The 57,529-nt window shown below is 72.6% G+C and carries 53 protein-coding genes and 1 pseudogene (2 of these 54 running past the window's edge); 39 read left to right on the plus strand and 15 right to left on the minus strand.

Features of this window, described 5'->3' with window-relative positions:
- The 4 genes from NYO98_RS01920 to NYO98_RS01935 all read left to right on the plus strand — a co-directional run.
- Positions 1-869: the 3' portion of an ABC transporter permease gene (locus NYO98_RS01920; RefSeq protein WP_268109836.1), read on the plus strand. Its footprint begins 10 nt before the window's first position; only the last 869 of its 879 coding nucleotides appear in the window; its start codon lies beyond the left edge, outside the window; it ends in the stop codon at positions 867-869.
- 16 nt (positions 870-885) lie between these two features.
- Positions 886-1,695, plus strand: a complete 810-nt coding sequence (locus NYO98_RS01925; RefSeq protein WP_268109837.1) for an ABC transporter permease — start codon at positions 886-888, stop codon at positions 1,693-1,695.
- Between the two features lie 29 nt (positions 1,696-1,724).
- Complete coding sequence (locus NYO98_RS01930) at positions 1,725-2,444, plus strand: hypothetical protein (RefSeq protein WP_268109838.1); 720 nt, start codon at positions 1,725-1,727, stop codon at positions 2,442-2,444.
- Positions 2,445-2,533: 89 nt separating this feature from the next.
- Entirely contained in the window at positions 2,534-3,055 is a 522-nt protein-coding gene (locus tag NYO98_RS01935) for a hypothetical protein (protein WP_268109839.1), read from the plus strand.
- Here the strand turns inward: NYO98_RS01935 and NYO98_RS01940 are convergent.
- The gene (locus NYO98_RS01940; protein WP_268110678.1) at positions 3,025-3,708 is read right to left on the minus strand and encodes a helix-turn-helix transcriptional regulator; all 684 of its coding nucleotides are present in this window, start codon (positions 3,706-3,708) and stop codon (positions 3,025-3,027) included. The two genes, NYO98_RS01935 and NYO98_RS01940, sit on opposite strands and share 31 nt — an antisense overlap.
- 72 nt (positions 3,709-3,780) lie before the next feature.
- On the opposite strand from NYO98_RS01940, the gene NYO98_RS01945 reads away from it, so the two are divergent.
- The 17 genes from NYO98_RS01945 to NYO98_RS02025 all read left to right on the plus strand — a co-directional run bounded on the left by NYO98_RS01945 (position 3,781) and on the right by NYO98_RS02025 (position 24,143).
- Positions 3,781-5,037, plus strand: coding sequence for an MFS transporter (locus tag NYO98_RS01945; protein WP_268109840.1), 1,257 nt, complete (start codon positions 3,781-3,783; stop codon positions 5,035-5,037).
- A 49-nt stretch (positions 5,038-5,086) separates the two neighbouring features.
- The gene (locus tag NYO98_RS01950; protein WP_268109841.1) at positions 5,087-8,788 is read left to right on the plus strand and encodes a nitrate reductase subunit alpha; all 3,702 of its coding nucleotides are present in this window, start codon (positions 5,087-5,089) and stop codon (positions 8,786-8,788) included.
- A gap of 1 nt (position 8,789) precedes the next feature.
- The gene (gene narH / locus NYO98_RS01955; RefSeq protein WP_268109842.1) at positions 8,790-10,445 is read left to right on the plus strand and encodes a nitrate reductase subunit beta; all 1,656 of its coding nucleotides are present in this window, start codon (positions 8,790-8,792) and stop codon (positions 10,443-10,445) included.
- Positions 10,442-11,146 carry a nitrate reductase molybdenum cofactor assembly chaperone gene (gene narJ / locus NYO98_RS01960; RefSeq protein WP_268109843.1) on the plus strand — a complete coding sequence of 235 codons (705 nt, stop codon included), beginning with the start codon at positions 10,442-10,444 and terminating at the stop codon, positions 11,144-11,146. Before narH ends, narJ begins: the two co-directional genes overlap by 4 nt.
- Positions 11,143-11,871: a respiratory nitrate reductase subunit gamma gene (narI, locus tag NYO98_RS01965; RefSeq protein ID WP_268109845.1), complete on the plus strand. Its 729-nt coding sequence runs from the start codon at positions 11,143-11,145 to the stop codon at positions 11,869-11,871. Before narJ ends, narI begins: the two co-directional genes overlap by 4 nt.
- Positions 11,872-11,913: 42 nt before the next feature.
- A complete protein-coding gene (locus NYO98_RS01970; RefSeq protein ID WP_268109846.1) occupies positions 11,914-12,246 on the plus strand; it encodes a cupin domain-containing protein in 333 nt (110 codons plus the stop codon).
- 16 nt (positions 12,247-12,262) lie between these two features.
- Positions 12,263-12,811, plus strand: a complete 549-nt coding sequence (locus NYO98_RS01975; RefSeq protein WP_268109847.1) for a nucleotidyltransferase family protein — start codon at positions 12,263-12,265, stop codon at positions 12,809-12,811.
- 61 nt (positions 12,812-12,872) lie between these two features.
- Positions 12,873-13,751: an AAA family ATPase gene (locus NYO98_RS01980; RefSeq protein WP_268109848.1), complete on the plus strand. Its 879-nt coding sequence runs from the start codon at positions 12,873-12,875 to the stop codon at positions 13,749-13,751.
- The gene (locus NYO98_RS01985) at positions 13,748-14,875 is read left to right on the plus strand and encodes a vWA domain-containing protein (protein WP_268109849.1); all 1,128 of its coding nucleotides are present in this window, start codon (positions 13,748-13,750) and stop codon (positions 14,873-14,875) included. Before NYO98_RS01980 ends, NYO98_RS01985 begins: the two co-directional genes overlap by 4 nt.
- Complete coding sequence (locus NYO98_RS01990; RefSeq protein ID WP_268109850.1) at positions 14,868-16,001, plus strand: XdhC family protein; 1,134 nt, start codon at positions 14,868-14,870, stop codon at positions 15,999-16,001. Before NYO98_RS01985 ends, NYO98_RS01990 begins: the two co-directional genes overlap by 8 nt.
- A 68-nt stretch (positions 16,002-16,069) precedes the next feature.
- Positions 16,070-16,984, plus strand: a complete 915-nt coding sequence (locus NYO98_RS01995) for an exonuclease/endonuclease/phosphatase family protein (protein WP_268109851.1) — start codon at positions 16,070-16,072, stop codon at positions 16,982-16,984.
- Between the two features lie 140 nt (positions 16,985-17,124).
- A complete protein-coding gene (locus NYO98_RS02000; RefSeq protein WP_268109852.1) occupies positions 17,125-18,342 on the plus strand; it encodes a sigma-54-dependent transcriptional regulator family protein in 1,218 nt (405 codons plus the stop codon).
- Positions 18,343-18,452: 110 nt separating this feature from the next.
- Positions 18,453-19,517 carry a ScyD/ScyE family protein gene (locus NYO98_RS02005; protein WP_268109853.1) on the plus strand — a complete coding sequence of 355 codons (1,065 nt, stop codon included), beginning with the start codon at positions 18,453-18,455 and terminating at the stop codon, positions 19,515-19,517.
- A 114-nt stretch (positions 19,518-19,631) separates the two neighbouring features.
- Positions 19,632-20,114, plus strand: coding sequence for a (2Fe-2S)-binding protein (locus tag NYO98_RS02010; RefSeq protein WP_268109854.1), 483 nt, complete (start codon positions 19,632-19,634; stop codon positions 20,112-20,114).
- A complete protein-coding gene (locus tag NYO98_RS02015) occupies positions 20,111-22,585 on the plus strand; it encodes a xanthine dehydrogenase family protein molybdopterin-binding subunit (protein WP_268109855.1) in 2,475 nt (824 codons plus the stop codon). Before NYO98_RS02010 ends, NYO98_RS02015 begins: the two co-directional genes overlap by 4 nt.
- Positions 22,582-23,427 (plus strand): FAD binding domain-containing protein, encoded by an 846-nt coding sequence (locus NYO98_RS02020; protein WP_268109856.1) that lies wholly within the window; start codon positions 22,582-22,584, stop codon positions 23,425-23,427. The genes NYO98_RS02015 and NYO98_RS02020 overlap by 4 nt, the downstream gene beginning before the upstream one ends.
- A 2-nt stretch (positions 23,428-23,429) precedes the next feature.
- Positions 23,430-24,143 carry an SRPBCC family protein gene (locus NYO98_RS02025; RefSeq protein ID WP_268109857.1) on the plus strand — a complete coding sequence of 238 codons (714 nt, stop codon included), beginning with the start codon at positions 23,430-23,432 and terminating at the stop codon, positions 24,141-24,143.
- Here NYO98_RS02025 and NYO98_RS02030 read toward each other — a convergent pair whose 3' ends face one another.
- Positions 24,144-24,797 (minus strand): alpha-ketoglutarate-dependent dioxygenase AlkB, encoded by a 654-nt coding sequence (locus NYO98_RS02030; protein ID WP_268109858.1) that lies wholly within the window; start codon positions 24,795-24,797, stop codon positions 24,144-24,146. It abuts the gene before it with no gap.
- Between the two features lie 78 nt (positions 24,798-24,875).
- Here NYO98_RS02030 and NYO98_RS02035 point away from each other — a divergent pair, with 78 nt between their 5' ends.
- The gene (locus NYO98_RS02035) at positions 24,876-25,598 is read left to right on the plus strand and encodes a GntR family transcriptional regulator (RefSeq protein ID WP_268109859.1); all 723 of its coding nucleotides are present in this window, start codon (positions 24,876-24,878) and stop codon (positions 25,596-25,598) included.
- Here NYO98_RS02035 and NYO98_RS02040 read toward each other — a convergent pair.
- Together NYO98_RS02040 and NYO98_RS02045 are read right to left on the minus strand one after the other, a co-directional pair.
- Positions 25,585-26,178: an HD domain-containing protein gene (locus tag NYO98_RS02040; protein ID WP_268109860.1), complete on the minus strand. Its 594-nt coding sequence runs from the start codon at positions 26,176-26,178 to the stop codon at positions 25,585-25,587. The two genes, NYO98_RS02035 and NYO98_RS02040, sit on opposite strands and share 14 nt — an antisense overlap.
- Positions 26,175-27,041: an oxygenase MpaB family protein gene (locus NYO98_RS02045; RefSeq protein ID WP_268109862.1), complete on the minus strand. Its 867-nt coding sequence runs from the start codon at positions 27,039-27,041 to the stop codon at positions 26,175-26,177. Before NYO98_RS02045 ends, NYO98_RS02040 begins: the two co-directional genes overlap by 4 nt.
- 80 nt (positions 27,042-27,121) lie before the next feature.
- Between NYO98_RS02045 and NYO98_RS02050 the strand changes: the two genes are divergently transcribed.
- Positions 27,122-27,262 (plus strand): hypothetical protein, encoded by a 141-nt coding sequence (locus NYO98_RS02050; RefSeq protein WP_326494410.1) that lies wholly within the window; start codon positions 27,122-27,124, stop codon positions 27,260-27,262.
- A 164-nt stretch (positions 27,263-27,426) separates the two neighbouring features.
- Here NYO98_RS02050 and NYO98_RS02055 read toward each other — a convergent pair whose 3' ends face one another.
- Genes NYO98_RS02055 through NYO98_RS02065 form a run of 3 tightly spaced genes read right to left on the minus strand, consistent with a single transcriptional unit; the run spans position 27,427 to position 31,954 of the window.
- A complete protein-coding gene (locus NYO98_RS02055; protein WP_268109863.1) occupies positions 27,427-29,073 on the minus strand; it encodes a DNA repair helicase XPB in 1,647 nt (548 codons plus the stop codon).
- 10 nt (positions 29,074-29,083) lie between these two features.
- Positions 29,084-29,650 carry a CGNR zinc finger domain-containing protein gene (locus NYO98_RS02060; RefSeq protein WP_268109864.1) on the minus strand — a complete coding sequence of 189 codons (567 nt, stop codon included), beginning with the start codon at positions 29,648-29,650 and terminating at the stop codon, positions 29,084-29,086.
- A 33-nt stretch (positions 29,651-29,683) separates the two neighbouring features.
- Positions 29,684-31,954 carry a helicase C-terminal domain-containing protein gene (locus tag NYO98_RS02065; RefSeq protein WP_268109865.1) on the minus strand — a complete coding sequence of 757 codons (2,271 nt, stop codon included), beginning with the start codon at positions 31,952-31,954 and terminating at the stop codon, positions 29,684-29,686.
- A 68-nt stretch (positions 31,955-32,022) separates the two neighbouring features.
- Here NYO98_RS02065 and NYO98_RS02070 point away from each other — a divergent pair, with 68 nt between their 5' ends.
- From NYO98_RS02070 to NYO98_RS02095, 6 genes are all read left to right on the plus strand, one after another.
- Complete coding sequence (locus tag NYO98_RS02070; protein ID WP_268109866.1) at positions 32,023-32,838, plus strand: PP2C family protein-serine/threonine phosphatase; 816 nt, start codon at positions 32,023-32,025, stop codon at positions 32,836-32,838.
- Positions 32,835-33,956 carry an FHA domain-containing protein gene (locus NYO98_RS02075; RefSeq protein ID WP_268109867.1) on the plus strand — a complete coding sequence of 374 codons (1,122 nt, stop codon included), beginning with the start codon at positions 32,835-32,837 and terminating at the stop codon, positions 33,954-33,956. Before NYO98_RS02070 ends, NYO98_RS02075 begins: the two co-directional genes overlap by 4 nt.
- A gap of 32 nt (positions 33,957-33,988) precedes the next feature.
- Positions 33,989-35,089: an RDD family protein gene (locus tag NYO98_RS02080; protein WP_268109868.1), complete on the plus strand. Its 1,101-nt coding sequence runs from the start codon at positions 33,989-33,991 to the stop codon at positions 35,087-35,089.
- A gap of 35 nt (positions 35,090-35,124) precedes the next feature.
- On the plus strand, positions 35,125-36,972 hold the full coding sequence (locus NYO98_RS02085; RefSeq protein WP_268109869.1) for a helix-turn-helix domain-containing protein: 1,848 nt from the start codon (positions 35,125-35,127) through the stop codon (positions 36,970-36,972).
- Positions 36,973-37,070: 98 nt separating this feature from the next.
- Positions 37,071-37,841: a 3-hydroxybutyrate dehydrogenase gene (locus NYO98_RS02090; protein WP_268109870.1), complete on the plus strand. Its 771-nt coding sequence runs from the start codon at positions 37,071-37,073 to the stop codon at positions 37,839-37,841.
- A 44-nt stretch (positions 37,842-37,885) separates the two neighbouring features.
- Complete coding sequence (locus tag NYO98_RS02095; RefSeq protein ID WP_268109871.1) at positions 37,886-39,256, plus strand: MFS transporter; 1,371 nt, start codon at positions 37,886-37,888, stop codon at positions 39,254-39,256.
- Positions 39,257-39,320: 64 nt separating this feature from the next.
- On the opposite strand, the gene NYO98_RS02100 is transcribed toward NYO98_RS02095, so the two are convergent.
- Entirely contained in the window at positions 39,321-41,432 is a 2,112-nt protein-coding gene (locus NYO98_RS02100) for a S8 family serine peptidase (protein ID WP_268109872.1), read from the minus strand.
- 211 nt (positions 41,433-41,643) lie between these two features.
- Here NYO98_RS02100 and NYO98_RS21855 point away from each other — a divergent pair, with 211 nt between their 5' ends.
- Positions 41,644-42,039: a cold-shock protein gene (locus NYO98_RS21855; protein ID WP_326494411.1), complete on the plus strand. Its 396-nt coding sequence runs from the start codon at positions 41,644-41,646 to the stop codon at positions 42,037-42,039.
- 17 nt (positions 42,040-42,056) lie between these two features.
- Here the strand turns inward: NYO98_RS21855 and NYO98_RS02110 are convergent, their stop codons facing one another.
- Complete coding sequence (locus NYO98_RS02110; protein WP_268109873.1) at positions 42,057-43,514, minus strand: MFS transporter; 1,458 nt, start codon at positions 43,512-43,514, stop codon at positions 42,057-42,059.
- Between the two features lie 111 nt (positions 43,515-43,625).
- On the opposite strand from NYO98_RS02110, the gene NYO98_RS02115 reads away from it, so the two are divergent.
- Positions 43,626-44,420, plus strand: coding sequence for a DUF3027 domain-containing protein (locus NYO98_RS02115; protein WP_326494412.1), 795 nt, complete (start codon positions 43,626-43,628; stop codon positions 44,418-44,420).
- 30 nt (positions 44,421-44,450) lie between these two features.
- Here the strand turns inward: NYO98_RS02115 and NYO98_RS02120 are convergent, their stop codons facing one another.
- Complete coding sequence (locus tag NYO98_RS02120; protein WP_268109874.1) at positions 44,451-45,047, minus strand: class I SAM-dependent methyltransferase; 597 nt, start codon at positions 45,045-45,047, stop codon at positions 44,451-44,453.
- Complete coding sequence (locus NYO98_RS02125) at positions 45,044-45,331, minus strand: DUF2530 domain-containing protein (protein WP_268109876.1); 288 nt, start codon at positions 45,329-45,331, stop codon at positions 45,044-45,046. The genes NYO98_RS02120 and NYO98_RS02125 overlap by 4 nt, the downstream gene beginning before the upstream one ends.
- Positions 45,332-45,400: 69 nt before the next feature.
- Between NYO98_RS02125 and NYO98_RS02130 the strand changes: the two genes are divergently transcribed.
- The 8 genes and pseudogenes from NYO98_RS02130 (at position 45,401) to NYO98_RS02165 (ending at position 54,482) form a co-directional block, all read left to right on the plus strand.
- Entirely contained in the window at positions 45,401-46,888 is a 1,488-nt protein-coding gene (locus NYO98_RS02130) for an NCS2 family permease (protein ID WP_268109877.1), read from the plus strand.
- A 110-nt stretch (positions 46,889-46,998) separates the two neighbouring features.
- Positions 46,999-47,442 (plus strand): MarR family winged helix-turn-helix transcriptional regulator, encoded by a 444-nt coding sequence (locus NYO98_RS02135; RefSeq protein ID WP_268109878.1) that lies wholly within the window; start codon positions 46,999-47,001, stop codon positions 47,440-47,442.
- 56 nt (positions 47,443-47,498) lie between these two features.
- Positions 47,499-48,755: pseudogene (locus tag NYO98_RS02140) on the plus strand (MFS transporter); the annotation flags it as partial.
- Between the two features lie 199 nt (positions 48,756-48,954).
- Complete coding sequence (rpsL, locus tag NYO98_RS02145) at positions 48,955-49,326, plus strand: 30S ribosomal protein S12 (RefSeq protein ID WP_056906817.1); 372 nt, start codon at positions 48,955-48,957, stop codon at positions 49,324-49,326.
- Positions 49,326-49,796, plus strand: a complete 471-nt coding sequence (rpsG, locus tag NYO98_RS02150; RefSeq protein ID WP_135838828.1) for a 30S ribosomal protein S7 — start codon at positions 49,326-49,328, stop codon at positions 49,794-49,796. The genes rpsL and rpsG overlap by 1 nt, the downstream gene beginning before the upstream one ends.
- Before the next feature lie 89 nt (positions 49,797-49,885).
- The gene (gene fusA, locus NYO98_RS02155; RefSeq protein ID WP_308213229.1) at positions 49,886-52,003 is read left to right on the plus strand and encodes an elongation factor G; all 2,118 of its coding nucleotides are present in this window, start codon (positions 49,886-49,888) and stop codon (positions 52,001-52,003) included.
- Positions 52,004-52,077: 74 nt separating this feature from the next.
- Positions 52,078-53,271 (plus strand): elongation factor Tu, encoded by a 1,194-nt coding sequence (gene tuf, locus NYO98_RS02160; RefSeq protein ID WP_268109880.1) that lies wholly within the window; start codon positions 52,078-52,080, stop codon positions 53,269-53,271.
- Positions 53,272-53,375: 104 nt separating this feature from the next.
- A complete protein-coding gene (locus NYO98_RS02165; RefSeq protein WP_268109881.1) occupies positions 53,376-54,482 on the plus strand; it encodes a mismatch-specific DNA-glycosylase in 1,107 nt (368 codons plus the stop codon).
- Here NYO98_RS02165 and NYO98_RS02170 read toward each other — a convergent pair.
- The 4 genes in view from NYO98_RS02170 to NYO98_RS02185 are tightly spaced (at most 9 nt apart) and all read right to left on the minus strand, a layout consistent with a single transcriptional unit that may run on beyond the window.
- Positions 54,443-54,886 (minus strand): VOC family protein, encoded by a 444-nt coding sequence (locus NYO98_RS02170; protein ID WP_268109882.1) that lies wholly within the window; start codon positions 54,884-54,886, stop codon positions 54,443-54,445. The genes NYO98_RS02165 and NYO98_RS02170 overlap by 40 nt on opposite strands.
- 9 nt (positions 54,887-54,895) lie before the next feature.
- Positions 54,896-55,369 carry a helix-turn-helix domain-containing protein gene (locus tag NYO98_RS02175; RefSeq protein WP_268109883.1) on the minus strand — a complete coding sequence of 158 codons (474 nt, stop codon included), beginning with the start codon at positions 55,367-55,369 and terminating at the stop codon, positions 54,896-54,898.
- Complete coding sequence (locus tag NYO98_RS02180) at positions 55,366-56,727, minus strand: transaminase (RefSeq protein WP_268109884.1); 1,362 nt, start codon at positions 56,725-56,727, stop codon at positions 55,366-55,368. Before NYO98_RS02180 ends, NYO98_RS02175 begins: the two co-directional genes overlap by 4 nt.
- A 7-nt stretch (positions 56,728-56,734) precedes the next feature.
- Positions 56,735-57,529: the 3' portion of an NAD-dependent succinate-semialdehyde dehydrogenase gene (locus NYO98_RS02185; RefSeq protein WP_268109885.1), read on the minus strand. Its footprint extends 666 nt past the window's final position; only the last 795 of its 1,461 coding nucleotides appear in the window; the start codon falls outside the window, past its right edge — the gene reads right to left on this strand; its stop codon occupies positions 56,735-56,737.

Consider the following 57,529-nt stretch of genomic DNA (forward strand, 5'->3'; position numbering starts at 1 on the left):
GGTCGTTCGCGGGCGGCGGTGCGGCACACCCTCGGTCGGGTGTGCTGCACCGCCGCCCTCGGCTGCGACTGGGGCTCCTTCTCGGCCCGCCGATGCTCTGGCTCGGCGTGCTCTACCTCGGCTCGCTGGCGGCGTTGTTCATCACGTCGCTGTGGACCGTCGACGCCTTCGGCGGGAACATCGAGCGGATCTGGAACCTCGACAACTACCGCGACCTGTTCACCATCGACGTCTACCGCACGATCACCGCCCGCACCATCCTGACCGCGGTGGCCGTGACCGTGATCGACGCCCTGCTGGCCTTCCCCATCGCGCTCTACATGGCCAAGGTCGCCTCACCCCGGCTCCAGCGTGCGCTCGTCATCGCCGTGCTGACCCCGCTGTGGGCGTCGTACCTCGTCAAGGCGTACGCCTGGCGTGGGATGTTCGCCAGCGGCGGGCCGCTCGACGACCTCGGGCTCTCGCCCGGGTACGGCCTGGTCGCCACGGTGGTGACGCTGTCCTACCTGTGGCTGCCCTACATGATCCTGCCGATGTACGCCGGTCTCGAGCGGCTGCCCGACTCGCTGCTCGAGGCCTCGGCGGACCTCGGCGCGACCACCCGCACCACCATGCGCCGCGTGGTGCTGCCGGTGCTCTTCCCCGCCGCGGTCGCCGGCTCGATCTTCACCTTCTCGCTGACCCTCGGCGACTACATCGCCGTCGAGATCGTCGGCGGGGCCAACCAGATGCTCGGCAACGTCGTGTACGACTCGTTCCTGACCGGCAACAACCTGCCGTTCGCGGCCGCCGTCGCGACCATCCCGGTCGTGGTGATGCTGGCCTACCTGGGAGCGGTACGCCGGACCGGGGCGCTGGACTCGCTGTGAGCGCGCGGGGTGGACGATGAGCTTCTCGCGGGCGACCCGGGGCGTGCTGCTGGCGTTGACCGGCCTGGTGCTGCTCTTCATCCACGTGCCACTGGCGCTCGTCGTGCTGAACTCCTTCAACGTCTCGCGGACCTTCGAGTGGCCGCCTCCGGGCTACACCACGAAGTGGTGGTCGGCGGCAGTCGACAGCGCGGGCGCACGGAACGCCATCGTGGTCTCGGTGGAGGTGGCGCTCGTGGCCACGGCCATCGCGCTCGTCCTCGGCACGATGGCCGCCCTCGCGCTCCAGCGGTTCCGCTTCTTCGGGCGCGACACGGTCTCACTGCTGATCATCCTGCCCATCGCCCTGCCCGGCGTGGTGACCGGCATCGCGCTGGCCAACGCATTCCTGACGATGTTCGGGATCGAGCTGGGCATGCTCACCCTGGTGGTCTCGCACGCGACGTTCTGCATCGTCACGGTGTTCAACAACGCCATCGCCCGCCTGCGCCGGCTGGGCGGCAACCTCGAGGAGGCCTCGATGGACCTCGGCGCCGGGACGTTCCGGACCTTCTGGTCGGTCACGCTCCCGATGATGCGCTCGGCCCTGCTGGCGGGCGCGCTGCTGTCCTTCGCGCTGTCCTTCGACGAGATCATCGTGACGACCTTCACCGCGGGACAGGGCATCCAGACGCTGCCGATCTGGATCTACCAGAACCTGTTCCGCCCCAACCAGGCGCCGGTGGTCAACGTGGTCGCCGCGGCCCTCATCGTGCTGTCGATCATCCCGATCTGGCTGTCGCAGAAGCTCGCCGGCACCGACGAGTCGGTCGCCGCCGCCCGGTAGCGCGGGCACACCGCTGGTAGGAATGGCGCATGCGCCTGCCCGTGCCCGGACCCCGTGACGTGCTGTCGGCCCTCGAGCGGGGGAGCGAGCAGGTGGAGGCACTCCTCGGTGCCGTGCCGCGTGCGCTGGCCCTGCTCGACCGGGCCGAGGTGCTGATCGAGCGCGCCTCCGCGACGGTGGACCGGGTCGGGGCCGTCGTCGACGCGGCGACCGCCGAGGTCGCGCGCGTGGGCACGGTGGTGGACGCCGCGACGGTCCAGGTCGAGCGGGTGGGCGCCGTGGTGGACGCCGCGACCGCCGAGGTGGCCAGGGTCGGCGCCGTCGTGGACGCCGCGACGGGCGAGGTCACCCGCGTCGGCACCGTCGTCACCGCGGCCGCCACCCAGCTCGACCGGGTGGACACCGTGGTGGACGGAGCCGCCGTCCAGGCGACCCGGGCCGGAGGCCTGCTCGACGCCCTCGAGCCGCCGCTGACCGCGCTCCAGCCGACCCTCCAGACGCTCGCCGACACCACCCACCCCGACGAGGTGGCCGCGCTGGTGACGCTGGTCGACCACCTCCCCGCCCTCACCACCCAGGTCGAGCGCGACGTGCTGCCGGTCCTGACCACGCTCGGGTCCGTGGCACCCGACCTCCACGAGCTGCTCAACGTGTCACGCGAGCTCAACGAGATCCTGGGCAAGATCCCCGGCATCGGCCGGTTGAAGAGGCGCGTCGAGGAGGACGACGACTTCGAGACCCCGCAGTGACGCCGCAGCGGAACCCCGGCCCCGCCCCGTCCGTCCGACTCGATGAGGGGGCGGGAGACCTCCGCCCTCCGACGAAAGGGATGCCCGCCATGAGCCGACCCACCACCCGGGGCCGTACGGCCCTCCTGCTCCCCGCCGCCATGGCGGCTCTCGCCCTCACGCTCGGTGGCTGCGCCTCCGACGACGACGCGGCGACCTCCGAGCCGACCGCCGGCGAGACCCCCAGTGAGACCCCCAGCGCGAGCGGGTCCGCCTCCGACGGCACCCTCGCGCTGACCGCCGACGACTCGGCCGCGGGCAAGTGCGCGATGCCCTCCGCGGAGGTCCTGTCGACGTTCGACACGGCCTTCGAGGGCACCGTCACCTCCGTCGAGGGCGGCACCGCCACGCTCGAGGTGGACCAGTGGTACGCCGGTGGCGACGCGTCGACCGTGACCGTCGAGGCGCCGAGCAAGGCCCTCGAGGACCTCCTCCTCGCGGTGGACTTCCAGGAGGGTCAGACCTACCTCGTGAGCGCCGACGGCGACCGGGTGACGCTGTGCGGCTTCACCGCCGAGACCACCCCCGAGCTCGAGGCGCTCTACGCCGAGGCGTTCCCCGCCGAGGGCTGAGCGGACGACGACGGGCCGGGCCCCAGGCGGAGGAAGCACTGCCCCGGGGCGCTGAAGGGACGCAGCTCCGAGCCCTCGGAGCTGGCCCCGTTGGCCTCGAGCGCGCTCTGCACCATGCCGAGGTGGACGCTGCACACGACGTCCGGGAAGCGGTAGGCCGCCTGCAGCAGCGGGCACCTGTGGAGGACGACGTCCCGGTCCTCACTGTCCGGCGCGGGGGCGTAGCCGAGCTCCTCGAGCAGCTCGACGGTCCACCGTCGCCCGGTCGCGGGTGACGGCGCGTCGGTCACACCCCTGCGCGCGACGAGGTCCGCACCCCATCGTCGTCCGGCCGCGAGCGCCTCGGCCTCGGTGTCGGGGGAGGCGTCCTGGAGGCGCCACGCCAAGGCCGCTGCGAGCTCGACGTAGTCGCCGTCGCCCGGGCGCGGCCCGCGCGCCTGGTAGAGCCAGGCCGGTCGGCCCCGTCCCTCGTGTGGCTGGCGAACGCGCGTGACGTAGCCGTGGGCGACGAGCCAGTTGACCTGCTCGCGCACGGTGTTGGGGTGGCGCGCTGTCGCCTGGGCCAGTGCGTCGATGCCGACCGGGTCCGGCTGGGCGAGCAGTGCGTCGAGCACGGCGGCGCGGCCCCTTGCGGTCGCGGACGGCGTACGCATATTTTTCACGGGTACATCGTAATAAGTTCGAGCGGCACGCAGGTTGTTCCCTCCGTCCACCAGGAGCACGCGATGAGTACGACGACTGCATCCCGCCGCGCGGGCAATCCGTGGCTGATGCTGGCCCTGGCCACCATCGGCTTCGCCGTGAACTTCTGGGCGTGGGCGCTGATCAGCCCGCTCGGGGCTCTCTACCTGAAGCAGGGGGCGGACAGCCCCCTCGGGCTGCTCAGCCAGTCCGAGGTGGCGCTGATGGTCGCCGTGCCGGTGCTGGTGGGCTCGCTCGGCCGGATCATCGTGGGCGCGCTCACCGACAGGTTCGGCGGCCGGGTGATGTTCCCGATCGTCTCCGGCGCGACGATCGTGCCGGTCCTCTTCCTGGCCTTCTTCGCGCTCGACTCCTACTCGCTCATGCTGTTCGGCGGGTTCTTCCTCGGCATCGCCGGCACTGCCTTCGCCGTCGGTGTCCCCTTCGTCAACGCCTGGTTCCCGCCCGAGAAACGAGGCCTGGCCGTCGGCATCTTCGGCGCGGGCATGGGTGGCACCGCGATCAGCGCCCTGACCACCGTCCCGCTGTCGGAGGACCTCGGTCGGACCGCCCCCTTCCTGATCACCGCGGCGGTCCTCGCGGTCTACGCCGTGGTGGCCTGGCTGGTGATGCGGGACGCACCCGGCCGCGTCGCACCGACGACCAGCCTCGCCACCCGTCTCGCCGCCAACGCCCGCCTGCCGATCACGTGGCAGGCCTGCGTGCTCTACGCGGTCGCGTTCGGCGGCTACGTCGCGTTCTCGGTCTTCCTGCCGACCTACCTGAAGACCGCCCACGGCCTCGAGCCGGCGGATGCGGCGAACCGGATGGCCGGGTTCGTCGTCGTGGCGGTCGTGATGCGGCCGATCGGCGGGTGGCTGTCGGACCAGCTGGGGTCGATCCCCGTGCTGGCCACGGCGTTCGGCACGGTCGCCGCGTGCGCTGCGATCGCCGCGCAGAACCCCCCGGTGACCTCGGCCGACGGCAGCAACCTCACGCTCGGCACCGGCGCCTTCCTGGTCATGGCCGCGGCGCTCGGAGCGGGGTCGGGGGCGACGTTCGCGCTGATCGCCCACAGCACGGAGCCTGCCCGGGTGGGCGGCGTGACCGGCCTGGTGGGCGCCGCCGGTGGGCTCGGCGGCTTCGTGCCGCCGCTGCTCATGGGGTGGCTCTACGGACAGACGGAGTCCTACGGCATCGGTCTCTGGCTGCTCGCCGTCACGGCGGCGCTCACCCTGGCGCTGACCCTGCTCGTCGTACGACGCACCGCGGCCGCGTCGGCCGCAACGGTCGCGGCCTGACCCGACCGACCTCTCGACCCCGATCTCCCCACCGAAAGGGCGCCACGTCGTGACCGACCTCGAGAACCCGTTGCAGAAGGCCCTGATCGGCGGTCGCCGCTTCTTCACCAAGGCGGAGGTGAGTGACGACGCCCGCACGCTGCACAAGCGCGGGGGGCGCGAGGGCGACGTGTTCTACCGCGATCGCTGGAGCCACGACAAGGTGGTGCGGTCGACGCACGGCGTCAACTGCACCGGGTCGTGCTCGTGGAAGGTCTACGTCAAGGACGGCATCATCACCTGGGAGGCGCAGCAGACCGACTACCCGAGCGCCGGGCCCGACCGTCCGGAGTACGAGCCCCGCGGCTGCCCGCGTGGCGCGGCGTTCAGCTGGTACACCTACAGCCCGACGCGGGTGCGCTACCCCTACGTCAGGGGAGTGCTGCTCGAGATGTTCCGGGCGGCCAAGCAGCAGCACGGCGACCCGGTGGTCGCGTGGGGCTCGATCGTCCAGGACGAGGAGAAGGCGCGGGCCTACAAGAGGGCGCGCGGCAAGGGCGGGCTCGTGCGCGCGTCGTGGGACGAGGTGGCCGAGATCGTGGCGGCGGCGCACGTCTACACCGTCAAGCGGTGGGGTCCGGACCGGATCGCGGGCTTCTCGCCGATCCCGGCCATGTCGCCGGTGTCGTACGCCTCCGGGGCCCGCTTCCTGGAGCTCATCGGCGCCCCGATGCTGTCGTTCTACGACTGGTACGCCGACCTGCCCAACGCGTCGCCGCAGATGTTCGGCGACCAGACCGACGTGCCCGAGTCCGGCGACTGGTGGGACGCCGGCTACCTGATGATGTGGGGCTCCAACGTCCCGGTGACCCGCACTCCGGACGCGCACTGGATGACGGAGGCGCGCTACCGCGGGCAGAAGGTCGTGGCCGTGGCGCCGGACTACGCCGAGAGCGTGAAGTTCGCCGACGAGTGGGTGAGTCCCGCACCCGGCACCGACGGCGCGCTCGCGATGGCCATGGGTCACGTCGTGCTGAAGGAGTTCTTCGCCGACGCCACCACGCCGTTCTTCGAGGACTACACCAAGCAGTTCACCGACCTGCCGCACCTCGTCTGCCTCGAACCCGCGGCCGACGGGGGCCTCCGTCCCGGCAAGTTCCTCGTCGAGGGCGACCTGGGTGGCACGAGCGAGAACGCGATGTGGAAGCCCGCCGTCATCGACGCCGGCACGGGCGAGGTGCGGATCCCGCACGGCTCCATCGGCGACCGCTTCGGGGAGGAGGGCGTCGGGCGGTGGAACCTCGAGCTCGGCGACATCGACCCGGCCCTGAGCATGTACCGCGACCACCAGGGCGGCACCCGCGAGGTCGTCGAAGTGGAGCTGCCGCGCTTCGACGCCGCCGACGGCAAGGTCGTGCACGAGCGGCGCGGGGTCCCGGTGGCGCGCGTCGGGGAGCGCGTGGTCACCACGGTGCTGGACCTGCTGCTCGCCCAGTACGGCGTCGCCCGTCCGGGCCTGCCCGGCGTGTGGCCGCGGGTGAGCGACGCGGACCCGCACGGCTACGACGACCCGGCGGTGCCGGCCACCCCGGCCTGGCAGGAGCAGCACACCGGCGTCCCGGCCGCCCAGGTGGTGCGGCTCGCCCGCGAGTGGGCCCACAACTCGATCGACACCGAGGGCCGCGGCATGATCCTCCTCGGGGCGGGCGTCAACCACTGGTTCCACTCCGACCAGATCTACCGCGCCATCCTGCTGCTCACCACGATCACCGGCACCCAGGGCCGCAACGGCGGCGGGTGGGCGCACTACGTCGGGCAGGAGAAGATCCGCCCGATCATGGGCTTCCAGCACATGGCCTTCGCGCTCGACTGGCACCGCCCGCCGCGCCACATGAACCAGACCGCCTACTGGTACGTGAACACCTCGCAGTACCGCTACGACACCTTCACAGCCGACGACCTCGACTCCGGCACGGGGATCTTCGCGGGGAGGTCGGTGATGGACCTGCTGGCTCAGTCAGTCCGGCTGGGGTGGTCACCGTCGTACCCGACCTTCGACCGCAGCAGCCTGCAGCTGGCCGACGACGCCGAGGCGGCCGGCGTGGAGGTGCCGGCGTACGTCGCCGCGGAGCTGAAGGCGGGTCGGCTGAGGTTCGCGGTCGAAGACCCCGAGCACGAGGACAACCACCCGCGGGTGCTGTCACTGTGGCGCTCCAACCTCCTCGGCTCCTCGGCGAAGGGCAACGAGTACTTCCTGCGCCACCTGCTCGGCACCGACTCGGCCGCCACGGCCGTGGAGGCGCCGCCGGACCAGCGGCCGAAGGACGTGGTGTGGGCGGACAAGGCGGCCGAGGGTCGGCTCGACCTGCTGATGACGATCGACTTCCGGATGACGTCGTCGACGATCTTCAGCGACGTCGTGCTGCCCGCCGCGACCTGGTACGAGAAGCACGACCTCTCGACCACCGACATGCACCCGTTCGTCCACTCGTTCAACCCCGCCATCGCGCCGCCGTGGCAGACGAAGTCGGACTGGGACACGTGGAAGGTCATCGCGAAGCGGTTCTCCGAGCTCGCGGTCGACCACCTCGGCACCCGTAGGGACGTGGTCGCCAAGCCGCTGTGGCACGACACCCCGGAGGCGATGGCCACCGAGCACGGGGTGGTGAAGGACTGGAGGACCGGCGAGGTCGAGCCGGTGCCCGGGAAGACGATGCCGGTGATCGCGGTCGCCGAGCGGGACTACACCGCGGTCTACGAGAAGATGACCTCGATCGGCCCGCTCATGGAGACGGCGGGGATGCTCACCAAGGGCGTCGCCTACGACGTGAAGCGCGAGATCGACATCCTGCGTCACCGCAACGGCGTGACCCACGGCGGCGCGGGGGACGGTCAACCCAGGGTCGAGACCGACGTGCAGATGGCCGACGCGATCCTGCACCTCGCCGGCGTGTCCAACGGCCACCTCGCGACGCAGGGCTTCCGCTTCCTCGAGAAGCGCACCGGTACCCGGCTGGCCGACCTGGCCGCCGAGCACGAGGGCAAGCAGATCACCTTCGCCGACACGCAGGTGGCGCCCGTGCCGGTGATCACCTCGCCGGAGTGGTCCGGCTCGGAGTCGGGCGGGCGACGCTACAGCCCCTTCACGATCAACATCGAGCGCAAGAAGCCGTTCCACACCCTGACCGGGCGCCAGCAGTTCTACGTCGACCACGACTGGTTCCTCGGGATGGGCGAGATGCTGCCGGTCTACCGGCCCCCGCTCAACATGACGGAGCTCTTCGGAGAGGCGCCGATCGGCGAGCAGAACGAGCTCGGCGTCTCGGTCCGCTACCTCACCCCCCACAACAAGTGGTCGATCCACTCGGAGTACCAGGACAACCTCTTCATGCTGTCGTTGTCGCGCGGCGGGCAGTCTGTCTGGATCTCCGACCGCGACGCCGCGAAGGTCGGGATCAAGGACAACGACTGGATCGAGATGGTCAACCGCAACGGTGTCGTCGCGGCGCGGGCCATCGTCAGCCACCGGATGCCGGAGGGCACGGTCTACATGCACCACGCGCAGGACCGGCTGATCGACGTACCCCTGACCGAGCGAGACGGCAAGCGCGGCGGCATCCACAACAGCCTCACGCGCATCCTGCTCAAGCCCAACCACATCGTCGGTGGGTACGCGCAGCTGGCGTACTTCTTCAACTACATCGGACCGATCGGCAACAACCGCGACGAGGTCACGATGATCCGCAAGCGCATCGCGAAGGTGGAGTACTGACATGCGCGTGATGGCCCAGATGGCGATGGTGATGAACCTCGACAAGTGCATCGGGTGCCACACCTGCTCGGTGACCTGCAAGCAGGCCTGGACCAACCGGACCGGCACGGAGTACGTCTGGTTCAACAACGTCGAGACCCGCCCCGGCCTCGGCTACCCGAGGACCTACGAGGACCAGGAGGAGTGGCAGGGAGGGTGGGTCCGCAAGCCCAATGGCCGCCTCGAGCTCCGGGCCGGCGGCCGGTGGAGGAAGCTGCTCACGATCTTCTCCAACCCCAAGCTGCCGTCGATCGACGACTACTACGAGCCGTGGACCTACGACTACGAGACGCTGACCAGCTCGCCGCAGACCGACACCTTCCCCGTCGCGCGACCCAAGAGCCTCATCTCCGGCAAGGACATGAATGTCGAGTGGTCGGCCAACTGGGACGACGACCTCGGCGGCTCGCACGAGCACGCGGCCCGCGACGTGATGCTCCAGGGCATCGAGGACAAGGTGCGGCTCGAGTTCGAGCAGACGTTCATGTTCTACCTCCCCCGCATCTGCGAGCACTGCCTCAACCCCTCGTGCGCGGCGTCGTGCCCCAGCGGCGCGATCTACAAGCGCGAGGAGGACGGCATCGTGCTCGTCGACCAGGACCGCTGCCGCGGCTGGCGGATGTGCGTCTCGGGCTGCCCCTACAAGAAGGTCTACTTCAACCACAAGACCGGGAAGGCCGAGAAGTGCACCTTCTGCTACCCCCGGGTCGAGGTCGGCATCCCGACCGTCTGCTCGGAGACGTGCGTGGGCCGGCTGCGCTACATCGGCCTGGTGCTCTACGACGCCGACAAGGTGCTCGAGGCAGCGAGCATCGAGGACGAGCACGCGCTCTACGACGCCCAGCGCGCCTGCTTCCTCGACCCCCACGACCCCGCCGTCCAGCGGGCCGCGGAGCAGGCCGGGATCCCGGGCGACTGGATCGAGGCGGCGCAACGGTCGCCGGTCTGGGCGCTGATCAACACCTACGAGGTCGCGCTGCCGCTGCACCCGGAGTACCGCACGATGCCGATGGTCTGGTACATCCCGCCGCTGTCGCCGGTCGTCGACGTCGTGCGCGACACCGGCGAGGACGCGGAGGACCGGGGCAACCTCTTCGCTGCCATCGACACGCTGCGCATCCCGGTGGAGTACCTCGCCAACCTCTTCACCGCCGGTGACACCGCACCCGTCGACCGCGTCCTGAAGAAGCTCGCCGCGATGCGGTCCTACATGCGCGACATCAACCTGGGTCGCGACCCCGACGAGTCGATCCCCGCCGCGGTCGGGATGACGGGCGAGCAGATGTACGACATGTTCCGGCTGCTCGCGATCGCGAAGTACGCCGAGCGCTACGTCATCCCGGCAGCCCACGCCGAACAGGCGCACGCGCTGGAGGAGCTCGCCACGGACTGCCCGGTGAGCGACTACGGCGGCGGGCAGCAGGACCTCTTCGGCGAGGGCTCGGGCTACCCGACGCCGGTCGCGGTGGAGAACTTCCGGATGCTCCAGGACCGCCAGACCTCCGACTCGCTCGCGGCGCCGGACGACAAGGCCTCCCGGGTCAACCTCTTGAACTGGGACGGCAAGGGGACGCCCGACGGGCTCTTCCCGCCGCGCGACGACGGAGCGGGCTCGTGAGGCTCCGCCGCCGCCCGACCCAGCCGGACCCGGAGGCACTGCGCACCTGGGCGGTCTGCTCAGCCCTGCTGGACTACCCGACCGAGGAGCTCGTGGCCTCGCTCGACGACCTCGCGGCGCTGGTGCCCGGTCACCCGCACCTCGTGCCGCTGCTCGACCACGTGCGGCGCACACCGCTGGCGCTGCTCCAGCAGGACTACGTCGCCACCTTCGACCACACGCGGAAGTGCGCCCTCTACCTGACCTACTTCGCCTACGGGGACACCCGCCGACGGGGAGCGGCGCTCGTGCGATTCAAGGACGCCTATCGTCGCGGCGGGGTCGTGTGGGACGACGACCTGGGCGAGCTGCCCGACCACCTCTGCGCAGTGCTGCAGTTCGGTGCCACCGTCGATCCCGACATCGCCCGGTCGCTCCTGCTGGAGCACCGCGCCGGAGTGGAGATGCTGCGCCTCGCGCTCACGGGCTGGCGCAACGACGACGACACGATCGGGTCGCCGTGGGCCGCCGCGCTGGTGGCCCTGTGCGACACGCTGCCCGAGCTCGCCGGCGACGAGGCCGACGCCGTACGCCGTCTCGTCGAGCAGGGACCGCCCGCGGAGGAGGTCGGGCTCGCGGGCTACGCGGCCGACCCCGCGCTGGCGTCAGGCCCGGCCCTCATCTCGTCCGCCACCATCCCCGTAGGAGCGCCACGAGCATGAACGTCTTCCTCTGGGTCATCGTCCCCTACCTGTGCCTGGCCGTCTTCGTCGTCGGACACGTGTGGCGCTACCGCTACGACAAGTTCGGCTGGACCACGCGGTCCTCGCAGCTCTACGAGGACCGCCTGTTGCGTCTCGGCTCGCCGCTGTTCCACTTCGGCATGCTCGGCGTGGTCGGCGGGCACGTGATCGGTCTCCTCGTCCCACGCTCGTGGACCGAGGCGGTCGGGATCGACGACCACCTCTACCACTACGTCGCCGTCGTCGGCGGCCTCGTCGCCGGGGTGATGGCGCTGGTGGGGATGGCGATCCTCGTCTACCGCCGGCGAACGGTGGGCCCCGTGTTCTCGGCCACCACGCCGATGGACAAGGTGATGTACGCCTTCCTCGGCGCGGCGATCGTGCTGGGGATGTGGAACACGATCGCCGGGTCCATCTTCAGTCTGGGCGGCGAGTACAACTACCGGGAGGGCGTCTCGGTCTGGTACCGCTCGTTCCTCGCCTTCCAGCCCGACGCCGACCTGATGGCCGACGCGCCCATCGGCTTCCAGCTCCACGCACTCGTCGCGTTCGGTCTCTTCGCGCTGTGGCCCTTCACCCGGTTGGTCCACGTCTTCTCGGCGCCGATCGGGTACCTCACGCGCCCCTACATCGTCTACCGCTCGCGCGACGACCGGCCGCTGGGCAGCGCCTCCCCGCGCCGCGGCTGGGACCGCGTCGGCTGACGGCCCCGCACACATCGCCCATCCACGACCCGAGGAGCACCCATGCAGAAGACGTCCCTCACCCATCTCGCCGAGGGCCAGCTCGCAGCGGCTCGTGATGCGAGCAGCGGACGGTCCTCGGTCACGGTCTTCGGCGGTCGCGAGCACGACCTCCGGCAGACCCTCATCGCCCTGGCCGCGGGCCGGACGCTGGGCGAGCACCAGGCCCCGGGGGAGGCCACCCTCCAGGTCCTGGTCGGCACCGTGCGGCTCGCTGCCGGCGGGGAGACCTGGGAGGGCTCGGCCGGCGACCACCTGGTGATCCCGGCGCAGCGGCACGACCTCCACGCGGAGACGGACGCGGCCGTGCTCCTGACGGTGGCCACCCGCGCCTGAGCCCTACGGTGGGGTCATGACCGTCGGACTGCTGCTCGCCGCAGGGGAGGGGAGCCGCTTCGGCGGGCCCAAGGCGCTCGCCCGCGACGACGACGGCACCTCGTGGCTGCTGCGGGCGGTGCAGGCCCTGCGCCCGTGCGAGGAGATCGTGGTCGTGCTGGGGGCCGAGGCCCGCCGGGCGTCCGCGCTGCTGCCGATGTCGGTCTCGCGGATCCGTGCCGAGGACTGGGCCGAGGGGATGGGCGCCTCCCTGCGTGCGGGCCTCGAGGCGCTCGCCCGCACCGATCATGACTCCGTGCTCGTCTCCCTGGTCGACCTCCCCGACGTCGACGCGGCCGTCGTGTCCCGGGTGCTCGACGCCGTCCCCGGACGCCGCGGCGACCTCGCGCGGGCGGCGTACGAGGGTGTCCCGGGGCACCCCGTGCTCCTCGGGCGCGACCACTGGGCGGGCGTCGTGGCCTCCGCGACGGGCGACCGCGGAGCGCGGGACTACCTCGCCGCGCACGACGTCGTCCTCGTCGAGTGCGGCGACCTGGCGACCGGCGTCGACGTCGACCAGCGCTGACCAGCACCGCCGCGGCCACGGGCCAACTCCTCGCCAACGTGGTGGGTCGTAGCCTGACCACATGGTGCACGGGATCGACTCCGCCGCCGACGTCGCGGCCCGGCTGGGCGCGACCGGCTACCTCTCCGACGACGAGCTCGCCACCGTCGTCTTCCTCGCCGCGCGCATGCAGCGCCCGCTGCTGCTCGAGGGCGAGCCCGGCACCGGCAAGACGGCCCTCGCGGAGGCGCTCGCGCAGAGCCTGGAGCTGCCGCTCGTCCGGCTGCAGTGCTACGAGGGGATCGACGCCAGCCAGGCCCTCTACGACTGGGACTTCCCGCGCCAGATCCTGCACCTGCGGGCGCTCGAGGCGGGCGGCGAGGTCGACCCGGACGAGGCCGAGAAGAGCCTCTACGACGAGCGCTTCCTGCTCGCCCGCCCGGTCCTCGCCGCCCTGCGCCAGGCGCCGGCCGTGCTGCTGGTCGACGAGGTCGACCGCGCCGACGACGAGTTCGAGGCGTTCCTGCTGGAGGTCCTGTCGACCTGGCAGGTGACCATCCCCGAGTTCGGCACGGTCACCGCCCCGGAGCCCCCGCTCGTGGTGCTGACCTCCAACCGCACCCGCGAGCTGCACGACGCGCTCAAGCGCCGGTGCCTCTACCACTGGATCGACCACCCGGGACTCGCACGCGAGGTGGAGATCGTGCGCTCACGCGCGCCCGAGGTGAGCGAGGCGCTGGCACGCCAGGTCGTCGAGGTCGTGCAGCAGCTGCGGCAGCGCGACGACCTGCTGAAGCCGCCCGGCGTGGCCGAGACGCTCGACTGGGCACGCGCCCTCACCTACCTCGGCACCACCGACCTCGACCTCGCGTCCGCGGCCACGACCCTGGGTGCCCTGCTCAAGTACCGCGAGGACGCCGACCGCGTGCGGGCCGCGCTCGACCGGATGCTGGCGAGATGACCACCACCCTCCACGACGCCGACGAGGTGCTCCTCGGCTTCACCCGCGCGCTCCGGTCGGCCGGCGTGCCGGTCACCCAGGACCGGGCCCACGGCTTCCTGGCGGCGGTGGCGACCGTCGGCGCCGACGACCGGCAGGCGACCTACTGGGCCGGCCGCGCCACGCTCTGCGGGTCGCCCGACGACCTCGCCCGCTTCGACCAGGTCTTCGCGGCGTGGTTCGACCCGCGCGACGGGCTGCCCCGCGCCCAGCAGCGCGACGCCTCGCGCCCGGCGACCGCGCACCTGCTGCCCGAGGTCGAGGGGGGCGGGGGAGCCGGCGAGACCGAGGAGGAGGACGTGGTCCGCGCGCTTGCGTCGGAGGCGGAGGTCCTCCAGCACCGCGACGTCGCCACGCTCGACGCGGCGGAGAAGCGGCGCCTCGCGGGGATGTTCGCGCGTCTCTCGCTGCACCCGCCGGTGCGTCGTACGGCCCGGCACCGCCGCTGGCACCGCGGCGACCTCGACGCCTCGCGCACCCTGCGCAACTCCCTGCGCCACCTCGGCGAGCCCGGCGAGATCGCCTGGCGGCGGCGCGGCACCCGGCCGCGCCGGGTGGTGCTGCTCGTCGACGTCAGCGGCTCCATGACGTCGTACGCCGATGCGCTGTTGCGCCTGGCCCACCGCCTGACCCGCTCGGCCCGGGCGTCGGGCGGCACCGTCGAGACCTTCACCATCGGCACCCGGCTCACCCACGTCACCCGTGCCCTGCAGACGCCGGACGCCGACCGCGCGATCGTCGCCGCCGGCGAGGTGGTGCCGGACTGGTCCGGCGGCACCCGGCTCGGCGAGACGCTGCGGGTGTTCCTCGACCGCTGGGGCCAGCGCGGGATGGCGCGCGGGGCGGTGGTCGTCGTGCTGAGCGACGGCTGGGAGCGGGGGGACGCCGGTCTCCTCGGCGACCAGATGGAACGGCTCCAGCGCGTCGCGCACCGCGTCGTGTGGGTGAACCCGCACCGCGGGAAGGCCGGCTACGAGCCGCTCCAGGGCGGGGTGCTGGCGGCGCTGCCGCACTGCGACGACTTCCTCGCCGGCCACTCCCTGGCGACCTTCGCCGACCTGACGGAGGTGATCGCCCGTGCGTGACGTGCTGCCCGAGCTCATGCAGTGGTGGGAGGCCGGCGAGACGATCGGCGTCGGCACCGTCGTCGCGACCTTCCGCTCCGCACCCCGCCCCGCGGGAGCGTCGATGCTGGTCGGGCCCGACGACTCGGCCGTGGGCTCGGTGTCGGGCGGCTGCGTCGAGGGCGCGGTCTACGACCTCGCGCAGTCGGTCGTCGCCTCGGGCGAGCCGGTGCTGGAGCGCTACGGGGTCTCCGACGACGACGCCTTCGCCGTCGGGCTCACCTGCGGCGGCATCCTCGACGTCTTCGTCGAGCGGGTCTCCCGCGAGACGTTCCCGCAGCTGGGGGAGGTGGCCGCCGACATCGAGGCAGGCCGGCCGGTCGCCCTGGCGACGGTGATCGAGCACCCGGACGCCTCGTGGGTGGGGCGCCGCCTGGTGGTGCGGCCGCACCAGCCCGCGGACGGGAGCCTCGGCTCCCCGCGTGCCGACGCCGCGGTCCACGACGACGCCCTGGGCCTGCTCGCGGCGGGCACCAACGCGACGCTGACCTACGGCCCCGACGGCGAGCGGCGCGGCGAGGGCATGCGGGTCTTCGTCTGGGGCTTCGCCCCCAAGCCCCGGATGCTGGTCTTCGGGGCCATCGACTTCGCGGCCGCCGTCGCCAAGGTCGGCTCCTTCCTGGGCTACAACGTCACCGTGTGCGACGCCCGACCCGTCTTCGCGACGACCTCGCGGTTCCCGGGGGCCGACGAGGTGGTCGTCGACTGGCCGCACCGCTACCTGCAGGCCGAGCTCGACGCGGGACGCATCGACCGGCGGACGGTCCTGGCCGTGCTGACGCACGACCCGAAGTTCGACGTGCCGCTGCTCGAGGTCGCGCTGCGCCTCGACGAGGAGGTCCGACCCGGCTACATCGGCGCCATGGGCTCGCGGCGCACCCACGACGAGCGCATGGCCAGGCTCGTCGAGGCGGGCCTGGGTGACGCCGAGATCTCGCGGCTGTCGTCGCCCATCGGCCTCGACCTCGGCGCCCGTACGCCGGAGGAGACCGCCGTGTCGATCGCCGCGGAGATCGTGGCCCACCAGTGGGGCGGCTCGGGGGAGCGGCTGGCCACCACGCGGGGCCGGATCCACCACGACGACTGACCCGCCCCGAGCCTCCTACCACGTCCCCGAGTTGGGTCCTCCGGCGGCCCTGTCCTATGGTCTCCGGGATGTTTTTGCTCGCCGTGTCGCCCCGTGTCCTCGTCCGCCCCCTCGCTCGACCCCTCGTCGCCGTCGCCGCAGCGCTCCTGCTGCTGACGGGCCTCACGTGGGCAGGCTCGCCCGCCCAGGCGCGTGAGGACCAGCGCCAGGCCGGCTCGTCCGCCCCTGCGGGTCGCTTCGCCGTCGCGACGCTCAACCTGAAGAAGGGCATGCGGGTCGCGGGCATGCGCCACGACATCCGTCCGATCATCGGTGGCGGCGCCACCGTCATCGGCTTCCAGGAGCGGCTCTTCAGCCGGCCGGCCCTGCGCGCGGCCCTGCCGAAGGACTGGACGCTGCTCATGCCGAAGGGGCCCACCGGCACCGATGACAACCCCATCGCGTTCGACAAGGACGTCTGGGAGCTCGAGAAGACCTGGGCACCGCTCCTCACGGGCACGACGTGGCGCCGCTACTCCGGACGCATCGCCCACGACCAGTACGGCGTGGCGGCGGTGCTCCGCCACCGGGCGAGCGGGCACACCATCAGGGCGCTGAGCTTCCACCTGCCCAACCACCTCCACAACCGCCACTCGGGCGGCCCCAACTACGCCAACCGCCGTGGCGTGGAGGCCATGTGGCGGATGGCCGCCAGGATCCGCGCGATCAAGGAGGACACGCCCGACGCGCACCAGTTCGTCGCGATGTGCGACTGCAACGTCACGGCGAACCGCGACACCGGCGACCACCTGGTGAAGGGACGGATCACCAAGCCGCTCCGGCTGGAGACCAACTACTCCGCCGACGACCACCGCCGCGGCTCGGGGATCGACTACGTGATGGCCGAGCGCGACTCGGACTTCCGCATCCACTCCTTCCGCTCCTACCGGCACCTGGTCACCGACCACCCGGGCATCGTCACGACCTTCACGCGCAAGCGCTGACCCGCCCTCTCGAGAGGTTCCCGCCGACCGCTTGACGCGACGGCTGTACCATCGGGATCCCTCCGAGCGACCTCCGGACGGATTCCCTGTTGTGCCGGTCACACTCGGGCTAGGTTGGCGGCGACCGACCGGGAGCCGCCATGACCAGCGAGGACCTGCACGCCCGACGCGTGGACGCCGTCCGCGCCTGGACGCGCTTCGTCGAGGCGGGCGACGCCGACGCCGTCCGGCCGGAGATCCTGCGCAGCTGGGAGCTGTCGGGCGTCGTGTCGACCGGGGTGACCCAGGCGCCGCTCGACGACGAGGGCGACACGGCCGACTTCTGGAAGGCATCCCCCCTGCAGACCGCGGTGTCCCGGGTGCAGGACGAGCTGCGGCGCACGGCCGAGGACGGCGACCTCGTCGTCGCGGTGACCGACGAGCAGACGCGCATCCTCTGGACCTACGGCGGGCGGGTGATGCGCCGCAAGGCCGAGACGGTCAACTTCGTCCCCGGCGGCCGGTGGGACGAGCGGAGCGTCGGCACCAACGCGCTGGCCATCGCCGGCCGCACCGGCGCCCCGTCGATGGTGTTCAGCGCCGAGCACTACGCCGAGGTGGTGCACAACTGGGTCTGCTGGGCGGCCCCGGTCTTCGACCCGGTGACCGGCCGCCCGCTCGGCGTGATCGACCTGTCGACGACGTGGGACCGCACCCACCCCATCGGCCTCGCCACCGCGCGGGTGATGGCACGGCTCATCGAGGGTGCCCTCCCCGCCGACCGTCGTACGACGCCGACGGGCGACGCCGCCCCCTCCGACCCCGGCCTCACCCTGACCCTCCTCGGCACGGCCCAGGTGTGGCTCGACGGACAGCGGCTGCTCCTCAACCGGCGACAGACCGAGATCCTCGCCCTGCTCGCCCTGCATCCCGCGGGCCTCTCGGTGGAGCACCTCCATGCCCTGCTCTACGGGGACGCCGCGGTGACCACCTCGACCTTGAAGGCCGAGGTCTCGCACCTGCGCGCGGCCCTGTCCGGGCAGCTCTCCTCGCGGCCCTACCGCCTCACCATGCCGGTGGTCACCGACGTCGAGGAGGTGCAGCGACTGCTGCGCCGCGGTGACGTGCGCGCCGCCGTCCGCGCCTACGGTGGCGACCTGCTGCCCGGCACGGACTCGCCCGCCCTGGTGCAGATGGGCGACTACCTCGCGGTCAGCGTGCGGGAGGCCCTGCTGGCGCAGCCCGACCCCGACGCGGTCCTCCGCTACAGCGAGCTCGCTCCATACGACACCGCCGTCGTCGAGGCGTGCCTAGCAGCGCTGCCGGTGCACCACCCGGTGGTGCCGCTGCTGAAGGGCAAGCTCGCCAGCCTGCGGTGACCCTCCCATTTCGGGTAGATCGACAAAATGTAGTGGACCGCTCCGGTAGGGGTGCACGATCCTGCGTCGAGGCGCCGCACGGGGGTGCGGCCACGTACGAGGGAGAAAGCATGGTCGCAACACGACGGGCGATGGCGGCTGGAGCCGTCGTCCTGCTCACGGGGAGCCTCATGGGCAGCCCCGCCGCCGGTGCCGCAGCGGCACCGGACCCGACGACGGTGGCGAAGAAGCTCGTCTCGCCGCTCAGCATGGTCGTCGCCGGCGACGGCACCGCCTACGTCGCCCAGAACTTCGCGGGGCTGCTGACCGCGGTCGCGCCCGGCGCGGCGCCCGAGGTGGTGTTCGCGGCCAAGAAGGGCACCGAGGTCGGTGCCGTCTCCGAGGGCGGCGGGACCGTGCGCTTCGCCACGACCAAGGGCTCGAAGACCGCGCTCTGGTCGATGGACCCGGGCTCCAAGCCGAAGAAGGTGGCCGACCTGTCGGCCTTCGAGGCCGACCGCAACCCGGACGCCGACGTGTCCTACGGCTTCGTGGGCGGGCTCGACGCCGCGTGCGCGGCGCAGATGCCGCCGGAGGTGCCCGCGTCCTACACGGGCATCGTCGAGTCGCACCCCTACGGCTCGGCCGTGCACAAGGGCACGACGTACGTCGCCGACGCCGCCGGCAACACGATCCTGTCGGTCAAGCCCAACGGCAAGGTCAGGACCGTCGCGGTCCTGCCCGCCGTGCCCGTGGTCGTCACCGCCGAGGCGGCTGCGGCCAACCAGCTCCCGCCCTGCACCGTGGGCAAGACCTACAACTTCGAGCCGGTCCCGACCGATGTCGAGGTGGGCAAGGGCGGCTGGCTCTACGTCTCGCTGCTCCCCGGCGGGCCGGAGGACGGCAGCACCGGCGCCCAGGGTCGCGTGGTCAAGGTGAAGGCCAAGACCGGCAAGGTCCGCGAGGTCGCCAGCGGCTTCGCCGGTGCGACGGGCGTCGCGGTCGCCGACAACGGTGACGTCTACGTCGCCCAGCTCTTCGGCGGCCAGGTCTCGCGCATCAAGGCCGGCCGCACCACCGCCAAGCCCTACGCCGAGGTGATGATGCCCGCCGCGGTGGAGTGGGCCGACGGCGACCTCTTCGTCAGCGCGCAGGTGCTGTCGCAGAAGCCGAAGGGCGTCGTGCTGCGCTACTGAGCACGACTCCGTGCGTGTGGGGTGGTGACCGGTGTGGACCGACCAACCGGCTGCCAACCGGGCGGGCCTAGCGTCGGCCGCGAGTGATCCACCTCACACGCACGGAGGCGCCGCATGACCAAGATCGAACTCACCGTCGACGGGGCCGCGGTCTCCGACGACGTCGAGCCCCGCATGCTGCTCGTGCAGTACCTGCGGGAGAAGCTCGGGAAGACCGGAACCGTGATCGGGTGCGACACCTCCAACTGCGGAGCGTGCACCGTCCACCTCGACGGCACGAGCGTGAAGTCGTGCAACGTGCTCGCGGTGCAGGCCAACGGCCGCACCGTCACCACGATCGAGGGCCTCGCCGACGCGGCGGAGGGCGAGCTCCACCCGGTCCAGGAGGCCTTCCGGGAGTGCCACGGCCTCCAGTGCGGCTTCTGCACGCCCGGCATGATCATGCAGGCCGTCGACCTGCTCGCGGAGAACCCGCACCCGAGCGAGGAGGAGGTGCGGCTCGGCATGGAGGGCAACCTCTGCCGCTGCACCGGCTACCACAACATCGTGAAGAGCGTGCTCCACGCCGCGGGCCAGAACGAGGGGGCGACCGCATGACCGCCACCCAGGACCGTGCCGCCGGCGAGGCCCAGAAGGAGATCGGCCGCGACCGGCGCCGCAAGGAGGACCAGCGGCTGATCACCGGGCGCACCCGGTGGACCGACAACATCACCCTCCCCGGCATGCTCCACCTCGCGATGGTGCGCAGCCCGTTCGCCCACGCGACGATCACCTCGATCGACGTCGAGGCCGCGAAGTCCTCGCGCAACGTCGTCGCCGTGCTGACCGGGACCGACCTGGCCGACACCCAGGGCGTCATCATCAACGCGTGGCCCATCTCGCCCGAGCAGGTCTCACCGACGCACCTGCCCATGCCCGCGGACCGGGTGAGCTTCGCCGGCGAGATCGTCGCGGTCGTCGTCGCCCGCACACCTGCCGAGGCGCGCGACGCCGCCGAGCTGGTCGACGTCGAGTACGACGTGCTTCCCGCGGCCCTCGACCTCAAGGAGGCGGCGACCGACGCGGTGCTCGCCCACCCGGACCTCGGCACGAACAGGTCGGCCACCTGGCAGTTCGACTCCGCCCAGGCGGGCACCGGTGGCGACGTCGAGGAGACGATCGCCAAGGCCCGTGACGGCGGCATCGTGATCGAGCGGGAGTACCGCCAGCAGCGGCTCATCCCGGCCTTCATGGAGCCCCGCTCGACCGTCGTCGACCCCACCGGCGAGCAGCTCACCATGTGGTCGGCGACGCAGATCCCCCACGTGCTGCGGTTCGCGCTCGCCGCGACCACCGGCGTCTCGGAGTCGAAGATCCGGGTGATCGCCCCGGACGTCGGCGGCGGGTTCGGCGGCAAGCTGCAGACCACGCCCGAGGAGTTCATCACCTTCGCGGTGGCCCGGCGCCTCGGCAAGCCGATCAAGTACACCGAGACCCGCTCGGAGTCGTTCCTGGCCTGCCACCACGGTCGCGACCAGTGGCAGAAGATCACGCTCGCCGCGGAGGCTGACGGCACGGTCACCGGCCTCAAGGTCGAGCTGCTCACCGACCTGGGGTCGTACAACGCGCTCCTCGGAGGCGGGACACCCGTGCTGGGCGCGTTCATGTTCAACGCGATCTACAAGTTCAAGGCGTACCAGTTCAACGTCCAGACCGTCCTCACGAACAAGACCTGGACCGACGCCTACCGCGGCGCGGGCCGGCCGGAGGCGACGTTCGCGATCGAGCGCACCATGGACGAGCTCGCGGCAGAGCTCGGCGTCGACCCGCTCGAGATCCGGGAGAAGAACTGGATCAGGCACGACGAGTTCCCCTTCACCAGCGTGTGCGGGCTGACGTACGACTCCGGCAACTACGAGGCCGCGACAGCGCGGGCCAAGGAGATGCTCGGGTACGACGCGCTCCGGGCCGAGCAGCAGCGGCGTCGGGAGGCCGGCGACCGGGTGCAGCTCGGCATCGGGGTCTCGACCTTCACCGAGATGTGCGGCCTCGCCCCGAGCCGCGTGCTCGGCAGCCTCGACTACGGCGCCGGCGGCTGGGAGCACGCCAGCGTGCGGATGCTCGCGACCGGCAAGGTCGAGCTCGTCACCGGCGCGAGCGCCCACGGACAGGGCCACGAGACGGTCTTCAGCCAGATCGTGGCCGACCGGCTCGGCGTCCCGTTCGAGGACGTCGAGGTGCTGCACGGCGACACCCAGGTCGCCCACAAGGGCATGGACACCTACGGCTCGCGCTCGCTGGTCGTGGGCGGCGAGGCCGTGGTGCGCGCCGCGGAGAAGGTGATCGAGAAGGCGAAGCCGATCGCGGCCCACCTGCTCGAGGCCAACGTCGACGACCTGGAGTTCGCCGCCGGCAGGTTCGGCGTCCGCGGCACCGACCAGGGCATGACGATCCAGGAGGTCGCCCTGGCCACCTTCGCCGCGCACGACTACCCGGAGGGGATCGAGCCCTACATCGACGCAGAGTCCACCTACGACCCGGTCGACTTCAACTATCCCCACGGCACGCACCTGTGCGCCATGGAGGTCGACACCGAGACGGGCGCGGTGAAGATGCGGAAGTACACCTGCTGCGACGACATCGGCAACGTCATGAACCCGCTCATCGTCGCCGGGCAGGTGCACGGCGGGGTGACCCAGGGCATCGCCCAGGCGCTGTGGGAGGAGGCGGTGTACGACGACAACGGGACGCTGGTCTCCGGGTCGTTCGTCGACTACCTGCTGCCGACGTCCGCGGACACGATCAGCTACGACACCGACCACACCACCAGTCCGTCGACCACCAACTCGCTCGGCGCGAAGGGCGTGGGCGAGGCGGGCACCATCGCCTCCACCCCGGCGGTGGTCAACGCGGTCGTCGACGCCGTACGCCACCTCGGTGTCAACGACATCCAGATGCCCTGCACACCGGAGCGCGTGTGGAGGGCGATCCACGCCCATGACGGCGATGCGCCGACCCCGGCCGACGCGATGCCCCACTTCGAGGCGGACGCCCTCAACCAGGACCCCACGGACGGAGCAGGCCAGTGATCCCGGTGCAGTTCGACTACCTCGCCCCCACGTCGGTCGAGGAGGCCCTGGCCGCGCTCGGCGAGCACGGTGACGACGCGAAGATCATGGCCGGCGGGCAGAGCCTGCTGCCGGTCCTGCGGATGCGGCTCAACGCCCCGGAGGTCGTCATCGACCTCGGCGGCATCTCCTCCCTGCGGGGCATCCGCGACGACGGCGACGCCCTCGTGATCGGCGCCATGACCACCCACCACGACGTGCGCGACGACAGCCTCGTCAAGGAGCACGCGCTCCTGCTGTCGAAGGCCGCCGCGGAGGTCGCGGACTCGCAGATCCGGCACCGGGGCACCTTCGGCGGCGCGCTCGCGCACGCCGACCCCGCCGGTGACCTCGGCGCCCCGGCCCTCGCGCTCGGTGCGCAGTTCGTCATCGCCGGTCCGGGCGGCACCCGCACCGTCGAGGCGGCGGACTTCTTCGTCGACCTCTTCGAGACCGCCATCGGCGACGACGAGATCCTCGTCGAGGTGCGGATCCCCAAGCACACCGGCTGGGGAGCGCACTACGAGAAGTTCGTGCGCGTGGCCCACCAGTGGCCCATCGTCGCGATCGCCGCGACGGTGAAGGGCTCGATCGACGAGGCCCGCGTCGGGCTCACGAACATGGGGTCCACGCCGCTGCGGGCGACCGCCACCGAGCAGGCCCTCGCCGGCGCCAGCGCGACGGAGGACGGCGTACGGGAGGCGGCGCAGCTCGCCGCCGAGGGCACCAACCCGCCCTCGGACCTCAACGGCGCCGCCGACTACCGCCAGCACCTCGCGCGGGTGCTCACCGGCCGGGCCGTGCTCAAGGCGGCAGGGGCGTAGGCGTGGAGCTGAACCACCGCTTCACCGTCCCGATCGGCGTCGAGGAGACCTGGGCGCACTTCAACGACATCGCCTCCGTCGCCGAGTGCTTCCCGGGCGCCCAGGTGACGGAGGCGGACGAGGACTCCTTCTCGGGGTCGGTGAAGGTCAAGCTCGGTCCGATCGCGCTGCAGTACAACGGCAGCGGGACGTTCGTGGAGAAGGACGCCGAGGCCCACCGCTTCGTCGTCGACGCCAAGGGCAAGGACAAGCGCGGCAACGGCACGGCGGGGGCGAAGGTCACGGTCTCGATGGCCGACGCCGGGGGGTCGACCGACGTGTCGGTGGAGACCGACCTCGCGATCACCGGCAAACCGGCGCAGTTCGGGCGCGGGGTGATGCAGGACGTCTCGGACAAGCTGCTCGGGCAGTTCGTCACCTGCCTCGAGCAGCGGCTGGCGGCGCCCACCGAACCGCCCGCGACCACGGACTCGTCGCCGGCCGACGCCCCCGGGGAAGGGGTCGCGCCCCCACCCGCCCCGTCGGTCCCGTCTTCTCCGCCCCCGTCGGCCGCACCGCGTGCCGCGACCCCGCCACCCCAGCCGCCGCCGCGCGAGCCCGAGGCGCTGGACCTCGGCAGCGCGGTGCTCCCGGTGCTCGCGAGGTCGTACTGGAGGCAGGCGCTGGCCGCCCTGGTGGTGCTCGTCCTGCTGCGGCGGCTGCTGCGGAGGTCGTGATCAGAAGACGTTGAGCGGGCGGAACTGGACCGACAGGCGCGGTCCGGCGTGGGCGACTTTCGGCACGGCGTGCTCCCAGGTGCGCTGGCACGACCCGCCCATCACGACCAGGTCGCCGTGGCCCATGGTCAGCGCGATCGACGCACCCCCGCCGCGCGGGCGCAGCAGCAGCCGGCGGGGGTCGCCGACGCTCACGATGGCCACCATGGTGTCGGCGGTGCGACCGCGACCGATCGTGTCGCCGTGCCACGCCACGGAGTCGCGGCCGTCGCGGTAGTAGCAGCACCCGGCGGTCACGAAGGGCTCACCCAGCTCGGGGAGGTAGTGCTCGCTCAGCGCGTCGCGCGCCCGGGTGAGCGCCGGGTGGGGGAGCGGGTCGCCGGCGAGGTAGGTGTGCACCAGCCGGGGCACGTCGACCACCGCGTCGTACATCGCGCGGCGCTCGGCCCGCCAGGGGACGTCCTCGACGAGTGCGGAGAACACGGTGTCGGGGTCGCACAGCCAGTTGCGCTGGACGTCGACCCACGCTCCGCGGGACAGCTGTCGACGCTCGGGGGAGAGCACCGCGGAATCCGCGGTGTCGTCGGCGAAGAGGGACGTCTGGAAGTCCACGAGGCCCATGATACGCGAGATGTCGAACAACCGTTCGAACATCAAGAAATCGTCAAGGGTTTACCACAGGCTTGGTCAATTTGCGGACCGCCGGTCCAGCCCAGTCCTAGCCTGAGTGACATGGAACCCGTGGACCTCGTCGTCCCGCGCCAGCGGGCACTGAAGCACGTCCAGGTTCGCGAGCACGTGAGGGGCCTCATCGAGGCCCAGCCCCCGGGCTCGGCGGCCCCGTCCGAGCGCGAGCTCGTCGCCCGCTTCGGCGTGGCGCGCATGACCGTACGCCAAGCGCTCGACGCCCTCGTCGCCGAGGGTCTGCTCGAGCGGATCCCCGGCCGCGGCACCTTCGTCGCGCAGCCGCCCCGGACCGCCGGCAGGCTCACCTCGTTCACCGAGGAGATCCGCCGCCGCGGCATGCTGCCGGAGTCGCAGACGCTCCTCGCCCGCGTCGAGCAGGCCGGCCCCGGCGTCGCCCGCGCGCTCGACATCTCGCCGGGTGACCCGGTGCTCCACTGGCGCCGCCTGCGCCGCGCCGACCAGGCCATCGTGTGCGTCGAGGACGCCTACCTCAACGAGGTGCTGCTGCCCGGCTTCCTCCAGCACGGCACGCCCACCAGCCTCTACGAGGCGCTCGCCGCCCGCGGCCTGCGCCCGACCGAGGTCGAGGACTCCATCAGCGCCGACCGGGCGAGCGCCGACGAGGCGGCGATCCTCGACATCGACGAGGGCGACCCGGTCCTGCGCCACGCCCGCCGCGCCGTCTCCGACGGCCGCATCGTGGAGGTCTCCCGCACCTGCTACCGGCACGACCGGTTCACGGTCTACCTCCAGCTCAACGACCGCTGAGCCCCTCGAGCCCCGCGAGCTCGCGCTCGAGGTTCGCGCGTGCGGCCTGCGCCCACAGCTCCCGCGCCTGCGGAGTGCTGAAGAGGTGCGCCCTGCCCACGAGGTCGCGCAGCACGGCTGCGCGGCCGGCGCGGAAGTCGTCGTCGCCGACGCGGGCGAAGTCCGCCCGCACCCCGGCCACGTAGACGTCGTACCGCTCGCGCGGGGCGGCCAGGATGCCGAGGTCGGCGTCGCTGAGGGCGGCGGCCGAGGGGTCGTCCCCGGCCGGTCGGTGGTCGGCGGTCATCCGCACGAGCCGGGCGACGCCGTCGGCGTACGCCGCCGGCAGCGCGCGCTCGGCCCAGCGGGCGGAGCGCTCCTCGTCGTCGGGCGCCCCGTCGTAGACGGCGTCGTGGAACCACGCGGCCAGGGCGACGAGGGTCGGGTCGAAGGAGGCACCGGCCGCCGCGAGCAGGTCGAGCCGGTCGAGCACCTCCTCGAGGTGTCGCAGGTCGTGGTAGCCCGACCGGTCCCAGGCGTCGAGCAGGTCGTCGCGGAGCGCGTGGTGGTCGGCCAGGGGCCAGCGGTCCGCGAGGCTCACTGCGAGGTCGCCTGCTGCAGCTCGCGCGCCTCGGCGTGGCCGGCGGCCATCGCCCACCGGATCGTCCGGGTGGCGGCGGCACCGAGCACGCGGTTGGTGACCGGGGGCACGGGCGGCAGCCGCAGCTCGCGGCGCGCAGCCGCCGGCAGGAGGCCGATGGCGGCCGAGGCGAGGGCGAGGTAGCCCGGGCGCGCGGCCACCGGCAGGTCGGGGTGCAGCAGCAGGAAGCGGATCGCCTCCTGCGCCGCCGGCGTCCCGCGGAGCTCGGGAGCGTACGCCGCCAGGGTGGCGCGCAGGTCCTCCTCCGACCGCGGCGCACCCACCACGCCGAGGTGCTCGGCCGCGACGGCGGTCTGGGCGACGTACTCGTCCCGCTCCGCCCCGACGAGGGGGCGGTGGCCGTAGCGGTCGTGCGCGACGAGGAAGCTGTGGATCTCGGCGGCGTGCACCCAGCCGAGCAGCTGCGGGTCCGAGGCGGCGTACGGCGTGCCGTCGGGCATCGTGCCGGTGACCGACTCGTGCGCCCGCTGCACGGCCCGGATCATCTGCAGGGCGTCCTGCTCGGCGCCGAAGGTCGTCATCGCGATGTAGGTCGACACCTGCGCGAGCCGTCCCCACATGTCGCCGCGGTAGCCGGAGTGGTCGGCCACACCCTGCATCGCCGCCGGGTGCAACGACTGCAGCATGACCGCGCGGATGCCGCCGACGAACATCGAGGCGTCGCCGTGGACCCGGCCGATGGGGGAGTCCGGGGCGAACCAGCGCGGGCCCGGAGTGCCGTGCACCCGTCGCCGGTTGCGCGGGCCGTCGGGGCCGGCGACCTTGCTGAACAGCTCGGCGCCGAGGCGGTCACGAAGGGTCACGCGCTCGAGGCTAGCCAAGCAGGCGAAGCGCGCGGACGTGACTACTGCGAGCAGATCGGCGTCATCGCCCCCGTCAGACGGTGCGCCAGCAGCGGGCACCGCACGGCATCGCCGCCGAGGTCGAGGTGATCCGGGCCGATCAGGTCAACGAGGCGTACGAGCGGGTGCTCGCCTCCGACGTGCGCTACCGCTTCGTGATCGACACCAGCACGCTGGCTTGAGCGGGGTCCGGCGCGTCGGACGACCACAACCTCCTCCGCGTGGGCTTCGCCCGCGGTGGGTGCGGAGGTCTGGCGGACTTCTGGTCGTTCGACGCGCCGTCGCGCGGCAACGACGGGTGCGGATCCGATGTCGTACGCCGCCACTCCCGGCGGTCGCTGCGGGCTCAGGCCTCGGCAGGCAGGTCGCCGGCGTCGACGATCCGGTAGGCGTAGCCCTGCTCGGCGAGGAACCGCTGCCGGTTCTGAGCGAAGTCGGCGTCGACGGTGTCACGCGAGACGATCGTGTAGAAGTGCGCGCTGCGGCCCTCGGTCTTGGGCCGCAGCAGGCGCCCGAGCCGCTGGGCCTCCTCCTGGCGGGAGCCGAACGACCCGCTGACCTGGATGGCCACCTCGGCCGAGGGCAGGTCGATGGAGAAGTTGGCGACCTTGCTGACCACGAGCAGGCCGATCTCGCCGGAGCGGAACGCGTTGAACAGGCGTTGCCGCTCCTTGACCGTGGTCTCGCCCTTGATCACCGGGGCGTCGAGCATCTCGGCGATCTCGTCGAGCTGGTCGATGTACTGCCCGATCACGAGGGTCGGCTGACCGGCGTGCTGCTGCACGAGACGTCGTACGACGTCGATCTTGGCGTGGGTGCACGAGGCGAGGCGGTAGCGGGTGTCCGGGTCGCTGGTCGCGTAGGCGAGCCGCTCACCGTCGGGCAGGCTGACGCGCACCTCGACGCAGTCGGCGGGTGCGATGTAGCCCTGCGCCTCGATGTCCTTCCACGGGGCGTCGTAGCGCTTGGGCCCGATGAGGGAGAAGACCTCGCCCTCGCGCCCGTCCTCGCGCACGAGGGTGGCGGTGAGCCCGAGGCGGCGGCGCGCCTGCAGGTCGGCGGTCATCCGGAAGATCGGGGCCGGCAGCAGGTGCACCTCGTCGTACACGATGAGGCCCCAGTCGCGGGCGTCGAGGAGCTCGAGGTGCGGGTAGACGCCCTTCCGCCGGGTCGTCAGCACCTGGTAGGTCGCGATGGTGACCGGCCGGACCTCCTTCACGGCGCCGGAGTACTCGCCGATCTCGTCCGCGGTCAGGGAGGTGCGCGCGACCAGCTCGTCCTTCCACTGGCGGGCGCTCACCGTGTTGGTGACCAGGATGAGCGTGGTCGCCCGGGCGTGGGCCATCGACGCCGCGCCGACGATCGTCTTCCCGGCGCCGCACGGGAGCACCACGACGCCCGAGCCGCCGTCCCAGAACGAGTCGGCGGCCTCGCGCTGGTAGGGGCGCAGCGTCCAGCCGTCCTCGGCGAGGTCGATGTCGTGCGCCTCCCCGTCGACGTAGCCGGCGAAGTCCTCCGCGGGCCAGCCGAGCTTGAGCAGCGCCTGCTTGAGGTTGCCGCGCTCGCTGGGGTGGACCGCGACCGTGTCGTCGTCGAGGCGCGCCCCGAGCATCCCCGCCACCTTCTTCGCGCGGAGCACCTCCTCCAGCACGGGACGGTCGGTGGAGGACAGCACGAGGCCGTGGACCGGGTGCTTCTCCAGGCGCAGCCGCCCGTAGCGGCCCATCGTCTCGGCGACGTCGACGAGCAGGGCGTGCGGCACGGCGTAGCGCGACCAGGACAGCAGCGCGTCGACGACCTGCTCGGCGTCGTGCCCGGCCGCGCGCGCGTTCCAGAGGCCGAGCGGCGTGAGGCGGTAGGTGTGGATGTGCTCGGGGGAGCGCTCGAGCTCGGCGAAGGGGGCGATCGCCTTGCGGGCCTCGGCCGCCGCGGGGTGGTCGACCTCGAGCAGCAGCGTCTTGTCCGACTGGACGATCAGGGGGCCGTCGTTCATCGGGCGGCTCTCACGACGACGCCGCCGCGGCGCGGCCGGCGGCCGGTGGCCGGCTCACCTGCTCGGCGCGACGCCGGGCCCGGAAGGCCGCGACGTTGGCGCGCGAGGAGCACCGGTCCGAGCAGTAGCGGCGCGACTGGTTGGGGGAGGTGTCGACGAAGACGTGCTCGCAGCGGGGCTCCGAGCAGATGCCGAGGCGGGTGGCGCCGAGGTCGCAGACCAGGTTGGCCAGCCCCATCAGCGCCTCGCCGATCAGCAGCTCGGCGACCGACGCCGCGCGGTTCGCCACGTGCATGTGGAGGTTGTCGGGGTCGTGGTCGGAGATCATCGGCGTGACCGGGTGCTCGGCGAGGAGGGCGTTGAGCGAGCTCACCACCATCGCGACGTCGTCGACGTCGGAGGCCTCGAACACGGGCCGCAGGTCCGACTGGAACCTCTGCAGGGACTCGACGTCGCCCGCGACCAGCGAGCGGTGCAGCCACGAGCGGTCGGCGAGGTGGTCGCGCAGCGCCTCCTCGCCGGGCAGGTCGGCGTTGACGAGCGCCGCTGCGCGCTCGGCGTACCGGATGAAGTCCATCGTGCAAGTCTACGGAGGCGCCCACGCGGGTGCTCAGGCGTACCGCACACCTGTGATGCGGTGCACGGCGAACTCCCGGACGTCGTCGGCGCGGTGGTCGTACGCCGACAGGCGGCCGCCGTCGAGGCGGCGCGGGTCGACGACCCGCTCGCCGGTCGCGCCGTGGTTGTCGACGTAGCCGATGACGACCGTGCTGCCGGCCTCGATCGCCTCCCGCAGCGCGGCGAGCGCTCCCGACGGCGTGGTCGTCGCCTCGGCGCTCGCGGGGCGCGACGACTCGGCCCGGTCGCCGGCGCGGATGGCGGTCGCCACCGCCTGGACCTGCGCCGCCTGCCGCGCCGCGACGGCGCCGGCCGGGCGGCGGCCGCGCCGGGTGCGGGCGCGCTGCAGGTCCGGGCGGCTCACCCGGACCGTGCCGTCGGCGGCCTCGACGACGGGGGCGGCCCCCAGCTCGCGGAGCCGGGGCAGCAGGACGTCGAGCGGCGAGGTGGCGATCGCGACCGTCGGGGCGAGCAGGCGCAGGCCGAGGCTGCGCCCGCGCGGGTCGTGCACCAGGGCCGCCAGGGCAGCCTCGTCGTCGGCGCGGAGGAACGCCTCGGCGTGCCCGACCCGCACGGTGCCGAAGGTGCGGGCGACGTCGTCGACGAGGAACTCCAGGGGCTGGGGCACCGGGGTGTGCGAGACCGAGGTGAGGAAGTCGCGCACCTCGACGCTGGACCACCCCGCGTCGAAGCCGCGGCGCAGCGACCCGGAGGTGAAGCGGTAGACCGTCGCCCCACCGCGCGACTCCACGTCGGCGAGCAGGTGGAGGCGGCGGGCCACCTCCGTCTCGAGCGGGCCCGGCGCGACCGCCGTCAGGTCGGCCTGCAGGAGCACGTGGTCGACCGGCCGGGGGAGGTCGGCGGCGATCGCCTCCGCGGCCGCCGGGAGGTCGCCGGCCGCCACGTGCCGCCCGCTGGGCGGGAGGCCGCCGGCACCGGTGACGCCCAGCGCGGCCGCCTCCGACAGCGCGGCCGTGACCAGGTCGGCGAAGACGGTGGGCCGTCGCGGGCGCAGCCAGCCGACGCGCCGGACGAGCGAGGCGATGCCGGTGCCGACCGCGAGGACCTCACCCTCCGGCAGGTCCGCCAGCACCTGCAGCGCGAGGCGGCGGGCCTCCTCGGCGAGCCCGCTGGAGAGCTCGGGGGCGAGCGCGTTCCAGGCCTTGCCGGCCGGGTCGCGCGACCCGACGAGCGAGGGCACCCGGCTGCTGGCGAGCCACCCGCCCACCAGCCGCGCCCACCGCTCGGCGAGCGGGAGACCGGACCAGACGTCGAACTCGTCGGTCGGGAGCCACGACGGTGTGCCGTCGCCGGCCGCCGCCTCGGCGACCAGGCCCGCCGTGAGGGCCACCTCCACGACCAGCGCCGCCCCCGGCTCGTCGACGTGCAGCTCGCGCGCCACCGCCTTGAGGTCGCGCACCGCGAGGCCGCCGCTGCGCAGGACGCTCGGCGGCTGCACGCCCCAGTGGTCGAGGAGCAGCTCCACGCGGCGTACGACGTCGAACGCCGCGCCCGCGGCCGTCCGGGCGACCAGGGACGCGTCGCGCGCCGACGTCGCCAGCGGCGGCACCTCGTCGACCGGCTCGCGGGTCGTCCGCCCGCCGCGGAGCGCCAGCCCGACCTCCCCGGGCAGCACGACGGCGTCGCCCTCGCGCGGCACGAGCAGGCGGCGGCTGATCAGCTCCTCCGCCGGTGTGCGCGCCTCGGCCGGCGAGACCGTGCGCCGGGCCGAGCCGGTCGTGCCCTCCCCGCCGTGGTCGTCGACGTGGTGCAGGAGCGCGGTCGCTGCCGGGGACAGCTCCGCGATGCGTGCCGCCACCACGTCCGGGGGTGCGGGCTCGGGGCTGGAGGGTCGCAGCCCGCTCACCAGGCCGGGCATGCCCCGCATCGCGTCGGCCACACCGGTGAGCGCCCGAACACCGCCGGGCGCCTCCCAGGCCAGCGCGAGGTCGAGCAGGCGCTGGAGCGCGGCGGCCGCCCGCCCCGCGTCGGCGTGGACGATCGAGACCAGGTCCGCGGACGTGGTTTGACCGGCGACCAGGAGGGCATCAAGCACGGAGAGCTCGAGGCGGTCCAGCCCGTCGAGGGCACGATGGATCGACGAGCGCGTGGCGGCCCGCGAGGCCAGCTGCGACGAATCCTGAGGGGCGGGTGTGGCGAGATCGGGACGGGCCCTGAGCAGCGCCACGAGCCGCTCGTCCGGCCAGCTGCGCAGCTGGTCGGCGAGGGTGCGTGCGGGTGTCGTCCGCCCTGAACTGGACATCCCTTCTACGCTACTCGCCGGGTCGGCACCGCGGCCCCACATCTCGACACGGGGCGAAGAGGGCCGACATGCTTGACGTTGATCTGCACCACGGGGCGTCGACGGACGTCGGTCTGGTGCGGAAGGTCAACGAGGACTCCTACCTCGTGGCACCTCCCGTCTTCGTCGTCGCCGACGGCATGGGCGGCCACTCCGGCGGCGACGTCGCGAGCCAGATGGTCGTGGAGGAGTTCCAACGGCTCGCGGAGTCGTACGACCCGCGGCGCGGGGCCGAGCAGGTCGCCGACGCCTTCGCGAGGGCGCAGGCGCGCATCGTCGACTACGGCGACGCCCACCGTGCGATGCAGCCCGGCTGGCACGCCGGCACGACCGCCGTGGTGGCGGTCCTCGTCATCGACGACGGCGTCACCAAGTGGCTCCTCGCCAACCTCGGCGACTCCCGGATCTACCGCATCGTCGAGCGACGCCTGGAGCAGGTGAGCGTCGACCACTCCGTCGTGCAGGAGCTCATCGACTCCGGTCACATCACGGTGGAGGAGGCGTCGGTCCACCCCGAGCGGCACGTCATCACCCGGGCGCTCGGCAGCCCCGAGGGCATCCGTCCCGACTTCTTCCTGCTGCCCCTCGGGTCGGTGGAGCGCCTGCTGCTGTGCAGCGACGGCGTGACCGGGATGATCGGCGACGAGGAGATCGAGGAGATCCTCGAGTCCGTCGCCGACCCCCGCGACGCCGCCGACGCGCTGGTGCGGGCCGCGGTCGCGGCCGGGGGTCGCGACAACGCCACGGCGGTCGTCGTCGATGTGGTGGGATTGGTGAAGGACGCGACGTACGACTCCCAGCGCCAGCTGGAGAGTCTCGAATCCAAGCTGGGGGGACGACTGTGAGCACTGAGGCCAGGTTCGCGCCGGGGGACTGGTACGCCGTCGTCGGCGACCGGGTGACGGTCCTGCTGCCGGTCAGCCAGCGCGACCGGGTGGCCGGGCTCTGGGACCTCGCCGACTCGGGCGCTGCGGCCGACGCGCTGCTCGACGCCCTCCTCGCGGGCGGGCTGTCCTCGCTCGACCACTTCGCCCTCGTCGCCCACGACGACGACTCGACGCACCTCATCGTGCGGGGCGCGCCGACCGCGACCGTGTCCTCGACCGGCGGCGAGGAGATCGTCAGCGCGGCCCCCGGCGCCGCCTGGGCCGAGCAGGTCCTCACCGGCGTGACCAGCGTCCGGGTGACGCTCACCGGCGAGGCGACAGCCGACCACCCGCTCACCCCCGGCGTGGCCCGCGTCTCGGCCGTGGAGCTCGGTACGCCGTCCGCGTCCGCCCGGCCCGCCTCGCCCGAGGCGGCCGCCGACGAGCCGGCCGCGGCCGTCGAGCCCGAGCGCGAGCCGGAGAAGGAGCCGGAGCCCGGCCCCGAGGCCGCCGCCGCGGAGCCGGAGCCCGGCCCCGGGCCGGCGCCCGTCCCGGCAGCCCCCGTGCCCCCTGCCGCGCCCCTGCAGTTCGGCGCGCCCGCGGACGACCCGACGCCCACCGGGGAGACGCCGGTCGTCGAGGACTGGCCCGACCGCGACGGCCAGACCCAGGCCGGTGGCCCGCACGCCGACTTCGAGCGTCCGCCCATCCCCGGCCAGGAGATCGGTCCCGAGGTCGTGGCCGAGCCCGTCGCGTCGCTCGTCTTCTCCACCGGTGACGTGGTCGCCGTCGACCGCACCGTGCTCGTGGGTCGCGCACCCGAGGCACGCCGCTTCGCCTCCCACGACCAGCCACACGTCGTGACGGTCCCCAGCCCGCACCAGGAGATCTCCTCCACGCACCTCGAGATCCGCCCGGGCGCGGGCGCCGACCACGGGTCGGCCGTCGCGACCGACCTCGGCTCCACCAACGGCACCGTCCTGGCCCAGCCCGGTCTCGACGCGGAGGACCTCAAGCCGGGCATCGCCGTCAGCCTGATCCCCGGGGCCGTCCTCGACCTCGGCGACGGCGTGACCATCCAGGTCACCAACCCCTGAGCACGACCCACCCGAGACCCGCCGAGACCGCCATGACCCAGCACCCCCAGGCCATGACCTACCCCGTCGCCGAGCTCGAACGTCGCTTCGCCGCGTTCGCGATCGACCGCCTCCTCGCCTGGACCCTCGTCGCCGGCGTCGGAGTGGCGACCGCCCTGGTCGTCTCCGACGACCTCTGGACGGTGGTCGGCGCGGTCGCCGGCGCGACGGTGCTCGTCTGGGTGGTGATGGCCGTCGTGGCCGGCCTCACCGGCAGCTCGCCCGGCAAGGCGATGACGGGGCTGCGCGTGGTGCACCACGGCACCGGCACCCCGATCGGGGTCGGCCCGGCGCTGCTCCGCTCGCTCGTGCTGGGTCTCGCCGGACTGCCCACCTTCGGCATCGGCATCGCCACGCTGGCCTGGACGGCCGTCGAGGACCGCAGCCGTCAGCGCCGCGGCTGGCACGACCACCTGACCGGCACCGTCGTGGTCGACGTACGCCCCGTGGTGGAGGTCGCCGACACGGCCGTCGACGACGGTCCGCGCCACATCGTCAACCTCACCGCGATGCGGCTCGTCCCGGCCCCGCCCGTCGAGCAGGTCAGGACGCCCGAACGCTCCGAGCACTCCGTGCGCCGCCAGCCGCTGCCCGCCGACCTCGCCCGGCCCGCTTCCGCCTCCGCCCCGGCCCCCGCGCCCGCGCCCGCCCAGGCGTCCCCGGCGCGCCGAGCGCCGGCGCCCCCAGCGCCGGCACGTCCGACACCGGCCCAGGCGCCGCCGCAGGCCTGGTCGCCGCCGCCGGGCACGCCGATGGCGCCACCGCGCTGGCGCGTCCACTTCGACAACGGCGAGAGCTTCGTGATCGCCGGCCTCGCGCTGGTCGGTCGCCGCCCCGAGCCGCGCTCGGGCGAGCAGGTGGCCCACCTGGTCCCGCTGGCCTCGGCCGACATGTCGGTCTCCAAGACGCACGCCCAGTTCGGCCCGGCGCCCGACGGGACGATCGTGGTCATGGACCGCGGCTCCACCAACGGCACCGTGCTGGTGCGCCAGGGCGTCTCGCGGCAGCTCGCGCCGGGCAAGCCGGCCGCGCTCGTCGACGGCGACAAGGTCGTCTACGGTGACCGCGAGATGGTGCTGTCCCGGGAGGGCTGAGGCACCGGCTGCTCCGACGGGGCAGGATGTGCCGCGTGCCGACCTTCCTCGACCTGCTCTACGACGAGGCGCCGCTGGCCGCCTTCGACGAGCACCTCGCGCGGTGCGAGGCACGCCTGGACGGCGCCGACGCGACCGTGCTGCGCTCGGAGTACGACGTGGCGGTGCGGCTGCGCGACCTGATGGGGCGGATGCGCTCCCGGGAGGCCGAGCTGTCCGCGCTCTACGAGACCGCCTCCGACCTCACCGCGATCCGCGACGTCGACACCATCCTTGCGGCGATCGTGCGCCGCGCGCGGCAGCTGCTGCACTGCGACATGACGTACCTCTCGCTCAACGACGAGGCCGACGGCGCGTCCTACATGAAGGTCACCGACGGGGCGCTGACCCGCGAGTTCCAGAACCTCAGGCTGCCGCTCGGCACCGGCCTGCTCGGGCTCGTCGCGCAGACGGGCGCCGCCTACTTCACCGAGGACTACGCCGCCGACGAGCGGTTCGTGCACCAGGGCTACATCGACGAGGCGGTCGCCGGCGAGCAGATCCGCGCGATCCTCGGCGTGCCGCTGGTCCTCGACGGGGTGGTGATCGGGGCGCTGCTCGCCGTCCACCGGTCCGTGCGCCGCTTCCCGCAGGCCGAGGTCAGCCTGCTCACCTCCTTCGCCGCGCACGCCGTGGTGGCGCTGGAGAACGCCCGCCTGTTCGCCGAGCTCGACGAGGCCAACCGCTCCCTGACCCGCCACACCGAGGCCGTCGACGCCGCTGCGCTGGCCCACGACCGGCTCACCGACCTGCTCATCGGCGGCGGGGGTGTCGCCGAGGTGGCCGAGGTGCTCTCCGGCGTGCTCGGGGGCGCGGTGTCGGTGTGGACGCCCACCGGCGAGCTGCTGGCGGGGGAGGACACCGCGACGGCGCCCCCGGACGCGGAGCCGGAGGCGGTGGCCGAGGCGGTGGCGTCGGGCCGCTCGGTGGAGACGGGGTCGGGGCTCGTCGCCGCCGCGCTCGCCCGCACCGAGCACGTCGCCACCCTGGTCGTGCGCCGCGACGAGCCGCTCGACCTCGCCGGTCGTCGTACGCTCGAGCGAGGGGCGCTGGTCACCGCGCTGGTCCTGCTCTTCGCCCGCTCCGTCACCGATGCGGAGGAGCGCCTCGGCGGCCAGCTCCTCGCCGACCTGCTGGAGTCCGACCCCGCCTCGCGCGAGCGGCTGCGCGACCGCGTGCGACGCCACAGCGCGAGCCTCGACGGCCCGGTCGTGGTCGCCGCCGCCACCGTCGACGGCGTCGACCGGCACGGCGCGGGCCGTGCCGCGGTGGCCCTCGCGCGTCGCAGCTCCGGCCTCGCCGGCGAGCACCGCGGTGCGGTCGTCGTGGTGGTGCCGAGCGAGAATCCCGGCCGCGTGGGCTCCGACCTGCAGGCGGCCGTGGCGGAGCTCGGCGGGGTGGCGACCGTCGGCGTGGTCGGCACGAGCGACGCGCTCCACGGTGACCGGCTGGTCACGGCCCACGACGAGGCGCGCCGCTGCCTCGACACGCTGGTGCGCCTCGGCCGGCGCGGCGCCGTGAGCGACCCGGCCGGCCTCGGGGTCGCCCGCCTGCTCCTCGGCGACAACGACCCGGAGCACGTCACCGCGTTCATCGAGGCCTCGATCGGCCCGGTGCGCGCGTGGGACGAGCGGCGGGGGACCGGGCTGGTGGCGACGCTCGAGGCGTGGTTCGCGAGTGGCGGGCACCTCAGGGACACCGCCACCGCCCTGCACCTGCACCCCAACACCGTGACGCAGCGGCTCGAGCGGATCGGCGAGCTCCTCGGCCCGGGCTGGCGCGAGCCCGGGCGGGCGCTCGACCTGCAGCTCGCCCTCCGGCTGTCGCGCCTCCAGGACGGCTGACCCGCGGCCCGCTGTGTGGGTGGGCCACATGTTCCCGCTTCAAGTGTGGCTGCCCGGTCCGTGTGCTGTACGTCACTCCGCTCCCTACGGTGAGGGCCATGTCCACCGCCACGCCCTCCGCACCGCCCGCCCTCGACGGACGCCGGGCCCTGGTGACGGGCGCCGCCAGCGGCATCGGCGCGGCGGTCGCGGCCCGGCTCGCCGAGGCCGGCGCCGACGTCCACCTGCTCGACCGCGACGACGAGGGGGTCGCCAAGGTCGCCGCGCAGGTGCACGGAACCCCGCACGTCGTCGACCTCACCGACGAGGCGGCGATCGCCGCCCTCGACCTCGACGTCGACATCCTCGTCAACAACGCCGGCATCCAGCACGTCGCCCCCGTCGAGGAGTTCGACCCCGAGCGGTTCCGCGCGATCCACGCGCTGATGCTGCACGCGCCGTTCCTGCTCGCCCGTCGCGTCCTGCCCGGCATGTACGCCCGCGGCTGGGGACGGCTCGTCCACGTCTCGAGCGTCCACGGCCACCGCGCCTCGGCCTACAAGTCGGCCTACGTCAGTGCCAAGCACGGGCTCGAGGGGCTGTCCAAGGTCATCGCGCTCGAGGCCGCGGACAAGGGCGTCACCAGCAACACCGTGTGCCCCGGCTACGTCCGTACGCCGCTGGTGGAGGGCCAGCTCGCGGACCAGGCGCGCGCCCACGGCATCGCCGAGGACGAGGTCCTCGACTCCGTCCTCCTCGCCCGCACCCCCCTCAAGCGGCTCGTCGAGCCGGAGGAGGTCGCCGACGCGGTCGCGTTCCTGTGCAGCCCCGCCGCGACCTCGATGACCGGGACCTCGCTCTCCATCGACGGCGGCTGGACCGCCGCCTGAGCCCACCTCGCCACCCACCCCGATCCCCCCATGAAAGGCACGTCATGAGCACCGACACCACCAGCGCCGCCGGGCGCGGGGCGTCCGGCACCGAGCCGGAACGCACCAGCATCGTCAAGGTCGTCTTCGCCTCGCTGATCGGCACCGCCGTCGAGTGGTACGACTTCTTCCTCTACGGCTCGGCCGCGGCGCTGGTCTTCGGCACGCTGTTCTTCCCCGAGAGCGAGCCCGCCACGGCGACGCTCCTCGCCTTCGGCACCTACGCCCTCGGCTTCGTCGCCCGACCGCTCGGCGGCATCGTCTTCGGGCACTTCGGCGACAGGGTCGGGCGCAAGAAGATGCTCGTCGCCTCGCTCTTCCTCATGGGTGTCGCGACCTTCGCCATCGGCCTGCTGCCGACGTACGAAGCCATCGGGGTGGCGGCGCCGCTGCTGCTGCTGACGTGCCGCCTGCTGCAGGGCTTCGCGGTCGGCGGCGAGTGGGGCGGGGCCGTCCTCATGGCGGCCGAGCACGGCGACGACTCCCAGCGCGGCTTCTGGTCCTCGTGGCCGCAGGCCGGCGTGGCGCTGGGCAACCTGTTCGCGACGGGGGTGCTGTGGGTGCTCGCGGCCGTCCAGTCCGACGCCGCCTTCGAGGCCTGGGGCTGGCGCATCCCGTTCCTGCTGAGCGCCGTCCTCGTGGGCGTCGGCCTGTGGGTGCGCCTGTCGATCGAGGAGTCCCCGGTCTTCGCGGAGGCCAAGGCCGAGCTCGCGACGAAGGAGACCCCGCACCTGCCGCTGGTCGAGGTCTTCCGCAAGTACCCCAAGGAGGTCCTGGTGGCCATGGGGATGCGCATGGCCGAGAACATCTCCTACTACCTGTTCACGATCATCTCGATCTCGTTCCTCACGATCTACGCCGGCACCGCCGACGACAAGTCGCTCATCCTCAAGGCGCTGCTCATCGGCTCCGTGGTGCACTTCGTGACCATCCCGCTGATCGGTGCGCTCAGCGACCGCGTCGGTCGTCGGCCCCTCTACCTCGCCGGCGCCGTCGGCGTCGCGGCGTGGTCGTGGGTCTTCTTCGACCTGATCGCCTCCCGCTCCGAGGGCAAGATCATCCTCGCGATCGTCGTCGGGCTCGTCCTCCACGCGCTGATGTACGCCCCGCAGGCGGCGTTCTTCTCCGAGCTCTTCGGCACCTCGGTCCGCTACACCGGCGCGTCGGTCGGCTACCAGCTCGCCTCGATCTTCGCGGGCGCGCTCGCCCCGATCATCGCGATCGAGCTGCTCGGTGACGCCAGCGCCGGCGTCACCAACGTGCCCAAGGTGGCGGTGTACATGACGGTCGCGTCGGTGATCTCCGTCATCGCCGTGCTGGTCGCCCACGAGACCAAGGCCAGCTCGCTGCGCCACGACCGGGTGCTCGGGGACTGAGCCTCCCTGCCCTGCTGCGGGCCGTCGTCCCGGGTGGACGGCGGCCCGTCGGCGTGCCGGGAGGTCAGCGGGTCAGGGCGACCGGCACGCGGGTCACGCCCCCGCGGGCGCCGCGCCAGACCAGCATGCCGTCGTCGAGCGGGCCGGGGGCGCTGGGCCCGGAGACCGTGATCGTGAAGTCGGCCGACTCGCCCGGGGCCAGGCGCACGGCGAGGGGCTGCACCCGCACGCGGTGGGAGGTGAAGCCGCGGGTGGTGACGGAGAAGTACTCCGGACGGGTGCCGATGTTGGTCACCGTGCGCACGGCGCGCCGCTGTCGAGCGGGCATCAGGAGCGAGGTGGTGTTCAGCCGCGCGAGGGAGTGGCGGCGCATGGCTCGGCGCCACTGCCCGGGAGCGACCTCGAGCGCGAGGTGGGCGGTGGGCGCGCGGCTCGGGAGGGCGCCGGCACCCTGCTCGAGCACGGACGAGCCCGGGATCGGGCGGGCCGACGTCGCCAGGAGCGACCGGACGACCGAGGCCGACCGGTCGGGGTGAGCGCCGAGGACGAGTGCCGCGAGCCCGCTCGCGTGGGCGGTGGCCGCCGAGCTGCCGCTGAAGACGCCCCACGTGCGGCCGGTGGACTCCGGCAGCGCCCCGAGCACGGCGTCACCGTCGGCCACGGCGTCCGGCTTCACCGAGGTCGCGCGGGGGTCGCCGGCGGCGCTCCACCGGGCCGTGCGCCGGGTGCCCGGGTCGCCGGCGACGCGGGACACGGTCACGCGGGTGTCGGGGTGGCGGGACACCCAGCGGCTGAAGGTACGACCGGCGGACGCGGACAGGTGGACGGTCGGCACGGAGTGCAGGTCGGCGGTCACCGAGCCGGGACGGCGGTTGGCCAGCACCATGGCGCGGCCACCGGCCTGCGCGACGGACTCGGACTTGTCGATGCGCCCGATCGCGCCCCGTCGGCACACGACGACCCGGTCGGCGACCAGGCGGGTGTCGAGGGCGCCGAGCCGGCACTGCCCGGCGTCGCGACGCGACGCCCCGGGGGCGGCCGCGTCCTGCGCCAGCACGGCCCGGCCGCGCACGGTGGCGGGTCGCCCGCCGCCGTCCCACGACCGGCCGCCGGGCAGGGTGACCCGGCCCCGGGACATCCGGCCGACGGCGGCGCCGACGGTGGTGACCCAGGGGGCCGCGTGAGCGGCGTAGGCGGACCTGCCGGCGTTGCCGGCGGCGCCGACCACGACCACGTCGGCCTCGGCGGCGCCGAGGAGCGCCACCTGCAGGGTGTCGATGCGCTCGCCGCCCGCGAGGGCGAGGCTGAGGACGTCGACGCCGTCGCCGACCGCGGCGTCGACGGCGGAGACGACGTCGGCGGTCGAGCAGCCGTCGTCGGCGGGGTCGGGTGCGCCCCAGCAGGCCTTGTAGGTGGCGACCCGCGCCTGGGGGGCCACGCCACCGAAGAACCCGGCGTCGCGGTCGTCGACCCGGACGCTGACGCCGGCGTTGCCGGCCGCGACCGAGGAGACCTGGGTGCCGTGCCCGAGCGCGTCGCGCGGCGACAGCGACTCCGACGACCTCACGCGGTCGGCCCCGAAGCCGTCGACGTACCAGCGCGCGCCGACGATCTTGCGGGTGCAGTCCTCGGGGGTCCAGCCCTCGCCCTCCGCGCACGCGCCGGCGAAGGCCTCCGGGTCGGCGCCGAGGCCCGGCACCTCGGCGAACGCGGGCGACTCCGGCGCGATGCCGGAGTCGACGACGCCGATCACCACCCCGGCACCGCCGCGGAGGCGGGGGCTGGCCGCGGCACCACGCACGGTCGCGAACGAGGTGCGCCCTGCCATCGGGCGGATCGAGTCGGGCTCGATGGTGGCGACGCCCGGCTGGTCGACGAGGAGGGCCAGCTGGGCCTCGGTGAGCCGGACCGCGAAGCCGTTGAGCGCGGTGGTCCAGCGGTAGACGGGCTCACCGGCGCCGACGGCGGCGAGCACCGCGTCCTGCTCGGCCAGCAGCTCGGGCGCCTCTGCGCGGCCGGCAGCGGTGCCGCCACCGTTCATGGTCACGAGGGCCAGGTCGCCCGGCGCCACCGTGGTCGGCGCGTCGTCGGCGGTGGCGACGGCCGGCAGGGCCAGGCCGAGCGCGAGCGCGAGCAGGCCGCACCCGAGCAAACGCCTCGTCCGTCGTGTGCGCACGTGTCTCTCCCGCTCAGCAGCTCTGGTCGGCCTCCGCCCCCAGCGGGGGACCCCGAGCCTCCCATGGTCCCAGTAGTGCCGTCAGCAAATCAAAGGCGTCCCCACGAGCGGACGCCAGAACCCGTTGGTCGGGGGTCGGCGGAGCCCCCTATCCTGTGCGCTGCCGCGTGGATCCGCGCGGAGCCGAGTGCTGAGCTGAGTGGGGTGGACCGTGCCGAGTGGCAAGGTGAAGTGGTACGACGCGGAGAAGGGCTTCGGTTTCCTGTCGCAGGAGGACGGCCCGGACGTCTACGTGCACGCCGACGCGCTGCCCGAGGGCACGACCTCGCTCAAGGCCGGCACGAAGGTCGAGTTCGGCATCGCCCAGGGCCGCCGGGGTGACCAGGCGCTCCAGGTGCGCGTCCTCGATGCGCCCGCCTCGGTCGCGCGCAACCAGCGCAACGCCCAGCGCAAGCAGCCGGAGGCGATGGTCACCATCGTCGAGGACCTCATCAAGATGCTCGAGGGTGTCGAGGAGACCTACCGGCGCGGTCGGCACCCCGAGCGTGCGGCTGCCCGCGGCACGGCGAAGGTGCTGCGCGCCCTGGCCGACGAGCTCGACGCCTGACCCACGAGGGGCCGGCTTCAGGCGCGGGCCGGCCGCGTCGCGCGGCCCGACCGGGTGAGCAGCACGAAGGCCGCCCACAGCCCCAGGACCCCGGCCGCGATGCCGAGGCCGAGCTGCGGCATCAGCGGCATCGCGATGCCCACGAAGCCGCCGATCACCCACGCAAGCTGCAGCGTCGTGTCGGAGCGGGCGAAGGCGCTCGCCTGGATGCGGCTGGGGATGTCGCGCTGGATCGTGGAGTCGAGCGACAGCTTGGCCAGCGCCTGCGCGAGACCGGCCGTGAGGCCGAGCAGCACGAGGGTGACCAGCCCGTAGAACACCGCGGCCAGGGTCGCCACGACGACGTCGGCCAGCAGGGCGAGCACGACCGTCACCGCGGGGTTGAGGCGTCTGAGCAGCGACCCGATGGTGATGCCGAGGGTGTTGCCGAGGCCTGCCGCGCCGATCACCAGGCCGAGCAGCACCTCGGGCCGCCACTCCCCGATCGGGTTGTCGCGCAGCAGGAACGCCATGAACATCGTGAGGAAGCCGGAGAGCCACCGGGGCCCGCAGTTGGCCCGCAGTGCGAACGCCACCGCGCCGGGGATGCGCGTGCGCGAGCGGCGGCCGGTGCGTGCCTCGTCGGACGACCCGGTCAGCACCATCTCGCCCTCGCCCTGGCTGGCGTCGACCTGCTCCGGCAACCGGATCGCCCAGATCGTCGCGAGCACGAAGACCAGGAAGCCGTAGCGCAGCGACCACTCCGGGCCGACGGTCGAGGCGAGGATGGCGAGCGGCGCGGAGAGGCCCGCGCCGACCACCCCCGCGAGCGACACCCGCGCGTTCGCCTTGACCAGCGTCAGGTCGGGCGGGAGCAGCCGGGGCACGGCCGCGGCGCGGGTGACGCCGTACGCCTTCGACGCGACGAGGCAGCCCAGCGCCGCGGGGAACAGCCAGTCGGACTCGGTGACCACCGCCGTCGCCAGCACCCAGCAGAGGAAGCAGCGGATCGCCATCGTGGCGCCCACCGCCCACCGCCGGCCGTGGCTGAACCGGTCGAGGAACGGACCGATCAGCGGTGCGACGATCGCGAAGGGCAGCATCGTCAGCCCGAGGAACAGCGCGACCTGGCCGCGCGCCTCCCCGGTGGGGACCTGGAAGAACAGGGTGCCGGCGAGCGAGATCGCGACGGCGGCGTCACCGGCCGCGTTGAAGGCGTGGAGCTCGATCAGCCGGGAGAGCCCCGAGTCGCCGGCGCCCTCCGCGCGGGTGGCGCGCCGCGCCTGGGTGACCGCGAACTGACCGGCGGTGCCCGCGCCGCGGCCGGCGGCCCGGGCTCCGCGCGCAGCGCCGGAGAGGGAGCGTCGTACGGCACCCGGCCGGGGCGCGCCCGCTCCCGCGGCGCGTGCATCCGTGTCCGCGCGGGGTGCGTCGGTGGCGGTGTGGGAGCGCCCCGACTGCGGACCCGCGGCTGGCTCGGGGCGGTCGGACGTCACGTGCACCATCTTGACCTACCGCCCACACCTCCGTGCCCGACACCCGCAGGTCTGGTCGTGACCTTCGTCCCCGACGGGACAGGACCACCACCTGTTTGCCAGAATGCCCGGGTGATCGCTCTCCCCGCTCGTACCGGCAAGCCCGACTCGGTCCTCGCCAAGGCCGTGGAGCTGGCGCGCAGCGTCGTCCTCGAGGTCGCCGAGCCGGCCGACCTCGGCGACCACCTCGGCGCCCACGCCGAGGGCGAGCGCGTCGTCACCCACCACTTCGCGTGCGCCCGTGCGGGCTACCCGGGGTGGTACTGGTCGGTCACCCTGACGCGCGCCAAGCGCGGCAAGGACCTCACCGTCAACGAGGTCGTCCTGCTGCCCGGCGACGACGCGATCGTGGCGCCCGACTGGGTGCCCTACAAGGAGCGCCTCCAGCCGGGCGACCTCTCGCCCGGCGACCTCCTGCCGGTCGAGGACGAGGACGTGCGGCTGGTCCCGACCTACCTCGTCGGTGACGACCCGATCGACACCCCCCTCGACGGCGACGCCCGCGCACAGGTGCGCCGCGTGGCCGAGGACCTCGGACTGGGCCGCGTCCGCACCCTGAGCCGCGAGGGCCTCGACATGGCGGCCGAGCGCTGGCACGCCGGCCCCGGCGGCCCCGAGGCCCCGCTGGCGAAGAGCGCGCCGGAGACCTGCTGGTCGTGCGGGTTCCTGGTCCGCCTCAACGGGTCGCTGTCGATGCGCTTCGGCGTCTGCGCCAACGGCAACGCCAACGACGACGGCCGCGTGGTCACCCTCGACCACGGCTGCGGTGCGCACTCCGAGGTCAAGCTCGCCCGCAAGCAGCAGCCCGTGCCGCTGCCGGACCACGTGCACGACACCCTGGTCGAGGACGAGCTCGAGCCCCTCTGAGGAGCAGCACGCCCGACCGGCCCGGGACGGTCAGCGGCCGAGGACCCACACGGCATAGTCGTCGACGGGGTCGTGCAGCTCGTAGCTGCCGAACCGGTGCACCACCCGCAGCCCAGCGGCCTCGACGTCGGCGACGAACTCCTCGGCGGGGTAGGTGCGGCTGCCGGCCTTGACCGCCTGCAGGTGGAAGCCCACGAGCGCCCGCCCGTCCGGGGCGAGCAGGTCGCGCACCCGCTGCAGCACGCGGCGCTCGGTGCCCTCGGCGAGGAAGATCATCACGTTGCCGACGAGGACCGCGAGGTCGAACGCCCCCAGCTCGGCCGGGTCGAGGGCCAGCGCGTCGTGGGGGAGCACGTCGAGGTCGGCGTACGTCGCCCTCGACTGGTCGCGCAGCGCGGGATCGGGCTCGGTCGCGACGACCTCGTGGCCCCGGGCGACCAGCTCGGCCGCGACGCGACCCATGCCGGAGCCGACGTCGATGATCCGCGCGCCGCGGGGCACGAGGGCGTCGGCGAGCCGGGCCTCCCCGGCGACGTCGGCGCCCTGCGCGACGAGCTCGGCGAAGTGGCGGCCGTAGCCGCGGTTGTCCTCACCCGCGAGCTCCCAGCGGGTCGGCGTACGGCTCACCGGGCCGCCTGCTGGGCCTGGCGCTCCCTGCGCCGGCGGCGGCAGTACTCCAGGCCGCAGAGGCCGAGCCCGAAGCCCGCCAGGCACGTCCACAGCCACCAGGTGCGCCCGCTGTCCTCCAGCGTGCCCCAGAAGGGCAGCAGGCCGAGGAAGCCCAGCAGCCACAGCGCGGTGCCGACCTCGGTGGTCCGCACACCGTCGACGTCGAGCGGCTCGACCTGCGCGACGATGAAGGTGCGCCGGCCGATCTCGTGCTGCGTCGGCTGCTCGTCACCCAGGTCCACGCGATCACGCTACACGCGCCCGACGGCGTGACACACGGGCGCTGCAGAGTCGTGCCACACTGCGGTCCTGTGAGCGACCAGACGCAGACAGAGGCACGGCGACCGCAGGGCTCCGGCCTCGACGGCTACTTCCGGATCAGCGAGCGTGGCTCGACCGTCGGGCGCGAGGTCCGCGGTGGGATCGTCACCTTCCTGACGATGGCCTACATCATCGTGCTCAACCCGCTGATCCTCGGCTTCGTGCCCGACTCCACCGGCATGTACCTCGGCGGCGGGACGGAGCCGGGCAGCGGCATCCCGGCCATCGCGGCCGGCACGGCGCTGGTCGCGGGCCTGCTGACGATGGCCATGGGCGGGTTCGCCAACTTCCCGCTCGCACTGGCCACCGGCCTGGGCCTCAACGCCTTCGTCGCCAACACGATCGCCCGCCAGTCCACCTGGGAGGCGGCTATGGGCCTCGTGGTCCTCGAGGGCGTGCTGATCCTCGTGCTGGTGCTCACCGGCTTCCGCAAGGCCGTCTTCCACGCGGTGCCACAGCAGCTCAAGGTCGCGATCTCGGTCGGGATCGGCCTGTTCATCGCCCTCATCGGCTTCGTCGACGCCCGCGTGGTGACCCGCATCCCCGACGCCTTCCAGACCACCGTCCCGGTCCAGCTCGGTGCCGACGGCCACCTCGGCGGCTGGCCGGTCCTGGTGTTCTGCCTGGGCCTGGCGCTGATGATCGCCCTGTGGGTGCGCAAGGTGCGCGGCGCGATCCTGATCTCCATCATCGTCACGACCGTGGTCGCCGTCGTGGTCGAGGCGATCGGCGACCTCGGTGCCGCCTCCGGCGACAACCCGAAGGGCTGGTCGCTCAGCGTGCCCACGCTCAGCGGCGACGTCGTCGGCCTGCCGTCCTTCGACACCCTCGGCGAGGTCGACGTCTTCGGGGCCTTCGGCAGCGCCGGCACCGGGGTGCTGGCCGCCCTGCTCCTCGTCTTCTCGCTGCTGCTCGCCGACTTCTTCGACACGATGGGCACGATGACGGCGATCGGCGCCGAGGCCGGCCTGAACGACGCGGAGGGCACGCCGCCCAACGCCCAGCGCATCCTGGTCGTCGACTCGGTCGCCGCGATCGCCGGCGGCGCCGCGGGCGTCTCGTCCAACACCTCCTACATCGAGAGCGCCTCGGGCGTCGGTGAGGGCGCCCGCACGGGCCTGGCGTCCATCGTCACCGGTGCGCTCTTCCTTCTCGCCACCTTCTTCACGCCCCTCGTCGCGGCCATCCCGTCCGAGGCGGCCGTCCCCGCGCTGGTGCTGGTGGGCTTCCTGATGATGCAGCAGGTCACCGAGATCGACTGGCGCGACCTCGAGCTCGCCATCCCCGCGTTCCTCACCGTCGTCCTGATGCCGTTCACCTACTCCATCTCGGTCGGCATCGGCGCCGGCTTCGTGGCGTACGTCTTCATCAAGGTGGTCCTCGGCAAGGCCCGCGAGGTCCACCCGCTCATGTGGGTCGTCGCGGCCCTCTTCGTCGTCTACTTCGCCTACACGCCGATCAGCGGCTGGCTCTCCTGACCCCTCGAGGGAAAGCCTGACAACCTCAGCGATCCCCGGTCAGCCGGGGATCGCTGGAGGTCGTTCGTACGCCGGAATAGTTAGCAGAAGTAATGAGTTATGCTAACGACATGCCGACCGCCGACCTCCGCACCGATGCCGGGCTCGCCTCAGAGCTCCGGGCGGGCGTGATGCGCCTGCGGCGCCGCCTGATGACCGAGCGCCACCCCGACAACGACCTGAGCATCCCGCAGATGGTGGTGCTGGGGCTGCTCGTGCGGACCGGCGACCAGACCGTCGGCGACCTGGCCCGCGCCGAGCGCGTGCAGCCGCCGTCGATGACCCGGACGGTGAACTGCCTGGAGAGCGACGGCTACGTCGAGCGTCGCCCCCACGAGACCGACGGACGCCAGGTCGTCGTCTCCCTCACCGACGCGGGCCGCGCAGCCGTGCTGGCCGACCGCCAGCGCCGAGACGCGTGGCTCTCCCAGCGCCTCGCGGGGCTCACGCCCGCCGAGCGCGCCACCCTCCGCGACGCGGCGCCGATCCTGGCCCGGCTCGCCGTCGCCGACTGACCACCTGACCGATGACCGACTGAGGAGTCACCACGAGCCCCACGTTCCGCTCCCTCTCCAACCCGAACTACCGCCGCTACGCAGCCGGCGGTGTCGTGTCCAACACCGGCACCTGGATGCAGCGCGTCGCCCAGGACTGGCTCGTGCTCGAGCTCGCCGCCGGGTCCGGCGCCACCGCGCTGGGCATCACGACGGGCCTGCAGTTCCTGCCCGTCCTGCTCCTGACGCCGCTCGCCGGCCTCGCCGCGGACCGGATCCCCAAGCACCGCCTGCTCCAGCTGACCAACCTCGGCATGGCGCTCCCGGCGGCCGTCCTCGGCGTCCTCGCCGTCACCGGCACGGCCGAGGTGTGGCACGTCTACCTGCTTGCCTTCCTCCTCGGCACGGCGTCGGCCTTCGACGGTCCCGCGCGCCAGTCGTTCGTCTCCGAGCTCGTCGACCCGGTCGACCTCACCAACGCGGTGGGCCTCAACTCGGCCAGCTTCAACGCCGCCCGCCTCGTGGGCCCCGGCCTTGCCGGCGTCCTGATCGCGGCGTTCGGCGGGGGAGCGGTCGCGACCGGGTGGGTGATCCTGCTCAACGCGGTGTCGTACGCCGCCCCGATCTGGTCGCTGCGCCACCTCGACGTCAGCCGCATCGACGCCGCGGCGCCCGCCGACCGCGGTCCCGGCGCGATCCGCGAGGGCCTGGCCTACGTCCGCGCGCGGCCCGACCTGCTCCTGGTGCTCAGCCTGGTGTTCTTCGCCGGCACCTTCGGCCTGAACTTCCAGATCACCTCCGCGCTGATGGCGACCGAGGTGTTCGGCAAGGGACCCGAGGAGTTCGGCCTGCTCGGCACCTTCCTGGCCGTGGGCTCGCTCACCGGCGCCCTCCTGGCCGCCCGGCGCAACCAGGTCCGCCACCGCCTCGTCGTCGGTGCGGCCCTCGCCTTCGGCGCGTCGGTGACGCTGGCCGGGCTGATGCCGTCGTACCTCACCTTCGCCCTGCTCGCACCGGTCACCGGCCTGACGGCCCTCACGTTCATCACGAGCGCCAACAGCTACATGCAGCTCCACACCGACGCGGGCGTCCGCGGCCGGGTGATGGCCCTCTACCTGATGATCTTCATGGGTGGCACGCCCATCGGCGCGCCCATCATCGGGTGGATCGGCGAGGAGTACGGCGCCCGCTGGACGCTGCTGGGCGGCGGCCTGCTCACGATCGCCGGTGTGGCGGTCTCCGCGGCCCTCTACCTCAGGCTCGACCGGGCCCGTCGTGAGCGTGACCGGCAGGTCGTCGAACCGGGCGTCCGGGCGGCTCCAGCGGCATTTTGATAATGCCGTGGCGCACGAGTAGCCTCAATCCTCGTGTCTGGCACGTCCAGACCCATGCCCATGCTCGGAAATCGCGGCGTTCGATGCCGCGGCCCCGGCTGGCCACGGTAATCGCAGCAGGCACACGCAACAACGCATGACACCCGAGCCCGGCACCGCGCCGAGCCGTGATGAGAAGACAGAGAGAGGGAACCACCCGGTGCCCACCATCAACCAGCTGGTCCGCAAGGGCCGCCAGGACAAGGTGTCCAAGAACAAGACGCCTGCCCTGAAGGGATCCCCGCAGCGCCGCGGCGTCTGCACCCGCGTCTACACGACCACCCCGAAGAAGCCGAACTCCGCCCTCCGCAAGGTCGCCCGCGTGCGCCTGAGCAGCGGCGTCGAGGTCACCGCCTACATCCCGGGTGTCGGTCACAACCTGCAGGAGCACTCGATCGTGCTCGTCCGCGGCGGCCGTGTGAAGGACCTTCCCGGCGTCCGCTACAAGATCATCCGCGGCTCGCTCGACACCCAGGGTGTCAAGAACCGCAAGCAGGCCCGCAGCCGCTACGGCGCGAAGAAGGAGAAGTAATGCCTCGCAAGGGTCCCGCTCCCAAGCGCCCCCTCGTCGTCGACCCGGTCTACGGCTCGCAGCTGGTCACCCAGCTCGTCAGCAAGGTCCTCCAGGACGGCAAGAAGGCCGTGGCGCAGCGCATCGTCTACACCGCCCTCGAGGGCTGCCGCGAGAAGACCGGCACCGACCCGGTCGTCACGCTCAAGCGCGCGATGGACAACGTCAAGCCGGCCATCGAGGTCAAGTCCCGCCGCGTCGGCGGCGCGACCTACCAGGTCCCGGTCGAGGTCAAGGCCAACCGCTCCACCACGCTGGCCCTGCGCTGGCTCGTGGGCTACGCCGCCGACCGCCGTGAGAAGACCATGGCCGAGCGCCTGATGAACGAGATCCTCGACGCGAGCAACGGCCTCGGTGCCGCTGTGAAGAAGCGCGAGGACACCCACAAGATGGCCGAGTCCAACAAGGCCTTCGCCCACTACCGCTGGTGACGGCGGGGGGCCGTACGACCCGCACCGCGCGTCGTACGGCCCCTCACCCCACGAGCTCCCACCAACTTCCGAGGGACTGAGACACAACAGTGGCTGTCGACATCACCACCGACCTCAACAAGGTCCGCAACATCGGCATCATGGCGCACATCGACGCCGGCAAGACCACCACCACCGAGCGCATCCTCTTCTACACCGGCATCACCTACAAGATCGGTGAGGTCCACGAGGGTGGCGCCACGATGGACTGGATGGAGCAGGAGCAGGAGCGCGGCATCACCATCACGTCGGCCGCGACGACCTGCTGGTGGAAGAACCACCAGATCAACATCATCGACACCCCCGGCCACGTGGACTTCACCGCCGAGGTGGAGCGCTCGCTGCGCGTCCTCGACGGCGCCGTGGCGGTCTTCGACGGTGTTGCCGGTGTCGAGCCGCAGACCATGACGGTGTGGCGCCAGGCCAACAAGTACTCCGTCCCCCGCATGTGCTTCGTCAACAAGCTCGACCGCACCGGCGCGGACTTCTTCCGCTGCGTCGACATGATGGTCGAGCGCCTCAACTCCACCCCGCTCGTGCTCCAGCTCCCCATCGGTGCCGAGTCCGACTTCCTCGGTGTCGTCGACCTGGTCGGCATGCGTGCCCTGACCTGGCGCGGCGAGACCAAGATGGGTGAGGACTACGACGTCGAGGAGATCCCGGCCGACCTCGCCGAGCAGGCCGCGGAGTACCGCGAGAAGTTCATCGAGACGCTCGCCGAGGCCGACGACGACATCATGGAGAAGTACCTCGAGGAGGGTGACGAGAACTTCACCGTCGAGGAGCTCGAGGCCGCGATCCGTCGCGCCACCCTGGCCGACAAGGTCAACCCGGTCCTCTGCGGCACCGCGTTCAAGAACAAGGGCGTCCAGCCCCTGCTCGACGCGGTCGTGAAGTACCTCCCCTCGCCGCTCGACATCGACGCCATCGTCGGTCACTCGCCGCGCGACGAGGAGGAGGCCATCTCCCGCAAGCCCTCCGACGACGAGCCGTTCTCCGGCCTCGCCTACAAGATCGCCTCCGACCCGCACCTCGGCAAGCTGATCTACGTCCGCGTCTACTCGGGCAAGCTCGAGGCCGGCTCGACCGTGGTCAACTCGGTCAACGGCAAGAAGGAGCGGATCGGCAAGGTCTACCAGATGCACGCCAACAAGCGTGAGGAGATCGCGTCGGTCGGCGCCGGCCAGATCGTCGCCGTCATGGGCCTGAAGGACACCAAGACCGGTCACACGCTGAGCGACCCGAACAACCAGGTCGTGCTCGAGTCGATGACGTTCCCGGCCCCGGTGATCGAGGTCGCGATCGAGCCCAAGACCAAGGGCGACCAGGAGAAGCTCGGCACCGCGATCCAGCGTCTCTCCGACGAGGACCCGACCTTCACGGTCAAGACCGACGAGGAGACCGGCCAGACCATCATCGCCGGCATGGGCGAGCTCCACCTCGAGATCCTGGTCGACCGCATGAAGCGCGAGTTCCGCGTCGAGGCGACCGTCGGCAAGCCGCAGGTGGCCTACCGCGAGACCATCCGCAACAAGGTCGAGAACCACAGCTACACCCACAAGAAGCAGACCGGTGGTTCGGGCCAGTTCGCGAAGGTCGTCATCTCCCTCGAGCCCAACATCGACCCGGAGACGGGCACCGGCGCGGGCTACGAGTTCGCCAACAACGTCACCGGTGGTCGCGTGCCCAGGGAGTACATCCCCTCGGTCGACCAGGGTGGCCAGGAGGCCATGGAGTTCGGCGTCCTCGCCGGCTACCCGATGGTCGACGTGAAGTTCTCGCTCGAGGACGGCGCCTACCACGACGTCGACTCGTCCGAGCTCGCGTTCAAGATCGCCGGCAACCAGGCCTTCAAGGAGGCCGCCCGCAAGGCCAGGCCGGTGCTGCTCGAGCCGATGTTCGCCGTCGAGGTGACCACCCCCGAGAGCTTCCTCGGCACGGTCATCGGCGACATCAACTCGCGCCGCGGCCAGATCCAGGCGCAGGAGGAGCGTCACGGCGACATGGTCGTGAACGCCCTTGTGCCCCTGTCCGAGATGTTCGGGTACGTTGGCGACCTGAGGTCCAAGACCTCCGGTCAGGCGTCGTACTCGATGGAGTTCGACTCGTACGCCGAGGTTCCCACGAACATCGCCGACGAGATCATCAAGAAGGTCCGCGGCGAGTAATCGCGCCTCGGATCCTCGGCACCAGCACCACCCCACACCCACGAGTCAAGTAACAACAATCAGGAGGAGCCCCAGTGGCTAAGGCGAAGTTCGAGCGGACCAAGCCGCACGTCAACATCGGCACCATCGGTCACATCGACCACGGCAAGACGACGCTGACCGCGGCGATCACCAAGGTGCTGCACGACAAGCACCCGGACCTCAACGAGGCTTCGGCGTTCGACCAGATCGACAAGGCTCCCGAGGAGCGCCAGCGCGGCATCACGATCTCGATCGCGCACGTCGAGTACCAGACCGAGTCGCGTCACTACGCGCACGTCGACTGCCCCGGTCACGCCGACTACATCAAGAACATGATCACCGGCGCGGCGCAGATGGACGGCGCGATCCTCGTGGTCGCCGCCACCGACGGCCCGATGCCGCAGACCCGTGAGCACGTGCTGCTCGCCCGCCAGGTCGGCGTGCCCGCCCTGGTCGTCGCGCTCAACAAGTGCGACATGGTCGACGACGAGGAGCTCATCGAGCTCGTCGAGATGGAGGTGCGCGAGCTCCTCTCCGAGTACGAGTTCCCGGGCGACGACATCCCCGTCGTGCGCGTGGCGGCCTTCCCGGCCCTCAACGGCGACGCCAAGTGGGCCGACTCGGTCGCCGAGCTCATGCAGGCCGTGGACGACTACATCCCGACCCCCGAGCGTGACACCGACAAGCCCTTCCTCATGCCCGTCGAGGACGTCTTCACGATCACCGGTCGTGGCACCGTCATCACCGGTCGCATCGAGCGCGGCATCGTCAAGGTCAACGAGGAGGTCGAGATCATCGGCATCCGCGAGGGCTCGCAGAAGAGCACCGTCACCGGTGTCGAGATGTTCCGCAAGCTCCTCGACGAGGGCCAGGCCGGTGAGAACGTCGGTCTGCTCCTCCGTGGCACGAAGCGCGAGGACGTCGAGCGCGGCATGGTCGTGATCAAGCCGGGCACGACCACCCCGCACACCAACTTCGACGCCTCGGTCTACATCCTGTCCAAGGACGAGGGTGGCCGTCACACGCCGTTCTTCAACAACTACCGTCCGCAGTTCTACTTCCGGACCACGGACGTGACCGGTGTCGTGACCCTGCCCGAGGGCACCGAGATGGTCATGCCGGGTGACAACACCGAGATGTCGGTCGAGCTCATCCAGCCCATCGCCATGGACGAGGGCCTGCGCTTCGCCATCCGCGAGGGTGGCCGCACGGTCGGCGCCGGCCGCGTCACCAAGATCACCAAGTGATCTGAGCGCCTGAGGGCGCACCAGCACCACCTCGAGACCCCGTCTCCCGTCAGGGAGGCGGGGTCTCGTGCGTCGCGGCCGGACCCGCCCGGCAGGATGGGGCCATGGGGTTCACCAGGGCCGAGCTCGAGTCGTTCCGCGACGTGGAGGTCCCTGACCTCCTGCCGGGCCCCGACCAGCCGCTGCGGCTGCTGTTCGTCGGCATCAACCCGGGCCTGTGGACCGCCGCCACGCAGTCCCACTTCGCCCGTCCGGGCAACCGGTTCTACCCGGCACTGCTGCGTGCCGGGATCGTGACCCGGCCGATCGACCCGTCCGCGGGCATGACCGACGAGGACCGCAACGAGCTGCGTCGGCGGGGCATCGGCATCACCAACGTGGTCCCGCGGGCCACCGCGCGCGCCGACGAGCTCACGGTCGCGGAGCTGCGCGCCGGCGGCGAGCGGCTGCGGGCGCTCGTGGTCGAGCGGGCCCCGACCGTCGTCGCGGTCGCCGGGGTGACGGCCTACCGCTCCGCGTTCGCCGAGCCCCGGGCCAGGGTGGGCGAGCAGCCCGTGCGCTGGGGCGGCTCGCGCGTGTTCGTGGTGCCCAACCCGTCCGGGCTCAACGCCCACGAGACCGTCGCCACGCTGGCCGAGGCCTACGCCGGAGGCGGCGCGCGCGGCCGGGGTGCTGGCGAGCGCTCCGGGGTCCTGACCGGCCCGGCGCCCGGCCGGCGGTCAGGCGGCGTACGGCGGTGGGAGCAGACCGTGCTCCACGAGCAGCGACTCCACCCGCTCGCGCTCGCGGTCGAGCTCCTCTCCGGGCGGGAGGACGGCGAGCAGGTGGGGGCAGCCCGTCATGTCGGCGGCCTCGCCGAGCACCCGGTCGTAGGCCAGCCGGCACCCCTCGTACTTGGCGAACCGCATCCCGCCGCGGTGGAAGGAGGCACGGAGCCGGCGCAGGTCCGCGCCCACCTGCTCGACGGGCCTGCGGAGGGGGACCACGTCGGCCCCGTGGCGGCGTGCGAGACGGACCCGCCGGGCGGCGGCCCGGGCGCTGCGCCACTCGGCGAGGTCGCCGCGCAGGGCGGCGCAGGACACCCGCATCAGCGCCAGGGCCAGCAGGAGCCCGCCGACGGTGACGAGCCAGCTCCTCATCCCTCCACGGTACGCCGGAGGCGCGTCGGGCGTCAGCCCATGTCGACGCCGTCGAAGTCCTCGGGGGAGTAGTCCCGCTTCTCCACCAGCACCATCCAGTTCCCCGAGTTGTCGCGCATCAGCGCCTCGACCCCGTACGGCCGCTCCTCCGGCTCCTGGAGGAACTCCACGCCCTTGGCCTTCAGCTCCTCGTAGGTCGCGCGGCAGTCGTCCACGTCCATCCCGATGCCGGGCAGGCCGCCCTCGTCCTGGGCGCGCCCCATCGCCTCGATGAGGTAGTCGGGGAGGGGGCTGCTCGGGGTGGTCAGGTGCAGGTGGACCTCGGGCTGCTTCGGGTGGAAGACGGTGCACCAGCGGAAGTCGGGGCCGAGCTGCAGGTCGTCGCCCACCTCGAACCCGAGGACGTCGGTGTAGAAGGCGAGGGACTCGTCGATGTCCTTCACCCAGACGGACAGGAGGGAGATGTTGGTGATCATGCGACGAGCCTAGGAAGGACCGACGCGGTCCTGCTTCTCCTGCGTTGCGGTCCCGTCCGCCCCGCGCCGCTCGACGAGCCCGGCCATGAAGACGTGGCACCCGGGGATGCGCGGGTTGCCCGCGGCGGCGTAGCGCCGCTGGAAGTCGCTGGGGCTCTCGCCGACGATCTTCTTGAAGCGCGAGCTGAACGAGCCGAGGCTGCTGTACCCGACGGCGTGGCAGACCTCGGTGACGGTGAGGTTGGCCGCGCGCAGCAGGTCCTGGGCCCGCTCGACGCGGCGCTCGGCGAGGTAGGCCGCCGGCGTCCGGCCGTAGGTCGTCGCGAACGACCGGATGAAGTGGTAGCGGCTCATCCCGGCGAGCCCGGCGAGGTGGTCGAGGTCGAACGGCTCGGCGAAGTGCCGGTCGAGGTGGTCGCGCGTGCGGCGCAGGTGCACCAGCACGTCGCCGGGGACGCGGCGCGGCCCGGTGTGACCGGTCATCCGAGCAGCGCCTCCACGGCGCCGCGGAACGCCGACGTGTGCGCGTCGACGTCCGACCGGTCGTGGAACGGCGAGAACAGCGACATGTTGTGGAACGGCGCGAGCAGGACGCCGCGGTTGACGGTCCAGAGGTGGAAGAACGCGTCGAGCTCCTCATCCACGGCGGCGGCCGCCTCCGCGCCGGTGCGCGGCGGCGGGCAGAACCAGTACTCGGCCCGGCAGCCCAGCCGCTGGACGTGCCAGGGCAGGTCGTGCTCGGCGATCACGTCGCTGATGCCCTCGGTGAACTGCTCGGCGAGCGGGACGGACACGTCGAAGTCCTCCTGCCGCAGGGCGGTGGAGAGCGTGGCGCGCACGGCGGCCATGGCGAGCGCCGAGCCGGACAGCGTGCCGCCGACCCCGGCGACGTCGATGTCGTGCCCGAGCATCGGCCCCTCGAGCCTCGCGGCGACCTCCTCGGTCATGCCGTAGGCGGCGACCGGGATGCCACCCCCGATGGGCTTGCCGATGACCACGAGGTCGGGATCGAGGCCCCAGGCTGCCGTCGCCCCGCCCGGTCCGGCGCAGATCGTGTGCGTCTCGTCGTTGACCAGCAGCACGCCGTGGCGCCGGGTCACCTCCCGGACGCCGGCGAGGTAGCCGTCGTCGGGCAGCACGATGCCGATGTTGGTCAGCGCCGGCTCCATCAGCAGGCACGCGACGTCGCCCTCCGCGAGCCGGGCCTCGAGCGCGTCGAGGTCGTTGAACGGCACCACGGCGGTCGTGGTGGCGACGTCGACCTGCGGTCCCAGCGCCCCGGGGCGGGGGACCACCCGGTCGCCCGCGCGACCGTGCTCGAGGACGCCGAGCGTCTCGTCGACGGTGCCGTGGTAGCACCAGTCCATCACCGCGATGCGGGGCCGGTCCGTGAGGTGGCGGGCGAAACGGAGCACGAAGCGGTTGGCGTCGGTGGCCGTCATCGCCATCTGCCACCGGGGCAGGCCGAAGCGCCGGCTGAGCTCGCCCGCGACCCAGGCGGCGTCGGTCGACGGCAGCATCGTGGTGATGCCGCGCTCGGTGCGCTCGCGCACCGCCTCGGCCACCGCGGGGAGGCAGTGGCCCGTCATCGAGCCGGTGTCGCCGAGGCACAGGTCGACGTAGCCGATGCCGTCGACATCGGTGAAGCGGCCTCCCTCCGCTGACTCGACGAACAACGGGAAGGAGCCGGGCCAGCGGGTCATCCACGGCATCGGCACGCCGGCGAGGAGGTGCTCGCCCGCCTCCTTCGCCAGCCGGGCCGAGGTCGGGTGCAGGTCGACGAAGCGCTGCTCCTCCTCCGCGTGGAGGGCGGCCAGCCGCGACCGGTCGACCGTCGTCACGTCCGCCTCACAGCGCGCTGCCGACGTACTTGGTCTCGAGGTACTCCTCGATCCCCTCGAAGCCACCCTCCCGGCCGAAGCCGGAGTGCTTCACGCCACCGAAGGGTGCGGCCGGGTTCGACACGATGCCGGTGTTGACGCCGACCATGCCGAACTCGAGAGCCTCGCTGACCTCGAGGACACGGCTGTGGTCGCGCGTGAACACGTAGGCGACCAGGCCGTACTCCGTGTCGTTGGCCCGGCGGACCGCCTCCTCGTCGTCGGTGAAGGTCGAGATCGGTGCGACGGGGCCGAAGATCTCCTCGCGGAGGACACGGGCGGTGGGAGGTACGTCGACCAGCACCGTGGGCGGGTAGAAGTGGCCCGGTCCGTCGGGCACCTCGCCCCCGACGAGCGCGCGCGCACCCGAGGACACCGCTTCGTCCACGAGCTCGTGGACGCCCGTGCGGGCCTTGTCGGTGATGAGCGGCCCGACGTCGACGCCATCCTCGGTGCCGTCGCCGACGGTGAGGGCGCCCATGCGCTCGGCGAGCTTCTGGGAGAACTCCTCGGCCAGCGACTCGTGCACGAGGAAGCGGTTGGCCGAGGTGCAGGCCTCGCCGATGTTGCGCATCTTCGCGAGCATCGCGCCCTCGACGGCCGCGTCGACGTCGGCGTCGCCGAAGACCAGGAACGGCGCGTTGCCACCGAGCTCCATCGAGACCCGGAGGAGCTGGTCGGCGGCCTGCGCCACGAGGGTCTTGCCGACGCCGGTGGAGCCGGTGAAGGTCAGCTTGCGCAGCCGCGCGTCCTTGATGATCGG

Origin of the sequence: Nocardioides pini, from assembly GCF_026712185.1 — a bacterium.
Classification (GTDB): domain Bacteria; phylum Actinomycetota; class Actinomycetes; order Propionibacteriales; family Nocardioidaceae; genus Nocardioides; species Nocardioides pini.

Coding starts and splice junctions, on each gene's coding strand:
- NYO98_RS01925 (WP_268109837.1), top strand. CDS start 886: ATGAGCTTCTCGCGGGCGACCCGGGGCGTGCTGCTGGCGTTGACCGGC.
- NYO98_RS01930 (WP_268109838.1), top strand. CDS start 1,725: ATGCGCCTGCCCGTGCCCGGACCCCGTGACGTGCTGTCGGCCCTCGAG.
- NYO98_RS01935 (WP_268109839.1), top strand. CDS start 2,534: ATGAGCCGACCCACCACCCGGGGCCGTACGGCCCTCCTGCTCCCCGCC.
- NYO98_RS01940 (WP_268110678.1), bottom strand. CDS start 3,708: ATGCGTACGCCGTCCGCGACCGCAAGGGGCCGCGCCGCCGTGCTCGAC.
- NYO98_RS01945 (WP_268109840.1), top strand. CDS start 3,781: ATGAGTACGACGACTGCATCCCGCCGCGCGGGCAATCCGTGGCTGATG.
- narH (WP_268109842.1), top strand. CDS start 8,790: ATGCGCGTGATGGCCCAGATGGCGATGGTGATGAACCTCGACAAGTGC.
- narI (WP_268109845.1), top strand. CDS start 11,143: ATGAACGTCTTCCTCTGGGTCATCGTCCCCTACCTGTGCCTGGCCGTC.
- NYO98_RS01970 (WP_268109846.1), top strand. CDS start 11,914: ATGCAGAAGACGTCCCTCACCCATCTCGCCGAGGGCCAGCTCGCAGCG.
- NYO98_RS01975 (WP_268109847.1), top strand. CDS start 12,263: ATGACCGTCGGACTGCTGCTCGCCGCAGGGGAGGGGAGCCGCTTCGGC.
- NYO98_RS01980 (WP_268109848.1), top strand. CDS start 12,873: ATGGTGCACGGGATCGACTCCGCCGCCGACGTCGCGGCCCGGCTGGGC.
- NYO98_RS01985 (WP_268109849.1), top strand. CDS start 13,748: ATGACCACCACCCTCCACGACGCCGACGAGGTGCTCCTCGGCTTCACC.
- NYO98_RS01995 (WP_268109851.1), top strand. CDS start 16,070: ATGTTTTTGCTCGCCGTGTCGCCCCGTGTCCTCGTCCGCCCCCTCGCT.
- NYO98_RS02000 (WP_268109852.1), top strand. CDS start 17,125: ATGACCAGCGAGGACCTGCACGCCCGACGCGTGGACGCCGTCCGCGCC.
- NYO98_RS02005 (WP_268109853.1), top strand. CDS start 18,453: ATGGTCGCAACACGACGGGCGATGGCGGCTGGAGCCGTCGTCCTGCTC.
- NYO98_RS02010 (WP_268109854.1), top strand. CDS start 19,632: ATGACCAAGATCGAACTCACCGTCGACGGGGCCGCGGTCTCCGACGAC.
- NYO98_RS02015 (WP_268109855.1), top strand. CDS start 20,111: ATGACCGCCACCCAGGACCGTGCCGCCGGCGAGGCCCAGAAGGAGATC.
- NYO98_RS02030 (WP_268109858.1), bottom strand. CDS start 24,797: ATGTTCGAACGGTTGTTCGACATCTCGCGTATCATGGGCCTCGTGGAC.
- NYO98_RS02035 (WP_268109859.1), top strand. CDS start 24,876: ATGGAACCCGTGGACCTCGTCGTCCCGCGCCAGCGGGCACTGAAGCAC.
- NYO98_RS02055 (WP_268109863.1), bottom strand. CDS start 29,073: ATGAACGACGGCCCCCTGATCGTCCAGTCGGACAAGACGCTGCTGCTC.
- NYO98_RS02060 (WP_268109864.1), bottom strand. CDS start 29,650: ATGGACTTCATCCGGTACGCCGAGCGCGCAGCGGCGCTCGTCAACGCC.
- NYO98_RS02065 (WP_268109865.1), bottom strand. CDS start 31,954: ATGTCCAGTTCAGGGCGGACGACACCCGCACGCACCCTCGCCGACCAG.
- NYO98_RS02070 (WP_268109866.1), top strand. CDS start 32,023: ATGCTTGACGTTGATCTGCACCACGGGGCGTCGACGGACGTCGGTCTG.
- NYO98_RS02080 (WP_268109868.1), top strand. CDS start 33,989: ATGACCCAGCACCCCCAGGCCATGACCTACCCCGTCGCCGAGCTCGAA.
- NYO98_RS02090 (WP_268109870.1), top strand. CDS start 37,071: ATGTCCACCGCCACGCCCTCCGCACCGCCCGCCCTCGACGGACGCCGG.
- NYO98_RS02095 (WP_268109871.1), top strand. CDS start 37,886: ATGAGCACCGACACCACCAGCGCCGCCGGGCGCGGGGCGTCCGGCACC.
- NYO98_RS02135 (WP_268109878.1), top strand. CDS start 46,999: ATGCCGACCGCCGACCTCCGCACCGATGCCGGGCTCGCCTCAGAGCTC.
- rpsG (WP_135838828.1), top strand. CDS start 49,326: ATGCCTCGCAAGGGTCCCGCTCCCAAGCGCCCCCTCGTCGTCGACCCG.
- NYO98_RS02165 (WP_268109881.1), top strand. CDS start 53,376: ATGGGGTTCACCAGGGCCGAGCTCGAGTCGTTCCGCGACGTGGAGGTC.
- NYO98_RS02170 (WP_268109882.1), bottom strand. CDS start 54,886: ATGATCACCAACATCTCCCTCCTGTCCGTCTGGGTGAAGGACATCGAC.
- NYO98_RS02175 (WP_268109883.1), bottom strand. CDS start 55,369: ATGACCGGTCACACCGGGCCGCGCCGCGTCCCCGGCGACGTGCTGGTG.